The sequence below is a fragment of the Chryseobacterium glaciei genome (assembly GCF_001648155.1).
Lineage (GTDB): Bacteria > Bacteroidota > Bacteroidia > Flavobacteriales > Weeksellaceae > Chryseobacterium > Chryseobacterium glaciei.
Window position 1 is genome coordinate 1157501 of the sequence record NZ_CP015199.1, and the last position, 57671, is coordinate 1215171.

The following is a 57671-nucleotide window of genomic DNA, read 5'->3' on the forward strand; positions in this document are numbered from 1 at the left end:
AGTCAAACGCTTCGCATTACTGCTAACGCCCTTCCTTAACCTTCCAGCACCGGGCAGGTGTCAGACCCTATACAGCATCTTTCGATTTAGCAGAGTCCTGTGTTTTTGATAAACAGTCGCCTGGGCCTTTTTACTGCGGCCAGCATTGCTGCTGGCGTCTCTTCTCCCGAAGTTACGAGACTATTTTGCCTAGTTCCTTAACCATGATTCACTCTAGCACCTTAGGATTCTCTCCTCGACTACCTGTGTCGGTTTTGGTACGGGTTGCTTCACTTCGGCTTTTCTTGGAAGCACTTTCCTTACAACAACTTCGCCCGAAGGCTAGGTCTTGACTATTCCGTCAGTCTCCAGTAAGTACGGCACTCCGTCCCCTTTTTAGTGTGAGCAAGTATGGGAATATTAACCCATTGTCCATCCACTACCCCTTTCGGGTTCGCGTTAGGTCCCGACTAACCCTCAGCTGATTAGCATGGCTGAGGAAACCTTAGTCTTTCGGTGAGCGGGTTTCTCGCCCGCTTTATCGTTACTTATGCCTACATTTTCTTTTCTGTCCGCTCCACAATGGCTCACGCCACTGCTTCTGTGCAAACAGAATGCTCCCCTACCAGATATAACCCAATGGTTATAAATCCATAGCTTCGGTACTCTATTTATGCCCGATTATTATCCATGCCGGACCGCTCGACTAGTGAGCTGTTACGCACTCTTTAAATGAATGGCTGCTTCCAAGCCAACATCCTAGCTGTCAATGCAGTCCAACCGCGTTGCTTCAACTTAATAGAGATTTGGGGACCTTAGCTGTTGGTCTGGGTTCTTTCCCTCTCGGACACGGACCTTAGCACCCGCGCCCTCACTGCCGTGGAACATTTATTAGCATTCGGAGTTTGTCAGGAATTGGTAGGATTTGACTCCCCCGCATCCAATCAGTAGCTCTACCTCTAATAAACTTATACACGACGCTGCACCTAAATGCATTTCGGGGAGTACGAGCTATCTCCCAGTTTGATTGGCCTTTCACCCCTACCCACAGGTCATCCGAAGACTTTTCAACGTCAACCGGTTCGGTCCTCCACTTTGTGTTACCAAAGCTTCAACCTGCCCATGGGTAGATCACAAGGTTTCGCGTCTAATACTACTAACTAAGCGCCCTATTCAGACTCGCTTTCGCTCCGGCTCCGGACCTGAAGTCCTTAACCTCGCTAGTAACATTAACTCGTAGGCTCATTATGCAAAAGGCACGCCGTCACCCAACATGTGGGCTCCGACCGCTTGTAGGCGTACGGTTTCAGGTTCTATTTCACCCTTCTATTCGAAGTGCTTTTCACCTTTCCTTCACAGTACTTGTTCACTATCGGTCTTTCAGGAGTATTTAGCCTTGGAGGATGGTCCCCCATATTCAGACAGGATTTCACGTGTCCCGCCCTACTCATTTATCATCCAAATATACCTTTCAAATACGGGGCTATCACCCTCTATGGCTGTTCTTTCCAGAACATTCTTTTAAATATATAAAGACTTTTGGGCTAATCCGCGTTCGCTCGCCACTACTTACGGAATCTCTTCGATTTCTTTTCCTCCGGGTACTTAGATGTTTCAGTTCTCCGGGTTTGCTCTCCAATAAATTGGAGTGACATGTCTTCAACATGCCGGGTTGCCCCATTCGGACATCTGCGGATCAATTCGTGTGTGCCGATCCCCGCAGCTTTTCGCAGCTTACCGCGTCCTTCTTCGCCTCTGAAAGCCTAGGCATCCGCCATACGCCCTTAACGATTTCTTTCCTATTTTATTAATTACTCAAGCACTCGCAAGTGCTCGGTTTTCTCTTTGTGATATTTTTACCGTTAATGTCAATGATCTTTAAATTCTTTCTGCTCGTCTGATAAATGAATATTTGTTTTGGCTCTATCCATCTTACTTTTAAATCAAACTCACAAAACTGTGGAGAATAAGGGAGTCGAACCCTTGACCTCCTGCGTGCAAGGCAGGCGCTCTAGCCAGCTGAGCTAATTCCCCCTCTAGGTGCTGTAGGCTATAGGCTACAAGCTCTAGGCAAAATGCCTACTGCTTAAAGCTTATTGCTTACCGCTTTAATTAGTAGTCTCGGGCAGGCTCGAACTGCCGACCTCTACATTATCAGTGTAGCGCTCTAACCAGCTGAGCTACGAGACTTCATTAATTTTAGTTGTCGGTTGTCGGTTTTTAGTTGTTAGTTTGAAAACTAACCTCTAATATCTAACCTCTAACTTCTTTTACTAAAATCTCTCCTCCCTGATACTAATTTCTAGTGGGTTTTGTATTTTTTTAATATAAATCAACCGAGTAAAAAACTAAAACGTTCTTTAAGTAAGTACAATTTGTACATTTAAGTACTTTGTATTTTGTTTAACGTCTAAAGACGCTCTAAAATGAGATGTTCCAGCCGCACCTTCCGGTACGGCTACCTTGTTACGACTTAGCCCTAGTTACCTGTTTTACCCTAGGCAGCTCCTGTTACGGTCACCGACTTCAGGTACCCCAGACTTCCATGGCTTGACGGGCGGTGTGTACAAGGCCCGGGAACGTATTCACCGCGCCATGGCTGATGCGCGATTACTAGCGATTCCAGCTTCATAGAGTCGAGTTGCAGACTCCAATCCGAACTGAGACCGGCTTTCGAGATTTGCATCACATCGCTGTGTAGCTGCCCTCTGTACCGGCCATTGTATTACGTGTGTGGCCCAAGGCGTAAGGGCCGTGATGATTTGACGTCATCCCCACCTTCCTCTCTACTTGCGTAGGCAGTCTCACTAGAGTCCTCAACTTAATGCTAGCAACTAGTGACAGGGGTTGCGCTCGTTGCAGGACTTAACCTAACACCTCACGGCACGAGCTGACGACAACCATGCAGCACCTTGAAAATTGTCCGAAGAAAAGTCTATTTCTAAACCTGTCAATTCCCATTTAAGCCTTGGTAAGGTTCCTCGCGTATCATCGAATTAAACCACATAATCCACCGCTTGTGCGGGCCCCCGTCAATTCCTTTGAGTTTCATTCTTGCGAACGTACTCCCCAGGTGGCTAACTTATCACTTTCGCTTAGTCTCTGAACCCTAAAGCCCAAAAACGAGTTAGCATCGTTTACGGCGTGGACTACCAGGGTATCTAATCCTGTTCGCTCCCCACGCTTTCGTCCATCAGCGTCAGTTAAGACATGGTAACCTGCCTTCGCAATTGGTGTTCTAAGTAATATCTATGCATTTCACCGCTACACTACTTATTCCAGCTACCTCTACCTTACTCAAGGCTCGCAGTATCAATGGCAGTTTCATAGTTAAGCTATGAGATTTCACCACTGACTTACGAGCCCGCCTACGGACCCTTTAAACCCAATAAATCCGGATAACGCTTGCACCCTCCGTATTACCGCGGCTGCTGGCACGGAGTTAGCCGGTGCTTATTCATACTGTACCTTCAGCTACTTACACGTAAGTAGGTTTATCCCAGTATAAAAGAAGTTTACAACCCATAGGGCCGTCGTCCTTCACGCGGGATGGCTGGATCAGGCGCTAACCCATTGTCCAATATTCCTCACTGCTGCCTCCCGTAGGAGTCTGGTCCGTGTCTCAGTACCAGTGTGGGGGATCACCCTCTCAGGCCCCCTAAAGATCACTGACTTGGTGAGCCGTTACCTCACCAACTATCTAATCTTGCGCGTGCCCATCTCTATCCACCGGAGTTTTCAATATTTAATGATGCCATCAAATATGTTATGGGGTATTAATCTTCCTTTCGAAAGGCTATCCCCCAGATAAAGGCAGGTTGCACACGTGTTCCGCACCCGTACGCCGCTCTCAAGATCCCGAAAGATCTCTACCGCTCGGCTTGCATGTGTTAGGCCTCCCGCTAGCGTTCATCCTGAGCCAGGATCAAACTCTCCATTGTATGTTTGTCTGACTCACTCAAAGTTATTAACGTTCTAGTCTTTTCCTTACTTGGTTGTTATATCTATTTTTCAATGATCTTCTTGTATCTTCCGCTTTTTACTATACCTAATTTTCTGTCGTTTTCAGTATAGATTTGCGTGTGCAAAAGTAATTATTTATTTCTAATTGACCAAAATATTTTTGACTTAATTTAAAGTTTTTTAACTAACCCTAAATCTCCTCTTTCATATCCCAATCTTCTACTCCTCTGCTCCCGTTTTACCGGACTGCAAAGATACAAATCTTTTTAAAACTCACAACTTTTATTTACTAAAAATCTAAAGTTTATTTTTTGTTTTGTCCGTAGTCTTTATACTCTATTACCTCCTTCTGCGCTACCAATTAACTCGCGTTTTTCAGTGCCGCAAAAGTAGCACCTTTTTACCCATCATTCCAAATACATTTAACATAATGTTCATATAAAACTCGTATTGTGGAGAAGTTCTCAATCTAATTTATTGATATAGTTTCATTTATAGATTAAGCCGTAGTTATCCACAGTATTCGATTATCTTTTTGAAAGGGCTGGGAAGGGGCGTTTATCAAAGTTGAAAGCGGTGTGAAGGAGATTTTATGAAGTATTATCGTATACTATATATAAGGTATACTCTAATAAACCGAAAACCCAGAAGGTTGGGAGTCGTTGTGATTATAGTTGTTTTGGATGTGGATAAGAGATAAATAATGTGCTGTCCTTTTGCCTTGAAGCAAACGGACCAAAAATTCAAGACTGGAAGCTGCAAGCTAAAAATGAATCCTGTTCTCTAAAAATTCTAAAACTTGCGCGAATTCAAGATTGGTTATTCGATTCAGGATTGGTCTCGCGCTTCAAACAGTAGAATTTTTTTAACGTTCTCAGAATTCATTTTCTTAACGCTGCAACTTCCTAGGTCGCTTTGCAGTCATGGAAAGGACTAGCGATCGATTGATATTGTATCTAGGTAATTTCTATTACGAGAAACAGAAATAAGAACGCCCTCATCCCCAAGCGGCATCCTTTTTGGAGGCGGCCGAAGCGAAGCGCAGGCCGTAACCAAAAAGATAGAGCGCAAAGACGGAGAAAGCTCCTGAAAAGTTTTGAGTTGGAGAGTTAAGGGGTTAGAGAGGATGGAGAGTTGGAGGGTTTATATTTGAGATTGCTTCGGCGCTTCGCTTCTCGCAATGATACCCTAAACACTCTCACTCTCAAACCCTCAAACTAAAGCATCACACCATTCTTCTGCGCCCATTTCGGAAACTCTTTATTAATCAATTTATCCGGAGTATCACCAAACCAACTGTACCCGTTTCTTCTTTCTTCAGAAACATCATTATAGTTGTATTTTACGCTTCCGTCACGGTCTCCGAAAAGAGGTTTGTTAGTATTAATATCATAAAATCTTGCCCAAATGACAGAGTTTTTATCTTCGGCTAAAGTTCTGACTGCTTTTCCATTTTGTTTGGTAATGTTGTAGCTGTAGCCTTCAATTTTATTGTCTTTAAACCATTTTATCGCTGATTTAATAGATTTTTGAATCTCAGGCGTTGCCGTTTGCATCATTAAAAATTTTACAATATTTACCGATTCTCCCGTTGCCAAAGAAATAGGCTCAAAAGCTCGGGCTTTATCGGGTTGCATCGTGATTTCATTATATTGATCTCCCCAAATTGACGGAGTATCTTTCTGTACAACCTGAGTTTTTAAGATACAGTCAATTCCTTTTTGAACGGCAGTTTTAGATTTTTCCTTTAATTTAGAATCAACAACATCAAAATCATTTTTTCCTTCTGCAACATTATACAAAACCGTCAAAGCATTGATCATCGCGTTGTCATTGTACGTAATCTGCTTTCTGTACATTCCTGAATTCGGGTAATATTGAGGAAAACCTCCATTTTTATACTGCATCGAAAGAAGATAATTAATTCCTTTTTCTGCAGACTTTAAATATTCTGGATTGTTTGTTGTTTTATAAGACTTAATTAACGCATTAATTTCTCGGGAAGTCGCGTTGTTATCAATCGTCGCATGATCGTCTCCTGTAGCTTTTATTTTACTTAAAAGTTTTTTATCAATGGGTAAATTATAATCCACCACAGATTTGTCATCAAGCTGTTTTCCCCAACCGCCGTTTGGAAGCTGATACACCAACATTTTTTCAGCCAACGTATCTTTTATTTGGGCTGAAAATGTAGCAGTAATAAAAGAAGCTGCTATTACCGAAATTTTAAATTTTATCATTGTATTTTATTATTTAATCTTTATTAGTAATGGATTGGCGATAATCTGAGATTGTTTTTGCAATAAAACTTCCCAATCTTTTTGTGTTTGAATTTGTCCGCTTTTTTGCCATGCAAAGCCTGCATAATACACCAATTTATTTTTAGGTTTTGTGACAACCAATAAATTACTCTGATCTGGAGTTTTAGATTTAAAAGCAACGGATTTTTCAACAATTTTGGGATCTACAACAATACCTTCTCCTACAAATGCATCATCAATTTTCTCCCAATGAAGGTAATATCCGCTTTTATCGTTCAGTTTTGCTTCACCTTCATTTTTATGCAAAGTAATTCCGATCGTGTAATTTAGAACTTGTTTTTCTGATTCAAAATTAGATTCGAACTTTGAAAAATTAGAACCTAAATCTAAAGAAATACGTTTTGTTTCTTTCACCCCAAATTCACTCCACGGGTTGTAAGTTAATTCAAAAACAGTTCTCAAAGGTCCTTCTGCAATGGTTTTTGAAGTCACAAAATTTTGAGAAACCTGAAGACTGTCATTTTTCCACACTCCAATTCCTCCCGTTCCGCGGCTGTTTCCTACTTGATAAGGATCGTAGCCCTCACCTCTTGTATCTTTGTGGTAATACATTGGATCAGTCAAATATCCTTTGTACCATTTATTGATGATGGGTTGATCCGTTCTTTTCAGCCAAATATCAACTCCGCTGGAAAGTGTGCTTCCTTTAATTCCCTGTAAAGCTTCCTGCTGACCTTTTGAACCATACATTCTGAAAGCAATTTTATCATTTTCCCAGGTATAATCGTCTGCACGCTCCGGAACCAGTCTTGAATAGGTTGTCAATTTACTTTCCGGAACCTGAACTTTAGAATCTGCTACAATTGTGTAAGAATTCGTTTTTTTCGCTTCAATATTAGCTTGAAATAATAATTCATCATTTTCCCCATCTCCGTCATAATCGATCCATTGGATGGGAAAGTATTTATTGTTGCTGTCTTTTATTCTAAAATCAGTTTCTTTATTTTTAGTTAAAAAAGATTTAAGATCCGAAACAGGAATCGCAACCACTTCATTTCTAGAAAATTCCAATACATTTTTAATCTGAATCGAGTTTTGAGCATGCAAAGAATTCACAACAATGCAATCGATTGCGCATATCAAACAAAAAAAAGAAATTTTATTAATAAACATATTGAGTTGTTTCACCAAAATTAAAAAATATTTTCAGTTCTGCACAAAAAAACTCATCAATGAATTGAATTTTTGAAATTTAATTTAAAATAAATAATTAGACATAAAGTTTTTATAAAAGTTTTTCTCTCAACGCTTATTCTCATCAATTTTAAGTTTTTTACATTTATAATGACATCAATTCAAGAAAACATATCTATAAGTGATATTTTTTACAACAAAAGAGATATTTCGTACAATCTTTTGAGTTGAATAACGGATATGTTTGCAATGATTTAAAAATATAAATTATGAGTACACTAAAAAAATTATGTTATTTGTTCACGGCTTTCACCCTGACTGCCACTACAGTATCTTGTTCAAATGATGATGATCAGGTTATTGTTGAAGAACAGCTGACTCCCTCGCAAGTTTTATCTTCTACTCCATGGGAAACTACAGGTGCTAAAGATAATAACGGACAATCTGTTGCATTAACGGATCCCGCAGTAGCCGGTTTTGTTGGTTTTTCTTACTTTAATGGAGATGGAAAATTTGCAATTTATGGACTTAATAATGTATTACGCTCCATGGGCACCTGGTCTGTAGATTCACAAGGAAAAACAAGAACGATTACAGCGCTTCGTCCTGACGGAACAACCATCTTTACCCGTAATGTAGATATTCTTGAGCTAAACAAAAATGTTTTCACGTATAGAATTCACACAAATGCAACTGATCCTTCTGTGTATTATGACATTATCCACACAAAGACAGGTCATGGAGAACCAAGTAATGGTCAGAGAATTTTAGCTTCTACAGCCTGGGAAACTACGGGAGCAAAAGATAAAGACGGAAACGCTATGAGCTTAACAGATGCCAATGTTGCTGGATATGTAGGATATGCTTACTTCAGAGCGGGTGGAACTTATGCTATTTATGGATTGAATGATGTTCTGAGAAATCAGGGAGACTGGTCTATTTCTGCAGACGGAAAAACAAGAACTATTGTGGCAAAAGATCCAACCAGCGGAGCTGTAATTTTTACGCGTGATGTAGAAATTCTTGAATTAAACAACGACAAATTTACCTACAGAATTACTCCGAATACGAGTGATCCAACTGTATTTTATGATATTATCCATACGAAAGTAAATCATTTGGAACCTTAATGAATGGTTGAGTTAGTTTTTTAATAATGAAGGGGAAACCTGCTCTTTGGAGCAGGTTTTTTTATGGAAGAATGAGATTTAAACAAAAAAAAGCTCCTACAAAACGTAAAAGCTTAAACACAACACTAAAGTATATGGGGAAATTCATACCTTATATTTTTTGTGATTAAAATACATTCCCCCTCTTTTTAATAATTTTTTTTTCATCTAAAAAGTAGTACTAACTGTTTTGGGAACAATTTGAGGGGGAAAATATTTATTTAATCATCATCTATGTCAATTTTATTTCAACAAAGCTTTTTTAATTCTATCAATCAATCATTTATGTTTTGTTGAATTTTCTACTGCAAATGTACAGCGGAAATATCAAAATAATATTACTACACATCTACTTCATGATTTTAATCAATTACTAATCAACATATTAAAAACAACTTGGTAGTATAAATGTAGTGTGTAATTTGTAAGTCACATATAAAAAAACACCTACTTTTTGCAGGTATTTTACTTTTTATTATTGCTTTTCAGGTAGATAAATCAATAAAGTAATTGCTTTTTACTGTTATTTCGCCATCCCGCCTGACTATCATATTTTACAAAAAAGATTTTCAGATCAGCTTGGCTTTCATAATCAACAAAGAATATTTTCTTTTTGGCTTGACTTCCGTATTCTGTAAAAAACCATTTTCCATCGTTGCTTCCGGCTTGGCTGTCATACTGTACTTTATATACTTTAAGATCGGCCTGACTTTCATATTCAACCGCAAAAACTTTTATATCAGCCTGACTAGAATATTCGGTTGAAAAAACTTTCTGAGCTTTTAATTGAATCCCAAAAACGATAAGAAAAAAAATAAATAGGTGTTTCATCTTGTATTTTTTTTAATCAACTTAAAAATAATCATTTTTAAATCTAATTCAATAATAAAAAAGCAAGAGCCGGTAAAAAAACCAGCCCTTGCCACACTAACATTCATATTAACATATTACATCCTTTATCTAAAATTCAAATTCTCCGATTAAAACGCCATCACGATTTCCTGTATCTGCTTCGCTCTTATTTTGGAAAACTACAATTTTTCTCTCCTGTTTTCCGGAAGCATAATTAATGAAAACTTCGGCCATAATTGCTGTTGCTCCCGCAACACTTACTTGATTTTCATTAAAAAAATTAGTTTCAATTTTATATTTCCCTTTGATGGCTTTTTTTAGTAAAAACTGTTCTGGTCCAAAACCTCCCGTAAAATCATCGCTTAATCTTCCTCCAATTTCCGTTGATTTGTGAGAATACATGCAACGCTCGTTGTTGGGATCTGTTACCCAAAGATCGATGTCTATATTGTCTTTGTTCCAGTTGATCACCACTCGGATGTTCACAGGTAAATCTGCAATGATTTTTGGATTGATATTTTTAAGATCTAGCTCATTTCTATGATTGCTGATCAATTCATTGATCTCCATGATAATGGTTTCTTCGATTCCGTTATCACGATTGGCCATTTCACGAGTGTAAGACTGATTTAAAATTTTATATAAATTATCTAAAGCTCCCTGATAATCTTTGTTATCTTCCAAAGCCAATGCGTAATCTCTGTAACTTTGAGGGTCGAAAGGTCGCCATTCCAACACTTTTTTACTAATCCAAAGCTCCTTATCGTAAACCTCAGCTTGCTTTAATTTATAGGCCAATAATTTATACAATTCCTCATTTTCGATATCCAGATCAGCAATAGAACTTAATACTTTTAATCCTGTTTTTTTATCATCAATTTTGAAAAACAACTGAGCTACATCAAAATAATATTGTGGAGTTTCAGCGTAGTCTTTTCTGTTATTAAGATAAATTTGATAGATTTCTTCTGATTTTTTAGCCGACTCAAAAAACTTCATGTACGCAGCATCAGATTTTACATCTATCGTTGTAATTTTTCCTTTTTGAATGATTGTTTCAGCGATCTCTTTACTCTTCGAATCTCCTTGCACAGAACTAGCTCCTCTTATAGATATTCCCTGAGCTCTACCCTCAAGAGCCTGCACTACATTGGCTTGTACTGAAGGCGTTGCCACCGGAGATGAAACAACAATACTAGATGCACTCGCGACAGATTTTTTTTCAGTTCTGGCAGAATAACCTACCACTACAACTTCTTGTATATCCATAACTCTCGCAGTATCTTTTGATCTTTTGGGTGTCGGATAATATTTTGGCTTCTTTTCAAAATCTGTATCCCACCATTTTTTCAGATTTTCGGTCATTATTTCGGCTTTTGCCATTAAATCATTGACACGAACATCTTTTTGAGCCTGATTATTTTTTACAATCTGATTGTATTCTTCTCGCAGTTCAGATGGCGGATTTATTTCATATCGAACATAATCCTGTACATTTTCCAATACCATCAAGCTCATGTTGTTACTCACCAAACCAAATTGTCGACTTATATTCTTAATCTCATTTTTGTTTTGTTTCTCAAAAATTTCCAATTCATTTAGTTTTTTCTGAGCCCAGAATTGTGAAATCTCCCAATCTTTTACGGATTGTTTATTCACATCTAAAGAAATCGCTTTTGCCTCTGTTACTTCATTTCCGTAGCCAAATAAAACTTTTATGGTTGTTTGATTTCCTTTCAGAATACCTGTCAACACAAAATCCTGAGAAATTGTTTGTGACAACGAAGGATAGACTTCTGTCAACGAAGAATTATTTTCAATTCCTATGAATTTCAAAGACTGATACAACAGTTTACGGACTTCTTTTTTAGGATCATTTTCACTTAAGTTTAAAAATTCACCTCCTGTTTTATTACTGATAAATTTCAATTGATTGAAATTCGCATTATTGGATGAAGAAATTGTGTAAACCGGATTTTTTAAAGTCAATTTCAGATCTCCAAAAGAAGACAGACCATCTGTAAAAAATAAAACCTCATCTTCTTTTACTGATTTTAATTGTCCGAAATCAGTTCCTCCATCGTACGTAACTTGAGATAAATATGATTTTAATTCGTTCCAGTTTCCTTCGTTTATTTTAAAACTTTTCCCTTCATCAAACGTATTATTAAGGAAATAAATTTTCACAGAAAGGTTTTTATTAACCTTAAAATATTCTTCCAATAAAGACCATTCTTTGGCATGATCTCTTTTTAATCCGCTTAAAGAATTATCCCAAATGATTGCTAGTTTATTAGGTAATTTCTTTGCTTTTTCTTTTGGATCCACTCCTAAATTAGCAAGAAAATACGAGGAGTTATCTGAAGCTTTTTGTATCAATACATTTTGATTTCCATCAGTTTGAGGAAAATTAATTTTTAAATTTTGAGTTGGTTTATAATTCAGTTTATGGGTTTCGGCAACCCAAACATTTCCATTTTTAACAAAATTGAAGCTTCCATCGGGCTTTTCTTCCAACTGAGGAGAAACGGCATTCTGAAAAACGCTTGTCTTTATACTAAATTCAGGAATTTGAGTAGAATAATTAAGCGGTAAAAAATATTGGTAATTGCTACCCTGCTTTTTCAGTTCATAATTATATGAAATCTGAACCGTTCTTTCTCCGCCATTTGCATTAATAGGATAAATTCTTGTACGGAAATTATTTCCTTCCACTTTTTCTAAAATTCCCGGATCAACATTTCTTTTTTGAATGGTTTCAAAAACTTCCTTTGCTTTTTCTTTTTCTACGGGAACGGCATTTCGCAGCTTTCCATTAATATCCAAAGCATATCCGCTTACATTTACTCCTTCCGGAAGTGGAAAAGTCAATCGACCTTCCATCAATCGATTAGAATTATTTCTAAAAACCATTGTTATCACGTTCGTAGAAATCCCTCCCGTAATTTTGGTTTCAATATTCAGTTTCTGAAGAATAACCTTATTATTCTCAAATCCTCCTTTTTTATCAGGTGTTTCAATTATTGGTATTTGCGCCCAATATAAAATCGGGAAAAACAGCAAAAGTGTCAGGCATATATTCTTCATCTTATCATAATGTTTAAGGTTAACAAATGTCTCTATTTATAAAGATGCTGAATGAATCAAAAAGGTTGGAAATAATTTTATTAAAATTTAAAAACCATTAATAATCAATACTATAAAAATAAAAAAACACCTACATTTTTGTAAGTGTTTGTATTTATTTTGAAACTTCTTTATTAAAAAATAATTATTAACGTTTATGTAAAATATCGTTGATTAATTCAATATTTCATTCATTTGAGTTAGAATAATTGGTTTTCCGTCGGTCACAACGATTGTATGCTCGTGCTGTGCCATATACCCGCCTTTATTGCCAACCATTGTCCAGCCGTCATTTAATTCAACCGCAAGATTTGAAGATGTTGAAGTAAATGTTTCAATTGCCACCACAGAATTTTTCTTGAAACGTCTGTTATCGAAACGGTTTCTGTAATTTAGTAATTCATCCGGTTCTTCGTGTAAGCTTCTTCCAATACCGTGTCCGCCAAGGTTTTTAATAACTTTAAAACCTCTTTTTTTAGCTTCAGTTTCCATTAAAAATCCGATATCGGCAATTTTCACACCACCTTTTATATTATTGATCGCTTTTTCTAAAATATCTTTAGAAGCATCGACTAATTTTTGATGTTGATTGATGTCTTTTCCAATGATAAAAGAACCTCCGTTATCAGCCCAAAATCCATTAAGCTCTGCTGAAACATCAATGTTGATCAAATCGCCATCCTTCAAAATTCGTTGATCTGTCGGAATACCGTGGCAGAATTCATTATCTACACTGATGCACGTCCATCCTGGAAATCCATAGGTAAGATAAGGAGCAGATTTTGCACCGAAATCGGAAAGTATTTTAGCTCCGTACTCATCAAGATCCTTTGTCGTCATGCCAGGTTGAGCATAATTAATCATTTCTTTTAAAGTGTATGCAACAGCTTCACTCGCCTTTTGCATTCCTATTAATTCATGTTCATTTGTTATTGACATTGTTTTGGTTTTGATGGTTTAAGTTTCTAAATAAGTTGAAAACTACAAAGTTAAGAATTTTGATTTTTTATTATAAAACCGCATAATTATTTGCAAATTCTACATCAACTCATTTTTTTATTCTTTCACAATTTTATGAGTTACAATTTCTCCAGATTTTGTGATTGCTGTAATAAAATAAACACCTTTTACAAGATTTTTTACATTTACAGATTTTTTACTACCGGAAATTTGGTTTACCACTTTTCCTGAAAGGTCTGTTATTTTGATATTATAAACTTCTTCTGAAAAATTCAAAATTTCACTTACAGGATTCGGATAAAGAGCAATTTTCTTTTTACTGACATCCGTAACTGACAATATTGTTCCCGTTCCATTCAGACGAGCGATCTGGTTCTGAACTAGTCCCTTATAGCTTGAAAAATAGCCAGCCACCAAAATTTTCCCGTCAGATTGTAATGAAATTGATGCAACAGGATTATTAAATGCTGTTCCAATGTTAAAGGATGTGTCAATACTCCCACTGGTATCAAGACGTATGATCCTGTTTTGACTGATTCCATTGTAAGTGGTAAAGCCACCCCCCAACAGAATTTTCCCATCAGACTGTAAAGCGATTGTTTCAACAAAAAAATTATCAATGCCTGTTCCGATGGCAAAAGATGTATCCACACTTCCGGTTGTGTTCAGACGTACGATGCGGTTTTGTGTTATTCCCTTATAGGTTGTAAAGTAACCTCCCATAAGAATTTTCCCATCAGTTTGTACTGCAATCGACCGAACGACACTACCGCTAAGACTGCCACCAAATCCTGTCCCGACGTTAAACGAAGTGTCAAGAGTTCCATTGGTATTCAGACGTGCAAGATACCTTCGGCTGGTACTATAAATACTTGTAAAACCACCACCTGCCAGGATTTTTCCGTCAGATTGCAAAGCAATGATGTTAACATCATGATCAAATCTTAAGCCGTTCACAGGATAAAAGGAAGCATCAGCACTTCCATCTGCATTCAGGCGTGCAATATTTTGCTGATTGGTGCCGTTATATTTTGCAAATCGACCTCCTGCCAAAATTTTCCCATCAGATTGTATTGCAATGGTCTCAATAAATGACATACCACCAGGTGTGCTAAATCCATCTCCCATAACAAAGGACGTATCAATGCTTCCGTCTATATTCAGACGCACAATACGGTTTTGGGCGATATCATTATAGGATGTAAAATTACCTCCCACCACTATTTTGCCGTCAGACTGTAATGCAATTGTATAAACAGTGTCATTAAATCCTGTTCCGATAATAAAAGAAGTATCTACACTTCCATCAGTATTCAAACGGATAATACGGTTTCGGTCGACACCATTATAATTGGAAAACGAACCTCCCACTAGAATTTTCCCATCTGTCTGTATGATAGTAGTTACAGGCGAACTATTAAATCCTGTCCCGATGACAAAGGAAGTGTCGAGAGTTCCATCTGTTTGTGCTTCTACTTTTCCACCAAATAAAAGCAAGGCAAAAATGATAGTAAGAAATAAAACTTTTTTCATAATAATCAAATATCAGTTAAATAATTAAATAAGAAATTGAAATTCCCTAAATATGAGACAAATATAAAAAACTTTATGGTCAAAGTTCAGATTCTATTTTATTCAGTCAAGTTTTCAGAATTTTCTTTTTAGATTAGGTTCAATATAAAGATTGGAAGTCTTTCGATATGGTGACTTTTATCGTAAGTAAGAACCCTGTTATTAACTTTGCACAAGTGTTTCCGTTTGTTTAATCGGTTTGTACATTGTATCAGAAATTTATATTCAATATTTTGAATCGTTTCTAATCAATTAATTTAATTTTTAAAATATTGGATAGCGGTAAATTTCCCTTATTCACTTACCTAAAAAAATAACCCCTTGAAAATCAATATTTTCAAGGGGTTTATTGTGGTCCCACCTGGGCTCGAACCAGGGACCACCTGATTATGAGAAAGAGTAATTTTCACTTCCTATATTTTCATTTATTAACAAATCGACTGAAAATAAGATATTTATAAGATTTATACATTCTTTTAATTTCCTATTTTTTCTTATTTTATATAAAATTGTTGTACCTATGTTGTACCCTGCTAAATTTAACCTCTATGGCAACCATTAAAATAATTCAAAGAACCAAAGTCCTTTCAAATGGACTATTCCCTATCTTCTTAAGAATAACTAAAGATAGAAAATCTAAGTTTATTTCACTGAATTTATCATGTGAAACTTCTCAATGGAACGAAACAAAGTCTGAATTCAGAAAGAGTTATCCTAATTTTAAACAGCTCAATCATTCTTTAATCGAGATTAAAAACAGAGCAGAAAAAATAGTTACCGATACCGTTTCTCAGGGAGAAGACATTACTTTAGAAGAGTTTGAAGAACTGTTCTTTAATTTCAAGAATGATAAAAAAATATCTGTAAATGACTTCTGGAATAACCATATAGATGACCTAAATAAAACAGGAAGAACTGGAAATGCTAGATTTTTTAAGGATTCTAAACAAAGCTTTATGAAATTCTTAAATGACAAGACCATCTATTTTAAAGACATCACACCATTACTGCTCGATAAATATGAGATATTTTTAAGAGAAAGAGGAAATATGGACAGTAGTATTGCTGTAAAAATGAGGTCTATCAGAGCCTTATATAATGATGCTATAAAAAAAGAATATGCTAAAAAAGAAAATTATCCTTTTGATAAATACAAATTGTCTAAACTAAAGGGGGCAACCAATAAAAGAGCATTGAGCATTGAAAATGTGCATAAAATAAAGGAACTGGATACCACAAAGTACCCTACTCTAATTAACACTAAAAATTATTTTTTGTTCAGTTACTATACTGGTGGAATGAACTTTCATGATATGATGAAGCTAACCTGGGATAATATTACAGAAGACAGGATAACTTATATTCGTAGTAAAACAAAAGGTAAATTTAATATTAAAATTTTGGATCCAGTACAAGAAATTTTGGACTATTATAAATCTCAGAATAGAAAAACGCCTTATGTCTTTCCAATCATACTTAAAGAGGATTCTACACCATTACAACTAGAATACAGGAAGGAAAAGACATTGAAAAAATACAACAAAGATTTAAGAGAAATAGCCAGAATTTGTAAAATCGATGATAAAATCACTTCTTATGTTGCTCGACACAGTTTCGCTACTAATCTAAAACAAAAAGGAGTTTCCACCGATATTATTTCAGAAGCAATGGGACATCAAAATTTGGCTATTACACAGGCGTATTTAAAAGAACTGGAAAATGATGTAATTGACGATGCTATGAGTAAACTCTTATAAGCGTATGTTAAAAAGTGCCAAAGTGCCTTTTATTTAAAAAAATAATTTAACTATCTATAAAACAAGTAACTAAGGTTAATTTCAAATTGAAATTAACCTTTTTCAATTTGAAATTAACCTTTTTCATTTAAAAATGAATCATTAAACAAGAAATATTAACCTATAAATTAAAAAAATTATGCAATTAAAACAATCACAAAGACAGCAAGTAAAGCTCAGATTAGGGCTATCAGGAGCAAGCGGATTCGGAAAGACCAAATCAGCCTTATTATTAGCCTATGGAATGACACAGGATTGGAATAAAATAGCTGTCATAGATACAGAGAACTCCTCTGCTTCTTTATATTCAGACTTAGGAAATTATAATGTACTGGACTTAAAAGCTCCATATAGTCCTGAAAGATACATACAAGCCATAGAACTATGTGAGAAATCGGAAATTGAAGTTATTATCATTGATTCTGCAAGTCATGAATGGAATGGTACTGGGGGATGTCTTGATATTCATGAAAAACTGGGAGGTAGATTTCAGGATTGGGCTAATGTTACACCAAGACATCAGGCATTTATCAATAAGATATTACAGTCAACCTGCCATGTAATTACTACAACAAGAAGAAAAATGGATTATTCTCTTGATATTGGAAGTAATGGTAAAACACAAGTAGTAAAGCATGGAACTAAAGAGATTACGCGCGATGGCTTTGAATATGAGCTGACCATCAATTTTGAATTGGTGAATGAAAACCATTTAGCCAAAGCATCAAAGGATAGAACAGGGTTATTTATGAACAAACCTGAATTTGTAATTACTTCTGCCACTGGTCAATTGATATTGGAATGGTGTAATTCAGGAGCTACGCTTAAACAAAATTATCAAAATACCTTTACTGGTGGTTCTCGCTTTACTAAAGAGGACATTCTAAATAAAATCAGCACCAGTAACACTATTGCAGAATTGCTGGTAACATACAAGCAGTACCCTGAATATCAAGAAGAATTAAAGAATGAATATGAAGCTAGAAAATCATTCTTAATCAAACTGTCTAACCCTCAAAACTTTTCAAAAAATGGAAAATACAATTGATTTAATCGAACAACAAGAGAAACTGCAACTTTCTCCTGTACAGCATTCAGCACCAGTAAGCAATATAATTGATACTACTTTACTTAATATCTCTCAAAATGTATATCAAAGAAATAGCGAATTTTATCAAGAACAAGAACTACAATATGAGGACAAACCTTTTATTGAAGCCAATACACAGGAGATTAGTATTCATCACTTAAAGAATGACTGTATTATCCCAGTCTTCTCAAAAGACAATGAAAAGACCATAGCCCATCAAGAGTTTATAGATATTGCAGAAGACTGCGTTGGTAAGGTTTTCCCACATCATTCCTTTAATCAGCCTGAAATAAGGGTTTCACATCAAATTAAAGGCAGAACACCTGATGCTATCTACAAAAATGCTAAAGACTTATTAGACCATGAAAAGACCCAATATTTTGAAAGAATGGCTTTTATTATTAAAATTCCAAGTATTACCGATTCTATTAATGGAAATGAGTTATCATTAACAGTAGGTGGTGTAAGAGCCTATAATCAGGAGAATTTATATAATAAAAAGACATTTGAAAAATTTAAATTCTTTATTGGTTTCCAGAACAAAGTATGCTGTAATTTATGTGTTTGGAGTGATGGTTTTGTAGATGATTTGAGGGTTAGTTCCTATCAGGAATTGCAGAGTAAAATAATGAATACTTTAACTGAATATAATGCAGAGCAACACTTACTAGAGATGAAAGGATTTTCAGACCATTATTTAACTGAGCATCAGTTTGCACAGCTATTAGGAAAAACAAGACTATATCAGCATATCTCTAAAACTGAGAAGCACAGGTTGGGTATTCCCCAACTTACTTTTAATGACAGCCAGTTAAACACTATAGCAAAAGACTATTACGATGATGAGACTTTTTGTAAGAATGACAATGGAGATATTAACCTATGGAATGTCTACAATCTGTTTACACAGGCTAATAAGAGCAGTTATATAGATACATTTTTAGATAGAAATCTGAATGCCTTCGAATTTTCAAAAGGCATTCAGAAAACGCTCAATGGTAATTCTGGTTATCATTGGTTTTTGAGTTAGAGGAACTGCCCTATAGAAATATGGGGTGGTTTTATTTGTATATAAAAAAAATATTCTATTTTAGAGAAAAATTATTTACTATGAAGAGTAAACCGTCATTTTCAAATTTATTTGAAGGTTTAAGCGATGAGGATATTTTAAAAGCATTCACTGAAAGATTTAATTGCGATGGTGCTTTGTTAATTTATCTGGAAAACGATAATGAAAATGGTTTGGCAAGATGGGCAAATAAGAATGGTAAAAAATGGGTAAATGCGATAATGCCTGTTATTAAACAAAAACACTTAAACAAAAACATATAATTATGAAAGGAGGTGGAGGAGGTTCTCACAGTTATACTCGTGAAATCCAAAATTCGACAAAAGGAATCAGTTCAGCCAGTGGTGAAATTAATTGTAAGGATATACAATTTGATACTGATTTAAAAAATATCCAGCCAATTACAAAAACTTTAAAAGTTGGTGATATTTTAAGTATTGAAAAAAATGATTTAGGCTTAGTTGTAGCTCTTTATAATGGTAAATTATGTGGAATGCTTGATTCTTTGGCTGTTAGCAGCTTAATTAAATGCATTGACGCAGGCTTTATCTACAAAGGTTCAGTAGTTGAGCTACAAAGTACAAATTGTAAAGTAAAAGTTAGACATTATACTCCATAATAATATGCTTACAGTTGTTGGTGGAATCTACTTAGAAAATTGTTTTACTCCAATTTATTCTGAATTGTTTGGTTCAGCATTAAGAGCTACATGTGCATTGGGTAACAAAGGAATTGATATAGAACTTAAAGGTACAGTAGGTAAAGAGCATTTTAATGATTTGGTCTATAAATCAAAATTATACGGCTTCACTAATTCTGTAATTGAAAGTGATTTAAAAACTGTTGAGTTTTCTTATTTTACACCACTAACAAAACCAAATATTTATAATCTTCCGGATAAAAAAGAACATCTAAAGGTAAATGCAGATAATATTTTATATTATGGTATGATTGAGAATGACTGTGAAGTTGTAGGTAATTATGTAGTCTATGACCCTCAGAATCATATCGCATTTACTGAAACAAAATCTAAAGCACAACATTTAGCTATTATTTTGAATAAAAATGAGGCTCAAATGATATCTAAACGCTATGATGATGACTTAATTGATATAGGAAAGCAATTGAAGAAATCTGAAAATGCAGAAGTTGTTGTAATCAAAAATGGAGCAAAAGGAGCAATTGTTTTTTATAATGATTCTTACGAAATAATACCTGTTTTTGAAACCCATAAAGTATGGTCTATAGGGAGTGGCGATGTATTTTCCGCTGTATTTGCTTGGAAATGGATAGTGGAAAAACTTAATCCAATAGAAGCAGCAATGTTCGCTTCAAAATCTGTTGCTGATTTCTGTGAAACTCAGCAATTGCCATTAGTTGATTCAAATAATCGTCATAATCCTATTGTAAGTAAAGATATAAATAGAGTTTATATCGCTTCTCCGTTTTTTACAGTTAGTGATAAACTATTTGTAAACGAAATCAGAAATCTTTTGATTGAATTTGAAAATGAAGTTTTTTCGCCAATGCATGATTTAGGTCTATTAGATGACAAGACATCTAAAACACAAATGGATGAAGCCAGAAATAGGGATTTACTCGAGATAGAAAAGTGTGATACTATACTGGCAGTGCTTTCTGGGAATGATCCAGGAACAATTTTTGAAATCGGTTATGCAATAGCAAAAGGCAAACGTGTAATAATATTGGCTGAGAACTATAAGGAAGCTGATTTATTTATGTTCAAGGATATTAATTGCGAAATTACTGAAGATTTTACAACAGCTATATATAAATCATCTTGGTGAAAAAAGTATTCGTTGTTGTTGGATTAGGATTTGGAGATGAGGGGAAGGGTATCGCTACAGATTTTCTTTCATATAAATTTTCAAATTCTATTGTAGTAAGGTTTAATGGTGGACATCAAGCAGGGCATTGTGTTGTAAATAATCTGGGTGAGAAACACATTTTTTCAAATTTTGGTTCTGGGACAATGAGAGGATTACCAACATTCTGGTCTAAGCACTGTACATTTGCTCCTAATTTTTTTGTTGAAGAAGCTTTTCAATTAAATTTTGACTTTAATTTTTTTATTGACATTAATTCTCCAATAACAACACATTATGATGTATTATACAATAGAACAGTTGAATTAACATTAGATAAAGATAAGAGAAAAGGTAGTTGCGGAGTTGGATTCGGTGCTACTATAGAAAGAAACAAAACTTTGCCTTTCTGTTTTCAAGATATTTTAAATGAGGATAATTTAAAGAGTAAATTATCTGATATTAGAAATTTCTATAGAAATAAAATCAATATAGATACTTCCTTCAATTTTGATAATTTTAATCATGACTTAGAAGATAAATTATTCTGCCAAAATGTATCAAAAATAAGAAGCATGATTAGAGAAAGCAAAATTACAGTTATTAATAATTCAAAAGAAATTATTGATAATTGGGATAACATAATTTTCGAAGGTTCACAGGGAATTATGATAGACCAAAATTTTGGTACTAAACCTTTTATTACTAAAAGTAATACAACATCTCAGAATGTCTTTGATATATTAGGCAAAGAAAATCATTTTGACATTACCATTCTTTATGTAACAAGAGTGTATCAAACAAGACATGGTAATGGACCATTCAATATTTTGCATAACGATTTTGGACTTATAAATAACCACGACGAAACCAATGTTGAAAATGAATTTCAAGGTAAACCAAGAGCAAATTTTCTTAATATTGATGAATTAATTTACGCCATTGAATGTGATGAAAGATTTTCTACAAATTGTAAAAAAAGTATTCTTTTTACATGTTTAGATCATTTACAAAGTGAGGAAGTCTTTTTTTATAAAAATGGTAAACTTCAATGTGAGCATTATTCAAAATTACCCCAACATCTTAACAGAAATTTTGAGAACGTTTTGTTTAGCAAAAGTAATTTTTCGGAAAATATTTTTACATAAAATAACCTCTTGGACTGATCTATTTGAATTTTGTTATAAATTCTTCTTGAGTAAAGAGAAATTTGAGCTTCCAAATACAGAAGAAAATGCTGAAGCATTAAAAAATCTTCAGCAAATGGGCTATATTAAAAGAACATATTTACGAGATAAAGATTCAAAAATAACAGTCAGCTATCATGACTATTAGAAATGGAAAATCGATCTTCAAAACCGGGGACAGGTATTGTGGTCTTTAATCGATAAATTCATACAGGGAGGTGGATTATTCTTATCAACTTCAGGTTTACCAAGCTTTCTCCAAAGAGACAGATTCAGTAATTTGCCTGAACTGTCTAATTTGTCGGTGATTATAAAATCTTCTTTTTTCGGAGTATAACTTTTTAGGAACCATCTAAACCCTCCAGCAGTTAAAAATTCTTTATGGACCACATCCATGATGCTTTCGGGAAGCACACTAACTGTGCTTTGCCAGCGGCATACATGTTCTCAAAATGGGTTACCAGTTTACCTTCAATAGTATACTGACTGACAGGTTGAAGATAGATAACATTTCGGTTCCGTGCCCTGTTCATTCGATATATTTTAAGACTTCGCTCACTGGCTGAAATTTTCTCTAAATTACTGCTATGTACATGAAGGCTGTTGTCGTCTTTAGAAATGATCCCAATATAGTGATCCTTTACATCGAATTTTCAACAAAATGATAATATACCAAACGGGCTATAGATTTCCTATATTTTTCGCCTTCTAATGATAAGGCGTAATGTACATTATATAGATTACTTTGAAGGTATTTGTTGAACTGTTTTACAAAAATTAGCTTCATCACCTTTTCAGGCATCATTCGTTCTCTTCCAAATAATGAGTTAGATTGGCGTTCAAGACTCTTCAAACGTCCATAGTTGGAAATTGAATAAATCTCAAAACCTTCAATCAGCTTCCACTCTTCATCCTGAAGATTTTTTAAGGAAATATTATAAAGAACTTCTTTTACATATTGGTCTTCAAATTCTGAGGGTAGTTTCATGAGTTGAATAATTTTTTAATTTACATACCTATTTGTGCTTAATAAAATATTGATACGGTAAAAATAGAAATTATCATTAAAAAGTATATAATACGGTATTCCGTAATGTATGCACTTACAATATTTTTATTTTTATATTCCAACCTTTGAAAGAATTTTTGCATCTATAATATAATACGACATGTTCTGTCGCTTCGCAAGCATATCTTTGCTACAGAGCATCAAACCAGAGAGATATGATAAAAAAATGAAAAATAAATCAAAACATATTGAAAATTATGTTAAATTCGCAAAAAATTAAATAAAAACACAAAAATGAAAAAGAATTACTCTGCAAAACAAGTGCATTTTCTATGCATAGTTCTGGATAATCATCCAGTTACATCAACAATGTATATAAACTAACAATAATACAAGTATGAAAAAACTTTACATGGGTGCACTTATAGTGTGCACGACTGCTGTATTGTATTCTCAGGAAGTGGTTTGGCAAAAGGATATTAAATCCAATACGCAGGATTTCTTATCACAGGTCACTACAACAATTGACGGACAGTATTTAATTACAGGAAGCAGCATTCAGCCTTCCAAAGTATCAACACAAAACAAACAGAATAACGGTTACGATTTTCACTTGGTAAAATTGAACCAGCAGGGCGAGCAGGTCTTTGAAAAGTTCTTTGTTGGAAATAATCATGACTTCCTTTCTGCTAATGTACCTACACAGGAAGGCGGGAATTTATTAGCGGGAACTTCTTACAGCGGGAAGGGGCTGGATAAAAAAGATGAAAGTAACGGAGGTTCAGATATATGGCTCATAAAAATTAATGAGTTTGGAGACGAAATCTGGCAAAAAACAATTGGCTCTAAAGCTGATGAAGAAGCAAGATCAGTTATCCAAACCACAGATTTAGGATTTTTTGTTGCCGGAAATGTGCAAAACTCAGCTAAAGGCTATGGTTCCAAGGATATTTTAATTATCAAATTAGACAAGCACGGAAAAGAATTATCCCAATTAATCTTAGGTGGAAAAGGTTTGGATGAAGTAGAGAAAATGATTCCTACAAAAGATGGCGGTGCCTTGTTAGGCATCTATTCCAGAAGCAATGCCGGAGGCTCAAAGAAAACTGAAAACTTCGGAGAGGGTGATTATTGGATTATCAAACTTAATAAGGAAGGAAAAGTTGAATGGGAGAAAAACTTTGGAGGAAAAGGTGATGATCATTTGAGAACATTAGCTTTAACATCTACAGGATTCTTGATTGGTGGAGAATCTAGATCTGAGAGATCAGGAAATAAAATGGTTGGAATTGAAGAAGGAACCGATGTTTGGCTGATCTCGTTGAATGAAAGAGGTGATGAAATCTGGCAGAAATCCTACAATTTCAAAAACAGAGATGTTTTGATGGGTATGAGTGTTTTACATTCTGCCGATGATAAAACCTCCACTGGGATTTTGATAGGAGGCTACACGCAAGCTGAGGGGAAAATTCAAAGTGATGATGAAAAATTCTGGATGCTGTATTTGGATGGGAGCGGAAATGAACAATGGCGAAAATACGTAAAAGGTGAGTCTTCTCAAAGAGAAGAAAGACTTTCAGACATTAAGTTAAACAGGGATGGCTCGATCATTTTAGCAGGCACGAGTGCGGAGCAACTTGGCTCTGAAAATTGGAAGATTATAAAGCTAGGTGACAAGCAAATTGACCAATTGATTGTAAAACAAGACATCAAAATTTATCCAAATCCTGTATCAGATTATGCTTATGTAGAAATTGGGTTTGAGGGTTTGAGAGAGGGAGCGTTTGAGGCGGAAATTAATCTTTACGATATGAGTGGACGACAATTACAAAGTTTAAAAACCAAGAATAAAGTAACCAAAATCAATACGCAAAATCTAATTCAGGGAGCTTATTTAATTACCATAAAAACTGATACCAATAAAGCGGCTAATGCTAAATTGATTAAAAAATAAACACAACTTATGAAGAAAACAATTAAAATGATGAGTATTGGTTTGGGAATTGTTTCCTCAGCTCTTTATGCTCAAAACGATATAAACTTTGGGGATTTTCCCAAACCAGTGCCTTCGGTTTCATCTTTAGCCACTTATTCAAATGCTCCTGAATCTAATGCCTCAGGAATTCCGAGCATTACTTTACCTTTATTGACATTGCCTACCAGCAATAACAGCGTAAGTTTAAATACAGGCTTATCCTATAATCCTATGAATACTTCTGAATCTGAACCTGCGAGCCAGGTTGGTAACGGATGGTCGTTGTTTGCAGGAGGAGTCATTTCCAGAAGTATTGTTGGAGATATTGATGAAATGCATGATAATGCTAGTAGAAGTGATTATGAGAAAAATAATTTTGATGATATTTATTATTACAGTCTCCCCGGAGCTTCAGGAAAGTTAAGGTTTAAAAGAAATGTGCAAAACAACACTTTTGAGCTCGTTAACCTATCTTCAAATAAGATCAGAATCAATTATTTATCTGAAAGTAATACTGCTACTCTTATTGTAAAATCATTTACTATAACAGATACAAAGGGGATACAATATATTTTTAATGATTACAGCAGAAGTAACCAGAGACCGGATTCTAATACTCGTGGAGGAAGAGTTTATAAGTCTGCTTTCTTTTTAACTCAAATAAAAGATGCCAACAATATTGAGCTGGCCAATTTTTCTTATCAGAAAGATATAAAATATAAGGCCAATGGAACTACGCTTTCATATGAAACCTGCAAGTTAAAAACCATTACTTCTCCGGGATATGGAAAAATAGAGTTTGATAATGTGTATGAGTCCTCATTGGAAGGCACTATGAATGATCCTTATAAAGTAAATAAAGTTATTTTAAAAGATAATTACAATCATATTATTTCAGGGTATTCTTTTGAATATGTTAATGCTTTTAACAGAACATTAGACAAACTGAAAAAACTCAATAGAAATTCTATTGCCACTGAAACTACTGCATTTGAATATAGTACCGTTTCTTATGACAGCCCTTCTTATTATGGAATCGACCTAAGTTCTTTGTGCCCCGGTTATGCCACTGCATTACCAAATAATCCCGGAGTTTTAAAAAGAGTGATCAATCCTTCGGGAGGAGTTGTTGAATATAACTTCGAGCACCATCAGGTATATGTTAACAGAGCAGATCCTGCTTATCTTAATTCCATTATGGATGGGGATAATTATGTAGATTCGGCCGTGCAATATCTGGAACCAATAAGCGATATATTATATGATACCAATCATGCAACGGAATACTCATTTACCGTTACCGGAACCAAACCAAGAAAAATATTTATCGCATTTGGATATGATGAATTATTTACCCCTCCTTTATATTGGGATACCAATACCCCTCCTTATGTTGACTATCTTGTTAACAGTGGCGGACAGTTTCTTTTTGGAACGACATGCGGAGCCAATACCATTACAAGAGAGTTTTTCTTATCTCCGGGAACTTATAAATTAAGAGTTACGGGTTCCGGAGGAAGAGGGCTGGCGAATATATTTCAAATTGCCCACCTTCCGCTCCCACTAAAAAACACTGCTCAAATTGGAGGAGTAAGAATTGCCAATATAAAATACTATAATAGTAAAACAGACACTACTCCTGTAAAAACCACTAAATTCGAGTATAACAGTTTTTCAGACAGTAACACCTCTTCCGGATATGCTTTTTCTCCTGAAATAGATATGAATGGCAGCACTTATATACTTTATAAAAATGTTAAGATTACTAATACTGATGATGGGAACGGGTATGTGAAATATTATTATAAAACCCCTGATGATTATCCTCAAGTTCCCTATACTGTAGACGGAGTCAGTAAAATGTATTGGCCTTATTACGCCTTTACAAGCGGAGGACTATTAGATAAAAAAGAAGTTTATGATGCTCAGAATAAGCTGCTGGCATTAGAAAAAAGCGAATATACATTTGCGGATATTCCCGGAACTGCAGACTACTCTGTTTTTGAAGACATCTATTCTAAATTGGGATGGCTGAAGAAAATTGTGAATACTTCAACTTCTTACTTTGAAAATAACCAAAGCTTAGAAGAGCAGGCTGAAACTAATTTCAGTGAATATAATTTCGAAATGTCATCTACTAAAAAAATATCAGATGGCAGTACTGTAGAACAGTTTTATACTTATCCGGAAACCGGATATTCTAATCTCTCCAGTGCTCATATTATGAGTGTTCCTGTAGTAATTCAGGAAAAAAATGATGGGAAACTGGTTTCTAAAACAGAAACGAAATTTGATAATCCAAGCTCTACTTTTCCTACCTCTGTAGTTACTTCCAATATCAATGATAACTCAACAAAAGCCATTACTATTAACCAATATGATGATAGAGGGAATATTGTTCAGTTTACATCTGCTGTAGGCATTCCTTCGGCTGTTGTATATGGTTGTGACAAAACAAAGCCTCTTGCTAAAATTGAAGGCGCAACCTATGCACAGGTTTCATCACTGATACAACCAATCATTGATGCCTCCAATGCAGATGCAGCAGATCCGTCAAAGGAAGGCTTACTTCTTATAGCGTTAGATAATTTCAGAAAACTGGATCAGTTAAAAAGTTTCCAAATTACTACTTATACTTATGATCCGCTGATCGGAAGCACCACTGCAACCCAACCCAACGGAATGAGAGAAATTTATAAATATGACACCAGCAACAGGCTTGAAAAAGTGGTTGACATGAATGGAGTTACATTAAAAGAATACAAGTATAATTACAAAAACTAACACACGATGAAAAAAATACTATTAATAACTAATTTTCTGTTAGTTGGTTTTACCTATGCACAATCCGGGCTTAGCACAACAGAAAACTATGTATACGAAAAAAACTGTTTAACGGAAGACTGCTCGAAGAAAGTAGAAAATGTAAAATATTTTGACGGTCTTGGAAGGCTGAAACAAAACATATCCTTAAAAGCAACACCCGCCGGAAAAGACATTGCTCTCCCTGTAGAATATGACAGTTACGGAAGACAGATAAAAGAATATCTTGCCATTCCTCAGACAGGAACGCAGGATGGGGCAATGTACCCTGATCCGCTTTCCAATGCTATTGCTGTATATGGCAATGAGAAGATCTATACTGAAAAAACGTTTGAGGCTTCACCATTAGATAAGGTTTTACAACAAAAACAATTAGGAAATGCATGGTCTGCTCACCCTGTGAACTTCTCATACTCTGCCAATACTGCCAATGAAGTAAAAAAATATACTGTCGAAACTACATGGCAGGAAGGAAGAACAAACAGTGAACTGAGTATTTCAGGAAATTATCTTGCCAATTCATTATTCAAATCTACCGTTATCGATGAAGACGGTAACAGCAGTATTGAATTTAAAAACAAAAAAGGGCAGACTGTCTTAATCAGAAAAAAAGACGGGACTCAAAATGTTGACACTTATTATGTGTATAATGAATATAACCAGTTGGCATATACCATTCCTCCACTGGCTTCTCAGCCAGGGTTAGTAGATGACACAACGCTTAATAATCTTTGTTATCAATACAGATATGACGGCTGGAACCGTGCTGTAGAAAAGAAACTTCCCGGAAAAGGCTGGGAATACATGCTGTATGATAAACAAAACAGATTGGTTGGAAGTCAGGATACGGTTTTAAAGGCTAAAGGACAGTGGATTTACACCAAGTATGACCAATTCGGAAGAGTGGCTATATCCGGAATCTCAACGGGATATGATAGAAGTGTAGAGCAGGCAGAAATAGATGGATTGGGAGCTAATAATGTCAACAGATTGACTACAGCACCATTTAACAGACAAGGGGTAGATGTTTATTATGGAAATCAAGATATAACCTATCCTAATTCTACTAAATGGGTGACATTATTATCTTTGAATTATTATGACACCTATCCGCCTTACAGTTTTAATCCGTCATTTCCTCCTAATGCTTTAACAGATAATTCTACAGGAAATAATACAAGCACAAAAAGTCTTTCTGTAATGAGTCTGATAAAGAATATTGAAGATGATAACTGGACAAAAAACTATAATTATTATGATGCCAAAGGAAGAGTTTTAGAAACCTATTCTATCAACCATTTGGGAGGATACACTAAAACAGACCTTACGGTGGATTTTGCGGGAGTACCACAAAAAACAGAAATGTATCATGTAAGAAAACAAGGTGAAGTAGGAGTAACGATTAAAGAACGTTTTGATTATGATCTTCAAAACAGACTGTTGAAGCATTGGCATCAGGTAGGCAGTAAACCTGAGCAGCTTTTGGTTGAAAATTCATATAATGAATTATCACAGCTTACCAATAAAAAAGTAGGAAACAATCTTCAAAGTATAGATTATGCTTACAATATAAGAGGTTTGGTAACTGATGTTAACAAAAACCAGATGGGATTAGCCGATTTGGGAGGAAAGCTGTTTTCATATAGAATTAAATACAACCAAAAAGAAGGAATCACCAATCCTGATTCGGGATTGTTTCCTGATAAAAATGTAATTCCTAAATACAATGGGAATATTACAGAGGTAGACTGGAGAGCAGTTGAAACGATAGGTTCCAATCCATCCTTTACTCCAAAAAGATATGGTTATGCTTATGATGGTTTGAATAGAGTTACCGCCGGATATTATCAGAATCCCAATAATCCGTATAGTAAAGAAAATACAGAATCTATTGATTATGATCTCAACGGAAATATCTCAAAGCTCTACAGGACTGCTATATTGGAAGGCGGAACCAATACTGCAACAGTAATCGATAGATTATCTTACAGCTATATAGGAAATCAAATAACAAATATTAATGATGCCTCTCAAAACTCTACTGGATATGAAGGTGGAGGAAACATGATCTCTTATGATGTCAACGGGAATATGACAACAATGCCTGACAAAAGTATTTCTTCTATAAAATATAACTATCTGAATCTTCCTAATTACTTACATGTCAATAAGAACAGCATTGAAGATGTTACTATTAATACCAAATATAGAGCAGATGGAACTAAGCTAACAAAGGAAAATACTACTGTTTTAATAGGAGTTGCAGGACCTACAACAACCAAAAGAACTACAGATTATCTGGATGGTTTCCAGTATTTTAAATTAGAAAATATCAACGGCGGAGGGTCTTCGGAAATGCTAATGAGCAATTCATTATCTATCAAAGCCATGCAACCGCAGATATTCAGTCTTGATGGTCCTGTCGTTACCGATCCAACAATTGACCCTCCCTTTGGAGGTGGAGGTATTATTGTAGATGTAAAGACTGAAGATCTGCAGTTTTTTCCAACGTCAGAAGGTTTTTATGATTATCAGAAAGATCAGTATATTTACCAGTATAAAGATCATTTAGGAAATGTAAGAATAAGTTTCGCAAGAAACAGCACAGGAGCTCTTGAAATCACCGATAAAAATGATTACTATCCCTTTGGGATGAATCATCTAAAGACGGGTACAGCATTCTTTGGATTAGGAATTTATCAAAACTATAAGTATAATGATAAAGAACTTCAGGAAACAGGAATGTACAGTTACGGATGGCGAGATTATATGCCGGATATAGGAAGATGGAACGGTATTGATCAGCTTGCTGAAAAATATCTTTCTACAAGTACGTATGCGTATGTAGCTAATAATCCTATTTCATTATCTGATGTAGACGGAAGATGGTTTGATCAAGATGGACATATCATCAATACTTCCGGACAGACAATGGAAATCGTACGAAAAAAATTGCTGAATAATTTTGTAGGACGCGATGCTGATGAAGGGGGTGGCGGAGATATAATAAACTTTAATAATGCGGCTGCTTTTGGTTTATTACAAGATATATTAACAAAAGATGGCGGAATTGGGGCAATGTTTTCTTTAGTAGAGCAATTAAAAAAAGCTGGATTTAATGATCCTGCAAAAGATAAAGCTAAATATACAGATAAAGATATACTACTTGAAAAAATCCCGGCTTTAAATGATTTGTTCAGAATGGTGGATCCTAGTTTCTCAGAAGATCCTACGATCAATTCACCAGGTTTAACAAGAGGGACCAATATTTCTTTAAATATGAATAATATATCAAATGTACTTCATTATGTCTTTACATTAGGACATGAAATGAACCATGTATTTGCTAACAGGTTTTTTAAGGATAGTTTTAATCAAATAACACATACTTCAAGTAATAGTACCAGAGGATTTAATTTTTTCCAAGAAACGATGGGGCTTGGATGGGAAATGCAAATGGGTAGTACAAAATGGTGTGGCTTTTCAGGTCTTGAAGCAGCTTCATATTATTATAATATAAAGAACTTAGGATCAGGATATGACCAAACAGTTATTGACAGAGTTAGCGGATACTGGAATCAATTAAAAAGCGAATGGAACAGTATTTATAATCAAAAATTAAAACAACTTAATAAATAGAAATGAAAAATATTTTTTTTATAATTATACTTTTTTTTAGTAGTATTTCTTATGCACAAATCAGATTAGAATTTAAACTAGATTTCAATTCTAAAATAGCTGATGTAACAATAATTAATAATTCATCAGAAAACTATGTTTTTCCATTAGATATAAATAATTTACGTCCGTATGAACCTGAATGTGCAAATTATCAAGAGTATGAGGATAGTTTTCCAAGTCTAGGATTGATGTTAATGATTGAAAATCAAAATGATATGAAATTACTAACTTATTATGTTGAAGACTATGTTGACCCAATAAAATTCGACTCTATAACGAAAGAATATAAAAAGAAAAAATCAGTTTATGATGATTCAATGGAAAAATGGAAAAAATTAAATAAAATAAAAAAAATTAAAGATGCAAAAATAAATTATAATATTATGAATAATCTTATTTTTTTAAAACCAAAAGAAAAAATAAATTATAAACTAGCTGTTAATACTAATAATATTACTAATCAAAATTTTAAGGCTTATTCCTACTTATATAATTCATCTGAATCATATAAATATTATGTAGAATATTGCAATGCTTCAAAAGCATATGAATATTTAACAAGAAAACAGAAGAAAAAAATAAAAGGAAAAGGATATAAATTGTTTTTTGGAACATTAAAGTCAAATATATTTTATAATAAAGTGAAATAGTATAAACGGCAATGTTCCAAAGCTAGTGATGAGAACAAATCAGGTAATGTTTCAAAGTTAGTGATGATAACATTTTCAAACACTAACTCATTGAAAATCAAATAAAATTTTAACCAATAAATTCAAAAACCAGAGTATAAATTATCTACTCTGGTTTATTTTTGTCGAAAAAAACATATTTAAATGATTGAGAATCATACCAATTGTTTCAGAGTTAGTGATGAAAAAGTTTTAGAAATAATAATTATATTTACCTACAAATAGAACAACTAGGAATATAAAAGTTTCTTATACAGGAAACAATGCAGGCGTTCTTCAGACTACAGATACCAATAACTTTTACCCATTTGGATATTTTGGCGAATATGTATCATACTCATGGGAGTCCAGAATAGGAAATACAGCAATATCTGATGCTTGGAAATATACTTATAGTAAACACGGGGCTGAAAATATACCAGCTCTATTTAGATATCCTCAAAATGCAATTAACCAAGTCCAACAAAATTTGGGAGTTTTAATGAGTGCGTATAATAAATTTTATAACAATTTGAAAAAATAATTTAAAAATGAAAAAATTACTGTTATTATTAATATTATCTCTTAATACATTATATAATTCACAAATTAAATTGCATTTTTCTGTTCAAAAAAAAATAAGTTCTGGAAAGTACTTATTAAAATTAACATTATTTAATGAGACAAATGATTTTTATGCATTACCACTTGACAAAAGTGGTTTTAAAGCCTATTATTCATCCGAATATTGTGAGGATCAAAATAATATTAATTCTTCTTATAGGTATTTCTCTCCAACTATAATGATTAAAGAAACTTCTAAAAATGAATTTTTAGAGGCCTCAAGCAGAATGCTCGATATAGTCGATGATCAACATGATAGTTATATGAGAAAAGTAGAACTTAATAAAAAAGATAAAGAAAAGAAACTTTTCAATTGGATGTATAAAAATGACATTGATAATCTATTGTGTGCACAGAAAAATTTTTATTTGATGAATAATATACTGATGCTTAAACCAAAAGAGAATGTTAGTTATAATATAGAATTAGATGTCAATGAAATTTTGCGCTCTGATGTGTCAACGACTTATGATTACTATATTCTAGGGTTTAATAATTACTCGCTCTCATTGGATATATGTATTGAAAAAAATATTTATTTAGATTTAACAAAAGAACAAAAGATAAAATTGAAAAAATATAAATTGTTTAGTGGTATTATAAAAAGTAATAATTTTTCCTTTGATGCATACAAGTAATAACGGGGTAATGTTCCAAAGATTACTAGTGATGAGAACATTTTCAAACACTAAATCATTGAGATTCAAATAAAATTTAAAACAATAAATTTAAAAACCAGAGTAGAAATTATCTACTCTGGTTTATTTTTGTCGAAAAAAACATATTTAAATGATTGAGAATCATACCAAGTGTTGCTGAATTAGTGATAAAAAATATATAAATAATAATTATATTTAAAATAGACCAAGATTGCAAGCCCACAAGAATGTGGAATGATCTCTATCAAAAGATTTTTTATTTCCAATCAACGATTATTTGAAATGATTATTTAGTAAAGTACTACAAAACTATTGTTTACCGATCTTTATAAAAGATCCACTTTCAAGAAATTCCATTCTTATCACTTTTTTCTTTTTTTATTTTCCTAAAAAATTTTCTAGAAAAAAAATTTACATCATTTATTTATACGTAATTCCCCTTATTCTGTAAACCCAGACGAATTCTGAGGAGGAATCATCCCCCGCCGGTAAGGTAAGATAACAAAAATTTCGCAGGCAGTAAATACAATCAAGGTGATAGCTGACGTACTATTCTCCTCAGAAATCTTGTGCTTTCTCTACAGGTATTATATCTAACTCAAAAATCAAAAACAATGGTAACAATTATCAATTACAAACAAAGACAAAAAGAAGACGGAACTTCATTCTACATTTTAGAAGTTCAAGGAGGTATTGAAATGGTTATGAGCCAGACAACAAACCAGTTCTATGCTACATCTAAAAAGGCTTCTATCACATCAACATTTGACGAACTTACTTGTCAGGCTCTGATAGGAACACAAATGCAGGGTAGTATCATTAAACAGGAGTGTGAACCTTACGAATACACTGTTAAAGACACTGGAGAAGTGATATTACTTAATCATAGATTTATGTATTCTCCACAAGAACAGGGAGAAATGAATTTAAATCGTAAACCACCAGTAAAGGATGATTTTATTACTGGTATTGAAGAATTTTCAAGAAATGGAAAACATACATTAGCAGGAGTACAATAGCTTCATTCAATATATAAAGTGCCAAAGTGACGAATGTTTGCAAAACTTTAAAATTTCAGAATCCAAAATCTGCTTACCTCAAACAAAGTGTAATTTATGGAAATGAGAAAAAATTAGTTTTCAAATATTTCGGCACTTTGGCACTTTTTTAATCTTAAATATTACAATTATATGAACCCTTTAATGGAAATATCGGTAAGCTATACTACCAGTAATCAAGAAAAAGTAAGAATAACAAGCAATAAAGAAGCCTACGAATTAATTATTAAAAATTGGAATTTGGATATAATTGAATTTCAGGAAGAATGCAAGGTGGTTCTAATGAATAAAGGAAACTTTGTTTTAGGAATTTACGAAGTTTCTAAAGGCGGTATAGACAGTTCAGTAGTAGATATACGAATCATCTTAGGTGTAGCCCTTAAATGCCATGCTACACAACTGATACTGGTACACAATCATCCAAGCGGAAATCTTAACCCAAGCAGTTCAGATGAAAAAATTACAGAAAGTTTGCAAAAAGCATGTAAACTATTGAATTTATCACTTTTAGACCATCTGATTATCACCAGTAGCGATTATTATAGTTTTAATGAGAAAAATAGTTTTTAGAATTGTATATTTTAAGGTTATTGAGTTCATTATGTGTATATACTCCGGCACATTTAAACTTAATTTATACTATATTCTATAATTTAAATTCCTTCCAGATTAGTATTAATAGCTGAAATTTATTCTTTCGGCAACTCAAAATCCAAGAACTCTTTCATTGGAATTTCTAAGGCCTCACTAATTCTATGTAATTGATAAAGCGTAATATTAGTTCTACCAGATTCCATTCTGGAAATATTTGTAACATCCATTTTACCTCCTAATTCAATGATTTTAACGGTTAGTTGTATTTGAGTACAACCCTCTTTCAGCCTAAGCTCTCTAATCTTAGCTCCGACTAATTTCTGCAACTCTTTTAATTCCATTATTGACATATTTGGCAATATCAAAGGAAAAGGTTAAGTTTGCTGAGTGTAATGCCATATATGACAAGTTTAAATTTTAAAAATATTACTATGAAAAAACTATTATTTATTACTGTTCTACTTGTTTCAATTTCAGTATTTGGTCAACAGGGTGTAGACTCCGTTTATGTTTCTCAATACAACAAAGAATATGATGAACAGGGATTTTTTTATGCTATGTCTTCTCTTGATGGCAAAAAATATTACTTGAAAATTGAGAAAACTCAAAAGCTCTTTGATACAACCACCATGACAGCAGACGTCTGGGTGAAGCTATATAATTCTTCTAAAACAAAAAGCAAAAATGAAAAATTAACAAAAACCGGAAGAGGGTATTTTCTGGAATACATGAGTTTTGACTGTATTGGGAAAATGTATAGTAGGGGAGAAATTTTGCAATATGATTCCCAAGGAAAATTAATCAATACCAATAATCGATTTTTCCATGTTACCAGGAAAGTTGTACCAAGAACAGTAAATGAAGGATTATATGAAGCTGTTTGTCGTAAAACCAATTAATTCATAATATGAAATATCTTTTACTGGTAATAGCAATACCTCTTGTTTTATTTGTTTCTATATTCCTGAGTCTTGTTTTAGGGAGTCTTATTCGACATATTAACGAAGGAGATCGCTTTAAAAGCCCTTTAGACGATCATAGACCAATGCCAATATCTCTTAAAGACAAAGAATTCCGGAAAACCTTATTAACAGGTTTCTTTGTCTATTTTACTTTATTAATCATTGCGAAATACCTATCGGCAGAGTAAGTGAAACAGAGATCATAAAGTATAATCTATACCAAGCATCAACCACCTCAAAGCAGGTAGCTTTTTATTACTCCAAAATCGAAGATATGAAACCAACAATACCATTCAGAATAGGTTATCAGCATGATAACTGGGAATTAAATTTAATAAGTATAGCAGACAGTATCTCTGCAAATAGTTCTTACTGTAGTTATTTATGGGTAGGGAGTGAGGTTAAGAAGTTTCTAAACTTTATACCGCACAGAACAGAGCTTATATTTTATTGAGATATATTGGAAGTGGTGATCCTTGAATTTGACAGGAAATCAGAACATCATTATAATAGAATGAATAAAGCCATGTCAGAGAAGTTTCAAAGCTTTACTGCTGAAAATATTCATGATGGAACTATTATCTATAAATTCAATGATAAAAAGGTTAGTTATTGGAATATTTATTATGCTCCAGCAAAAGCAATTAAGCTGATCTATTTTTCTAATCAGTTTTCTTATATAGATCAAATACTGGAATAATCGTTTGAATAAAACATGCAGAAAAAAGAGGCTCAATATTAGAGCCTCTTAAAAAATTCGTTTAAAAAAAATTGATACTTTTAGAAAATTGGCTTTAAAGCATCAGTCCTCATTTTCAGGTAATTTTTCAGATTCTACAATTGGTATTATATCATGAAATATAACATAAGCCAATCCATTGCTTTTTTGGTGCAAAATTTTAATTTTTTTATTTTCCGCATAAGTATCAATCCACTTTTTAAAGGAATTAGGAGTAAGGTCTTTTGCTAATTCAGGGTTTTCTTGTGTAAATTTTTTATAGATAATAGCCTTATCAAATCTTGCTCTAGTATCTTTAGTCTCTCCATCGTTAGCAATTGGATTTTCTATGATGGAATCCATAAAATCTACAAAATCAAGATTAGTTTCTTGTATCAGTCTATTTTTTTCTTCATTAATACTTTCAGCCTCAATAAGACCATTATTCAGATACTGCTGAATACAGAACATCATATAATTATCGAATCTCAACCATTCTTCATCAGTCCAATCATCAAAAAATCTGTGCCCAAATTCTTCAATAATACTGGAATTTTCCCTGTAATGAGAATTTATCTCGAATACAATTTTTCTTCTTTTTTCAGAGTTCCCACCTGTTCCCATTACGATATAATTAGAAGTAATAATAACTTTTGGAACATCTTTAAAATCCATAACAGTAGGATTCTTATATTTCTTTTCTATAGGCATATCACCAGTAATCATAGAATATAAAGATTCAAAAGAAAAATCTTGTTTAACATCATCAAATACAATTACTTTATGGTATGGTTCAACGTCAGCAAAGAAAAATTTATCATTTGTTTTAAGTAGCTTCCCATTTTTCCTTAAAGTAGGTACAATTTTTTTAATTGATTCTGCTATTAAACTTTTCCCTGTTCCACCTTCAGATTTATTATTTTCAAAATCAATATTTTCATCTATTAATACAATCGCTTTTGTTAAAGATGGATCTTTGTAAGTGTGCAATAAATAGCCTATTAAAGTTTCTAATGGTATCAGCCGGTTTTCTTTTTGCCCTGAAATATTCCAACAAAATTGCTTAAATTCAGTATTCTTAATTTTTTGGGATTTAAAATCTCTTTTTAGTATTTGGTCCTCCCATACATATCCATCATAATTTTTATATGGAATTAAATTAAAACTATTTGAAGTTACATTTAAAACACCATTTTGATAAAAAAATACAGCTGTATTTTCTGAACCATAATTAAAATCAATAGAAATGCTATCAATTCCTTCGATAAATTTCTTTGACAAATAGTCCTGACCTAAAAAAGTTTCCCAAACATCGACTTTATTTATGTTTAATAAATGTTTCTTTACTTCCTCTCTAATAATATGCTCTTTCGTAGGTATAACAATAGATGTGTCTATGATTTTAATTAGTTGAAAATCTTTATTTTGGATTAATTTCCTATATCCTCTATTTTCTAAAAAATTTATAAACTTCGATTTTACGATATAAATTTGTACACCTTGTTCAGTTTCGATTTCTATCCAAAATTGGAGGTCATTGTTATTAATCGTTCCCATTTCTCCTATCCTTTAAATTTTGTATTAAATCATTACTTATTTCTGTAAAATTTGATTCTTTATTCCTTAATAACCAGAAATCCAAATCACTCTTTTTGAAATAAATTAATTTTCCGGAAGGCTTATAATGTGAAATTTCTTTAGAACTTGTTAGCTTATATAGATATGATCTACTAATTTGTAAGTAGTTTACAGCCTCATCCAATGTTAATATTTCTTTTGTAGACAGGCTTAGAGAATCAATTTTATTCTCTAATTCATTTAATTTTTGGAGCAATATATTATTTTCCATGTTCTTAAATTTTATTTACTAAAAACAGGACTTTCCTATTTCTGGCTGCAAGATTCAAGGATATGGAATGGTGATATCATCCTCAAAAGTGGTTATGAGGTGGTTATAGTGGTTACAACAAAAATAAAGTGGTTATGATCGATTCCTGAATTCAATTTTTATAATTTCGGGAACAAATTTTTTACCATGTATTGTAACTTTATCTCTATTACCAAACTTGGTTTTAAAAGTAGAAAATTCCCAATTATTGAAATCTGAGAACATCGATTTGATTAAATGTAGAAAATCATCTTTAATTTGTGAAGTGGTAAATAATTGCTTATGTAAAACCCAAAAGGTAAAACGGAGAAGATTTTTTGGAATTTTTAAATGAGATATTTTTTGAATATTTTCAGGTAGTCTCTCGTTATCAAGATAGTAAGTAATATTATTTATCATTAAATGATATTGCTCATCGGACATAATTTTTTCCCTTTTATCATTATTCCCTTTTAAATAGCCCAAAATAATTTCAATAATTTCCGTATCATTATTATAGTTTGTCAATTCTAATAATTGATTCGTTTCTACATGGCTTAAATCAATATTAATTTGCTTTTCCTGATTGTATAAATACTTTTCATTAATATATCGTTGAATCCCTAAAATAGGTTTTAAAATGACAGAATATTTTATAATAGTTGATTCTCCTCTATTGATAAGATATTGTAGTGCTTCTCCTTGATGATAAAGAAATGGTAAATAATTGTCTGGATTATTGAACACATAATCATTAATAAATAACTTGGATTTCTGAAACTCAGAGTATAGAGTAATAATAAATGTGGATTCAAAAGAGGTAGAACTTATTCCTTTTGCATCACTATCAAAATATGTATTTAAATAGGTAATTATTCCTTTATTAACATCAATGTTTTCAATGTAATTATTGAACTCTTCATTAGCTTTCCTAATGAAATCATCTTTTAATTCATCGACTTTATTATACTCTAATAAATCTTCAAAATATTGTAAAGGATTTTTATGATTTTCCATATTCAAAAATAACGAAAAGTTAGAATAGGAAAACAAATGCAAGAAAACTTGTTTTAGAAAATTGTTGTACCTATGTTGTACCTGAATAAAAAAACCACTTAGTAGAAATTACATAAGTGGTTGATTTTCATTTCGTGGTCCCACCTGGGCTCGAACCAGGGACCACCTGATTATGAGTCAGGTGCTCTAACCAACTGAGCTATAGGACCTCAAAATTTGGTTAAATTTTGTGATTGCAAAAATAGTAAAATTTCTTTCACTACAAAATTTTTTATTGCTTTTCTTGGCAAAGTTCTACTAAGACGCCATTCGTAGATTTAGGATGGAGGAATACAACCAATTTATTATCAGCACCTTCTTTAGGTTCTTCTGAGATGAAAATAAATCCTTCTTTTTTTAATCTTTCTACCTCTTCAACGATATTTTCAACGCCAAAAGCTAAATGATGGATGCCTTCTCCCTTTTTATCGATAAATTTTGAGATTGGACTTTCCGGATTACTGGCTTCCAGAAGCTCAATTTTACTTTCTCCGGTTTCATAAAAAGAAGTGACTACTCCTTCCCTTTCTACGGATTCTTTTTTGTAAAATTCCTTACCTAATAGTTTCGTAAACAATTCATCAGAAATGCCCAAAGATTTCACCGCGATGCCAATATGTTCTAGCTTCATAAATAAAAATAAATATAATTAAGTCGTAAATTTGATAATGGTATCAAATTTCAAATAGCAATTCAAACAAAAGTACTAAATTTGCACAACTTATGGAAAGTAACAGACAAAGAAAAGTAGCACAGATTATACAGGAAGATTTCGCAGAACTTTTCCGCAAACAGGCTGCAGAAAGCAAGCAAAGTTTTTTAGTATCCGTTTCGGATGTAAAAATAACTCCCGATTTGAGTATTGCTAAAATTTATTTAAGCATATTCCCTCAGGAATTCAGAACTTCTATCATGAAGGAAATTGAGGAAAACAAAACTCAATACAGAAATTTTATCGGTCAGAAAATGGGTAAGCAGGTGAGAATCATTCCACAGCTTAATTTCTATTTGGATACTGCCCTTGATGATGTAGAAAAACTTGAAAAAGAATTAAGAGGCGAAGGCGACAATCCCGTTTTATAGATTTTGAAAAACATTGCATTTTACATAGCTTCACGATACCTTTTATCAAAAAAAGGGAGTACTGCCGTTACGTTTATTACGTGGCTGGCGGTAGGAGCAATGACGGTTGCTGTAACTGCAATGTTTGTAATTATCTCCGTTTTTTCGGGACTTGAAGATCTTAATAAAGATCTTATTTCTAATCTTCATGCCGATTTAACGTTAAAGAGCAGTACCGGAAAAACAATAAAAAATATCGATAAAGTTGATAAAATTTTAAAAAACGATAAAGAGATCACCAGTTTTTCAAAAGTTATTGAAGAAAAAATATACATCAGCTATAACGGAAAAGGAGATATTGCTTATTTAAGAGGTGTTGATTCTGCTTATACAAAGGTAAATCCTATTGATAAAGATGTTTTTTACGGATCTTATCCCAGTTTCGAATACTCGAATGAAGTATTAATGGAAAACTCTTTAGATAACAGATTATCTATTCCAATAGCTTCGTCCGGTGATTATGCAACGCTTTTTATGCCTAAACCGGGAACCGGAATTATTAATAAAGAAGAAGATATCTACAATAAAAAAGATATTCTGATTACTGGAGTTTTCCCTGGAAAGGATCAATTAGACAATTATATCATTTCACCAATAGAATTGACTCAGGAATTACTTAATTTACCTAAACATTCTGCATATCAGATTGTCATTAAATTAAAAAATCCTGACAACACAGATTCAGTAAAACAAAGGCTGTTATCTTCTCTTGGAAAAGATGTTGAAATCAAGACCAAAGAAGAAGAAAATGCTGCTTTTTGGAAAATGATTAATACTGAAAAGTTATTCATTTATCTTATTTTTGCTTTGGTGATTTTCATTACAACTTTTAATCTGGCCGGAGCAATTATTATTTTACAGTTAGACAAAAAAGAACAGGCTAAATCATTGATTTCTTTAGGTTTTCCTTTAAGTCATTTAAGAAGAATTTATTTCTATACAGGAATTCTTATTGTTGTTTTAGGCGTAATTTCAGGCTTAATATTAGGTACAGCGCTTTGCTATTTCCAATTATACACTGAATTTTTTAAAGCTAATGAAACGCTTCCTTTTCCGGTAAGAATTGTTGGCAAAAATTATTTCATCGTTGCCATTACCGCTTCCCTATTTGGTTTCATTATTTCTTGGGTATTTTCTAAGATCAGTAAAGAGTATATTACTAAAAATTAATAAGCAACTTTTTTAATTTTTTGTACCTTTATCGCCCAATTTTTAATAATGAAACGTACTCTACTTCCTTTTCTAATGATTTTTGCATTTATTAATGCATTTTCACAAGCTCCTGCCACCTACTACGATGGAACTGCAGGATTAACAGGCATTGCCTTAAAAAACAAATTAAATCAAATTATTACTGACGGTCATCAGGCTAAAACTTACAATGGTTTATGGACTGCTTATCAGACAACTGACCGCGATTATTTCTATGAAAATGACGGTTCTGTTTTAGATATTTATTCTGAAAATCCAACCGGAGCAGATCCTTACAATTATACAATTGGCACCAACCAATGTGGTAATTATACAACCGAAGGAAACTGCTACAACAGAGAACACATTGTTCCTCAAAGTCTTTTTAGTGAGGCTTCACCAATGGTAGCCGATGTAAACTTCATCAGAGCAACCGACGGAAAAGTAAACGGAATGAGATCTAACTATCCTTTCGGAAAAGTAGGTTCAGCCTCTTTCACTTCTTTAAATGGTTCAAAATTAGGAACATCTGTTTCTCCTGGATATTCAGGAATTGTATTTGAACCGATTGATGCATTTAAAGGTGATGTTGCAAGAATGATCTTTTATTTCGTAACAAGGTACCAATCTCAACTGGGGAATTTTACCTCTTCAAACGGAACAGGAGATATGCTTGGAACAACTGCATATCCGGGATTGCAAACTTGGGAGCTTAATCAGCTTTTAGCTTGGAACGCTGCAGATCCAGTGTCGCCTGCTGAAATTTCAAGAAATAACGCAACTTATATATATCAGTCAAATAAAAATCCATTTATTGATCACCCTGAATTTGCTGAACTTATCTGGGGAACACCGGTTGTAGATACTCAGGCTCCAACAGCTGCTACGAACTTGGCTGCGAGCAACCCAGCTTCAAATTCTATCGCTTTAAGCTGGACTGCTGCTACAGATAATATCGGAGTAACATCTTACGATATCTACGCAAATGGAGTTTTAAAAGCTACAGTTTCAGGATCTTTAACTTCAACTGTTGTTTCAAACTTATCATCTTCTACATTATATAATTTCTATATTATTGCTAAAGATGCTTCAGGAAACCCTTCTCCTCAAAGTAATACAGCTACGGAAACTACTCTTGCAGGACAATCTGGAGGAAATACAAGCTGTGGAACTGAAGATTTTGAAACAATTCCTTCTACAGGTTCAGGATACGCAACGCAAACATGGACAAACAATAATATTACATGGACTGCAACAGATGCAAGAACTGACCAAACAATTACAGGAAAAGCGATTACAATCAGAAATGGTAACGTTACAAGTTCTACCATTTCAGGAGGTATTCAAAGCTTATCTTTAAAAGCTCAGTTAAAATTCTCAGGAGATCCGGGAAGCCTTAATGTTCAGGTAAATGGAGTAACTGTAGGAACAATACCTTACACTGCAACGGCTCCAACAGCATCAATTACTATTAACAATATTACTGTAAGCGGAGATATCATCATTAAAATCGTTAATCCTGTAACTTCAAACAGAGTTGCTATCGACGATCTTTCTTGGACTTGTTACAACAATGCTTTAGGAACAGCTGAAACTGCAAAACAAAAAGCATTCAGCATCTACCCTAACCCAGTTAAAAACAACGAGCTTTTTGTAAAAGGTGAAAACTTAAGCAAAATTACAAAAGCACAGATCTATGATCTTTCAGGAAAATTGATCGAAACAATTGCAAACCCTTTTAAAAACTCTAATAAGATCAATCTTAAAGGAATTACAAAAGGAAACTACATTCTTAAAACTGATATTGCTACAACAAAATTCATTGTAGAATAACAGAAAAAAATATTTTTAAACTAAGACCGATTTATTCGGTCTTTTTTTTATTTTTGATAGATGGATTCCAATAAAAAATTAGGCTTAATAGGAAGAAATATTTCTTATTCTTTTTCCAAAAAATACTTCGAAGATAAATTTCAAAAGCTAATGTTAAAAGGCTTTTCGTATAGTATTTTTGATTTAAATGAAATTAATGAAGTGGAAGCTTTATTTTCAACACCCGACCTTTTGGGTTTTAATGTAACGATTCCTTATAAAGAAAAGATCATTGATTATTTGGACGAATTAAGTGATGAAGCGGAAAAGATTGGCGCTGTAAACTGCGTATTAATTCAAGATGGTAAAAAAATTGGTTACAATACAGATGCCGTCGGATTTGAAAAAACGTTGCTTCTTCATAAAAAATCGCATCAGGATTCTGCTTTAATATTAGGAAATGGCGGTGCCGCAAAAGCTGTAAAATATGCTTTAGATAAGCATGGAATTTCTTCAAAAATCATTTCAAGAAATTCGGAAATTAATTTTGATAACCTGGATAAAGAAACCGTTCAAAATCATAAAATTATCGTGCAATGTACTCCTGTAGGTACTTTTCCGAATGTGGAAGATTGTTTAAACTTCCCTTTTGAAGGTCTTTCAAAGGAACATTTAATTATAGATCTTATTTACAATCCCAATTACACACAATTCATCATTAAAGCGTCTGAAAAAGGAGCAAAAACCGTGAATGGTTATTACATGCTTGAACAGCAAGCAGAAAAAGCTTGGGAAATTTGGAATTTTCAAAAAAAATAACATAAATTAGTACTCAAATTGGCTTTTAAGCTATTTTTAAAGGATATTAACTCCATTCACATAATATAGATTTGCTATGACAACAGAAAATAATCTTTCTGAAAACGAAGAAAATAAAATTTCTACCGAAGTATCTCAAGAAGAAACATCAGAAAACACCATACCTGCTCAGGAAAACACACCTGAAGATGATGCAGAACATCATGAGGAGCACGCTGTTGCAGATATCACATTGAGCGAGGCTTTGAAAGAAATGGAAAAAATCATCAACACACCTAATGCCGGTGAAGATTTTAGAAAATTCAATGTATTAAAAGAAAAAGCAAGTCATTTTATCCACGATGAAGTGGAAGACAAAAAGCATGAATATGTAGAAGGAGGAAATGCAGCTGAAAATTTCAGCTACGAACATCCTTTACAAACTAGATTTTCTGCTTTGGTTAATATTTTCAGAGAAAAACATGACGACTTCCAAAAAGGACAGGAAGAAGAGCAGAAAAAAAATCTGGATCACCGTCAGAGTATTATCGAAAGACTTAAAAACCTTTACACGAATTCTGAGCCGGGAACCAACCTTTTCAAATCTATTCGTGAGATAAAAGAAGAATGGTCGCATGCAGGACAGGTTGCAAAATCTGAATTCAAAATTCTTAATAATAATTATTTCCACCATTTGAATCAGTTTTATCAGATGTTGGATCTTAATAAAGAATTTTTGGAGCAGGAATACAGCCACAATCTTGAAAAAAGAGAACACATTATTGCTCGCGCTAAAGAATTGGAGAAAGAACCTGTAATCCAAAAAGCATTAAACGAATTACAATACTTACATAAACTTTGGAAGGAAGAAGCAGAGCCTGTTGCAGAAGAATTCCGTGAAAAGACTTGGGAAGAATTTAAAGAAATTTCCAACAAAATTCACGAAAGAAAATCTGAACTTTCTGCAGCTATCGAATCTGAACAAAATGAAAATTTTGAAAAGAAAAATCAGATCATTACAGAAATCAAAAAACTTTCTGAGCCTTCTGATACTCCGAACCACAGCTATTGGCAGAATTCCATCAAAAGAGTTGAAGATCTTCGTTCTGAGTTTTTAAAAACCGGAAGTGTTCCAAGGAAATTATCAAACCAAAATTGGAATGATTTTAAAACAACACTTAGAGCATTCAATACAACAAAAAACAATTATTATAAGTCTTTAAAAGGTTCTCAGCAGACCAATCTGGATGAAAAATTAAAATTGATTCAAACTGCAAAAGACAATATGAATAATGAAGAGTGGGATATTACTGTTCCGTTATTCAAAAAATTACAGGAAGACTGGAAAAAAGTTGGTCACGTTCCAAAGAGTATGACCAATAAGATCTGGGATGAATTCCGTGATGCATGTAATACTTTCTTTAACAATTACAGAGAAAAAAGCAACGCTTCTACCGATAACTGGAAAGAAAATTATAAGCATAAAAAAGAAATTCTTGAAGATTTAAAAACAGTTTCAGACGAAGAAGGAAGTATTGAAAGAATTGAAGCTATAAAATCTGCATGGAATAATATTGGAAAAGTTCCGAGAGATAAAATCGCGATCAATTCTGAATTCAACAAAACGTTGAGAGAGAAATTGAAGCTGAATAAGATCAACGAACTTGAATTAAAAGAAGAAGGTTTATCTGAAAACCAGTTAACCGATAAAGCAAGAAAAATCAAGAGCCAAATCTCTGATCTTGAAGCTGAAATCGTAAAATTGGAAAACAATTTATCGTTCTTCAACAAACCTTCAAGAGAAAACCCAATGTTGAAAGACACTTTCATTATGATCGATGAAAAGAAAGCTCATTTGGAAACTTTAAAACAAAATCTTCACAAAATTATCGCTGGAGAATAAAATAATTTAAAATCTAAAAAAGGCGGAGCAAAGAAATTTGTCTTCGCTTTTTTCTTTATTATGCAGGACGAATTTTATATAAACAGATGTATCGAATTAGCTCAAAAAGCTTTGGGTAAAACCTATCCAAATCCTTTGGTAGGAAGCGTTATCGTTCATAACGGAGAAATTATTGGCGAAGGTTATCATCATAAAGCCGGGGAAAATCATGCTGAAATCAACGCAATTAATTCAGTAAAAAATAAAGATCTCATTCCTGAATCGACTATTTATGTTTCTCTTGAACCTTGTGCACATTATGGTAAAACCCCACCATGTGCTTTAAAAATTAAAGAACTTGGTTTCAAAAAAGTTGTGATCGGCGCAATGGATTCTCATGATAAAGTAAACGGAAAAGGAAAAAAAATCATTCAGGATGCTGGAATTGAAGCTGTTTCAGGAATTTTAGAAAACGAATGTGTCGAACTTAATAAAAGGTTTTTCACCTATCACGAAAAGCAAAGGCCTTACATCATTTTAAAATGGGCAGAATCTGGAGATGGATTTATGGATAAAGATTTCAAGCCCTATTCTATTTCAAATTCATTGGTTAATCAATTCGTTCATCAATTAAGAGCTGATGAGCATGCCATTTTGGTTGGAACTCAAACAGCTTTGAATGACAATCCTAGTTTAACAGTAAGAAATGTTGAGGGCGTAAATCCTGTAAGAATTTTAATCGATTTTGATCTAAAAGTTCCAAGAGATTTTAAAATATATAATGATGAAGCAAAAACTCTAGTTTTCAATTCAGCTCAAGAAGGAGTTGAGAATAATATTCATTTTATTAAAATTGAAAAGGAAAATTTTCTATCAGATTTAATGAAAGCTTTGTATAAAGAACAAATTCAATCTGTAATTATTGAAGGCGGAAGTTTTACTTTACAGCAATTCATTAATGCAAATCTTTGGGATGAAGTGATTGTCATTAAAAATGAAAATTTGAAGCTTGAACACGGAACAAAAGCTCCTAAATTTGAATTGATTTCTAACAAAAACGAAAGTTTCAGAGATAATAATATTCTGTTTTTTAAACATTAGTAAATCATTTTCATATAAGTCAAAAAGAGCCCGAAACAGGTTGTTTTACTATTTATTTAGTTTTAATATGGATTTTATTATTTGTTTATTGATTTCAAGTTAAAATAATTCACTAACTTGGTAATTATCAAATCAAACTAAATATTCAACCATGAAAAATCTAAAAAAATTATCAAAATTGGAATTGAGATCAATTCAAGGAGCAGCACAAGCTTGTTACTATTTGGCTAACGGAACATTGTACTGCCCGTGCAAACCTGGATATTATAAGTGCCCAGATGGATCTTGTCGTCAAAGTCAAGACCAATGTTTTCTTATAGATCCAATAATCTAAATAAACACGGCGGAAACGCTTTTCTTTTGTTGACAAGAAAACATTCAACAGAAAATCATACAAATGCCGTCTTTTGACGGTATTTTTTATTAATATCCATAGAGATTGTAAAGCATTTTATACATTTGCATCATAAAGCCGGCTGCATGACGTTCGAATATAAAACCATAGAAAAACCTATAGAAAATATTTTATTAAAAGAAAAAGGAAGCAAGTTCATCGGATTTGCCTTTCCCGTAAATAATGAAGTTGAACTTAAAGCCGCTTTAGAAAAAATTAGATTAGAGCATCCAAAAGCGACACATCATTGTTACGCTTTCAGAATGGGTTTAAATGGTGAAAATTATCGCGCAAATGACGACGGCGAACCATCCGGAAGTGCAGGATTACCAATTTACAATCAATTATTGGCTCATGAAATTACGAATGTCTTAGTTATTTCTGTTCGTTATTATGGTGGAACAAAATTGGGAGTTTCAGGTTTGGTTAAGGCTTATAAAGAATGTGCAAAAATCACTTTAGAGGAAGCCAATATTATTACGAAAGAATTAGAAACGGAAATAGAAATTCAATTCAGTTTTAATCAACAGAATACAATCTTTACGTTGCTTTCTAAATTTGATGCTAAAGTTTTAAATTTTGATGCTAATGAAAACTGTATTCTTACGGCATCATTAAAAATAGCACAAAAAGAAAGCATCTCAGACAAATTGTCCGAGATGCAGAATATTTCGTTTGAATTTATTGATTAATTTCTTCTTCCTCCCATTAATAAAGATGCCCAATAAAGAAGTTGTGCCAAAGATCCGATCGCTGCTACAACATAGGTTCTCGCTGCCCATTTCAGACTATCCTGAACGCCAACATATTCTTCAACCGTTACAGTTCCGGTATCTTTAAGCCATTTCATTGCTCTGTTACTCGCGTCATATTCCACAGGAAGTGTTACGAAAGCAAAAAGCGTTGTAAAGGCAAACATCAAAACTCCGATCGCCAAAACAATCGTATTTCCGTTTGGATCTTGAATTGATCGAGTCGCAGCCATAATACCAATACCTGCGATAAGAACGAATTGCATCAAATTAGAACTAACATCAACTATAGGAACTAATTTTGAACGCAATTGAAGCATAGAATATCCCACAGCATGTTGCACGGCATGACCACATTCGTGAGCAGCAACAGCTGCAGCCGCGGCATTTCTCTGCATATAAACACCTTCAGAAAGATTGACTGTTTTGTCGGCAGGATTATAGTGATCCGTCAACTGTCCGGGAACCGAAATCACCTGAACATCATTAATTCCATTATCTCTCAACATTTTTTCGGCAACTTCCTTTCCGGAAAGCCCGTTTCTAAGGTGTACATTGGAATAATATGCAAACTTGGATTTCAATTTTGATGAAACGTACCAGCTTACCAACATTGAAATACCAATAATTATGTAATAACCAATCATTTTTATTTGATTTAATGTAAATTTTTAACCTTTAAGATGTAAAAACTGTGCCAAAGTATTACATTTTATTTATTTATATTTGCTTTACAATTAGCCCTATTAAACTATGTCTACAATTGCAATTATTGAAGTAAAAAGCCAAAAAGAATTAAAACAATTCGTAAGATTTCCGATGGATCTTTATAAAAACAATCCTTATTATGTTCCTTCTTTTATTAAGGATGAATTTAAAATTTGGGATGCTAAAGAAAATCCGGCTTTAAACTACTCAGAATCAAAACAATATCTGGCAATAAAAAACAATAAAGTAGCGGGAAGAATCGCTGTCATTATTAATCATAAGGAAGAGAAAGAATTAGGCGTTAAAAAAGTACGTTTCGGATGGATTGATTTTATTGATGATAAAGAAGTTTCAGCGGCTTTAATTCAAAAAGCAATTGACTACGCTAAAGAAAATAACATCAACAAAATTGAAGGACCAATGGGTTTCACCAATCTTGACAAAGCAGGAATGCTAACAATGGGCTTCAACAAATTGGCAACAATGATTGGGATTTACAATCACGAATATTACCATAAACACCTTGAAGATCTTGGCTTAACAAAAGAAAAAGAATGGGTAGAATATGAGATGAATTTCCCTAAAATTTTACCTGAAAAAGTAGAAAAATTCAGTGGACTAATTGCTCAGAAATACAAGCTTAAAGTACTTCATTTCAAATCAAAAGAAGAGATTTTACCTTACGTGGAGCCTATGTTTAAATTGTTGGATGAAACTTATAAACATCTTTCAACGTATACTCCGATTTCTGATGAACAAATTCAGACCTACAGAGAAAAATACTTCCCTTTTATTGATAAAAATTATGTAATCTGTGTTGTTGATGAAAATCAGGAACTGGTTTCTTTTGCCATTACAATGCCTTCATATTCAAGAGCTTTACAAAAATCTAAAGGAAAATTATTTCCTTTCGGATGGTGGCATTTTTTACAGGCAAGTAAGAAAAATGACCGTGCCAATTTCTATCTTATCGGAATTCACCCTGAATATCAGAGACGTGGCGTAACAGCAATTATTTTTAAAGAAATTTTTGTGAGATTTACAAGCATGGGAATTGATTTCGCGGAAACCAACCCTGAATTAGAGGAAAACAAAAGTGTGCAGGTTCTTTGGCAGGATTACAATCCTACAAACCATAAAAGAAGAAGAACATACTCTTTAGATATAAGTAATGAGTAATTGGTAATAAGTAATTTTACCTATTTTCAACACACTCAATAACTTCATCTCTAAAACATTAAAACCCTAAAACTCTCAAACCCACAAACCCCTACCACCCAATAATGAAGCCACATCTTATTATTTTTGCTATTTTAATTGCAGGTTTTATCGCTTATAATTTGTTTTTTAAGATTGAAGACGATCGAACAAACACAGTAGTTAACATAATGTATGCAAGTATCCTATTTGCCTACATTTCGTTTATGGCCTACTCTCTCCTCAAAAAAATGAAGAAATAACGGCTATTTTTATTGATTCTAAATTACCGCTTTTCCTAATTTTAATCCCACTTTTAAGGTTATTAATTTCATGCTTTCTTGTTTATTCTGTAAATTTGCAAATTGAGATAATAATGCAAAAATGAATTTACCTGAAAGTTATATTCCAATCCTTATCCAAGCCGGTGTTGCGGTTGCTTTTGTAGCAGTTTCATTACTTGGAGCGCATTTTTTAGGCCCACAGCAGAAAAAAGGAGATTCTGTTAAAAACCAAAGCTGGGAATGTGGAGTTCCTGTAGAAGGAAATGCCAGAACACCGTTTTCTATCAAGTATTTCTTGACTGCGGTATTATTCGTACTATTCGATATTGAAATCGTATTTTTTTATCCTTACGCTGTAAACTTTAGAGAATTCGGATTTGAAGGATTCTTTGCTGTACTTACGTTCGTAGCGATTTTCTTCGTAGCATTTTTCTACGTTTGGAAACGTGGCGCACTAGATTGGGATAAATAAAAAACAAATTGTGAATTATAAGTTTTGAGTTTAATCTAAAATTTATATTTCAAAATCTAAAATTAAAAGAAATGTCAGATAACAAACCAGTAATAAGAACAGATGCACCTGCTCCCGAAGGATTTGAAGGAGAAGGCTTTTTCGCAACGAAACTGAGCAGTGTAATCGGGATGGCTAGAAAGTTCTCTCTTTGGCCGTTACCATTTGCAACCTCTTGTTGTGGTATCGAGTTTATGGCTACCCTAAACCCTACTTATGATGCTTCAAGATTTGGTATGGAAAGAAACTCTTTCTCACCAAGACAGGCAGATATGTTGATGGTTTGCGGAACGATATCTAAAAAATTAGGACCAGTCCTAAAAGAAGTTTATACTCAGATGGCTGAGCCAAAATGGGTAGTTGCTGTTGGAGCTTGTGCTTCCAGCGGTGGTATTTTTGACACATACTCTGTGTTACAGGGAATTGATAAAATTATTCCGGTTGACGTTTACGTTCCCGGATGTCCTCCAAGACCGGAGCAGATTATTGAAGGTGTAATGCAGGTTCAGGCTTTAGCAGAAAGCGAAAGCATCAGAAGAAGAGATATGCCTGAATACCAAAAATTATTAGATTCTTACAACATTAGCAACTAACGGAAATGACGAACGAATTTGTATTAGAAGCAATCACAAGAGAATTTCCGGAATCTGTAATCTCAAGTTCAGAGCCTTACGGAATGTTGACTGTTGAAGTGAAGAAAGAAGATATCAAGAAGATTATTCACTATCTTAAAGATTCATCGTTGGAATTTAATTTCCTTACAGATATTTGTGGAATCCATTACCCAGAATTTCCGGACAAAGAAATAGGCGTTGTATATCATTTACATAATATGATGGCCAACTTCAGAATCCGTTTGAAGATTTTTATGTCCAGAGAAAATATCGAAGTTGATTCTCTTGTAGAATTATACGCCGGAGCCAACTGGATGGAAAGAGAAACTTTTGATTTCTACGGAATTAAATTTAAAGGACACCCTGATCTTAGAGCTATTTTAAATATGGAAGATCTTGGATACCACCCAATGTTGAAAGAATATCGTCTTGAAGATGGCACAAGAACAGACAAGAACGATAGCATGTTCGGAAGATAAAAATAATGCAATAAGCAATAAGTAATAAGCAATAGCTTAAAGCCTAAAGCCTAGAGCCTAAAGCATTTAAATTATGAAAGATAACTCATTATCTAATATACTAAACCAGTACGACAGTAAGGAGCAAATTGATGGTCAATTATACACCCTTAATTTAGGTCCTACCCACCCTGCTACTCACGGGATTTTCCAGAATATCTTAACGATGGATGGAGAAAGAATCCTCCACGCAGAGCAGACCGTGGGATATATCCACAGAGCGTTTGAAAAGATTTCTGAAAAAAGAAATTATTCTCAGATCACTACCCTTACCGACCGTATGAATTACTGTTCTGCACCAATCAACAATTTGGGTTGGCACATGACAGTTGAGAAGCTGATTGGAGTTAAAGTTCCTAAGCGTGTAGACTACATGCGCGTAATTTTGATGGAATTAGCAAGAATCGGTGACCACCTTATTTGTAATGGGGTAACCGGGATGGATGCAGGAGCAATTACAGGTCTTACTTACATGTTCATTGAAAGAGAACGTATTTATGATATGTATGAGCAGATTTGTGGAGCAAGAATGACGACAAATATGGGAAGAATTGGAGGTTTTGAAAGAGATTTCACTCCAAAATTCCATGAGTTATTGAAGGATTTCTTAAAAACTTTCCCTGCAAGATTTGCAGAATTCGGTCAATTATTAGAAAGAAACCGAATCTTTATGGACAGAACCATTGGTGCAGGAGCAATTTCTGCTGAAAGAGCATTAAGCTATGGTTTTACAGGTCCAAATTTACGTGCAGCAGGTGTAGATTATGATGTAAGAGTTGCACAGCCTTATTCTTCTTATGAAGATTTCGACTTTATCATTCCGGTAGGAACTGCAGGTGATACTTACGACCGTTTCATGGTTCGTCAGCAGGAAATCTGGGAATCCCTTAAAATAATCAATCAAGCATACGATAATCTTCCTGAAGGGCCATTCCACGCGGATGTTCCTGATTTCTATTTACCGGAAAAAGCTGATGTTTACAGCAAAATGGAAGCATTAATTTACCATTTCAAAATTGTAATGGGAGAAACTGATGTTCCTAAAGGAGAAGTTTATCACGCTGTAGAAGGTGGAAACGGAGAATTAGGTTTTTATCTAGTGAGTGATGGTGGAAGAAGTCCTTATAGACTGCACTTCAGAAGACCATGTTTTATCTACTACCAAGCGTATCCTGAGATGATTACAGGTTCTGTAATCTCTGATGCGATTGTGACGATGTGTAGTATGAATATTATTGCGGGAGAATTAGACGCATAATTTAGATATTAGAAAAAAGATGAAAGAAAAAAGACTTTCATCACCTTATATAAAACGAATTTAGAATATTGAACTTTAGAATATTTTCTTATTGATTCTTTAGTCTTTAATTAGAGATAAAAAATGAGCGAAACAATAGCTTTTAAACCGGAAAGTTTAGCACAGGTACATAAAATTATGGCGAGATATCCTGAAGGTAGACAAAAATCTGCTCTTCTTCCTGTTCTACACATAGCACAGAAAGAATTCGGAGGATGGTTAGACGTTCCTGTGATGGATTATGTTGCTGAATTATTAAGTATTAAGCCAATTGAAGTATATGAAGTAGCTACTTTTTATACCATGTTCAATATGAAACCGGTTGGTAAATATGTCTTGGAAGTTTGCAGAACTGGACCTTGTATGGTTTGCGGAAGCGAAAAAATCCTAGATCATATCAGAACTAAACTGAACATTAAGGATGGAGAAACTACAGAAGACGGTATGTTTACCCTAAAACCGGCTGAATGTCTTGGGGCTTGTGGATATGCACCAATGTTGCAGTTAGGGAAATTTTTTCATGAAAATTTAACAATAGAGAAAGTTGACGAAATCCTAGATCTTTGTAGAGAAGGGCAAGTTGATTTGGGCTAATAGAAATTTAAAATCTGAGATTTTAAATTAATTTGAATTTTAACAATTAAATGCAAGCAGCCAAAAGCCAATTGCAATAAGCATATTAAAATGAGTAAAAAACTTTTACTTAAGGACGCACATATAGAAGGTATTCGCTACTTTGAAACTTACCGTAAACAGGGAGGTTACACAGCAGCTGAAAAAGCCTTGAAGATGACACCTGAGGAAATCTTGGAAGAAGTAAAAACTTCCGGACTTCGTGGACGTGGTGGAGCAGGATTTCCAACAGGAATGAAGTGGAGCTTTTTGGCAAAACCGGAAGGCGTACCAAGACACTTGGTAGTAAATGCCGATGAATCCGAGCCGGGAACGTTCAAAGACAGATATTTGATGGAATTTCTTCCTCATTTATTGATCGAAGGAATGTTGATCTCATCTTTTGTTTTAGGTTCAAATGTTTCTTATATCTATATCCGTGGAGAATATTCTTGGATTCCGGATATCTTAGAAGAAGCCATTGAAGAAGCTAAAGCTGCAGGATTTTTAGGTAAAAACATCTTAGGAACTGGTTTCGATTGTGAAATTTATGTTCAAAGAGGTGGTGGAGCTTATATCTGTGGTGAAGAAACAGCATTGCTTGAATCTCTTGAAGGTAAAAGAGGAAACCCAAGACTAAAACCACCATTCCCAGCTGTAAAAGGACTTTGGGAAAGACCAACGGTTGTAAATAACGTTGAATCTATTGCAGCAATTGTTCCTATCATTGATATTACAGGAGCTGAATACGCTAAAATTGGAGTTGGAAGATCTACAGGTACAAAATTAATTTCTGCTTGCGGAAATATTAATAAGCCAGGAGTTTACGAAATCGACATGACCATTACGGTTGAAGAATTCATTTACTCTGATGAATATTGTGGTGGTATTGCGAACGGTAAGAAGCTAAAAGCTTGTATTCCGGGAGGTAGTTCAGTACCAATTGTTCCGGCTAATCTATTATTAAGAACCGTAAACGGAGAACCAAGATATATGAACTACGAATCATTGGCTGACGGTGGATTTGCTACCGGAACAATGATGGGTTCAGGAGGTTTCATTGTTTTAGATGAAGACCAGTGTATTGTAGAACATACCATGACGTTGGCAAGATTTTATCACCACGAAAGTTGTGGACAATGTACACCTTGCCGTGAAGGAACGGGATGGATGCATAAAATCTTAAAGAAAATTGAGAAAGGAGAAGGAAAAATGGAAGATATCGATCTACTTTGGGATATCCAGAGAAAAATCGAAGGAAATACTATTTGTCCTTTAGGTGATGCAGCAGCTTGGCCTGTAGCAGCAGCAATTCGTCACTTTAGAGACGAGTTTGAATGGCATGTGAAAAATCCGGAATTGTCTCAGACACAAAATTACGGACTGGCAAACTACGCAGATCCAATTCCTGCTGTTGAAAAAAATGCTTAGTTAAAATTAAAATGAAGAAGTTATTAGTTGTTGGATTAATGATGTCCGGGCTTGCTTTTGCGCAGGTTAAAAAAGATACATTAGAGAAAGAATATAAACTGGAGGTAGCTCCTTTAGATAAGGTTGAAAAGAAACAGAAGCCTAATCCATTAAGTAAGAAAGGTCAGTTTTTCGTTTTTTATGGTTGGAATAGAGCTGCTTATAGTAATTCTGATATCCATTTTCAAGGAAACGGTTACGATTTTCAATTGAATAATGTATCAGCGCAGGACAGACCTACAAAATTTGGAATCGTTTATATTGATCCAAGTTGGTTTACCGTAACGCAGTATAATTTCAGACTAGGATATTTTATTAAAGATAATTTAGCATTGGTACTTGGGATAGATCATATGAAATATGTGATGGATCAGAACCAGACAGTAGATTTTAAAGGTCATATTTCAGATCCTCAGTATGCAGGAATGGTACAGAACGGACAGGTAGATTTATCTGATTCACAGTTTCTTACTTTTGAGCATACAGATGGACTTAATTATGAAAATTTAGGTCTTGAGAAATACAAAAATCTTATTCATAAAAAAAATATAGATTTAGTATGGTCTTATGGAGCCGGAATCGGAGTAATGTTTCCTAAAAGTAATGTAAAACTTTTCGGAAATGAAAGAAGTGACCGTTTTCACGTTGCAGGTATGGGAACTGATATCAGATCCAGTTTAAACTTAGTTTTCTGGAAAAACTGGATGATCAGAGTAGAAGGAAAAGCCGGTTATATTAATATGTGGGATATCAAAACTACATTGAATAACAAGCCTGACAAAGCACAACAGGATTTTGTTTTCGGACAAGTTCTGGCAGGAATCGGATATACATTTAATACGAAGAAGCATAATTAAAAAGTGAATCAACATATTCAAAATATTAAAATTTCCAATTTCAAATCAATTAAAGATTTGAACATAGAAGGTTGCAAAAAAATAAATATTTTTGCAGGGAAGCCTAATGCTGGAAAGAGTAATCTTTTGGAGGCTTTGGGGATTTTTGATTTGTTTTTCAATCCTATAGATCGTCAAAATCTTAAAAACTTTATAAGGTATGAAAATTTTAGTGATCTATTTTTTGAAGGAGACTATAGTAAGACTTCAAAAATTACATTAAACACCCATCGTATTTTTTCATTTTATAGCGCTGCTAATCAAATATTAAAAATTCACTTAGAGAATAAATCAAGTGAAAAAACCAAAATAATTGAATATTCTATTACAGGAAATGAAGAGAGATCATCTGTTCCTATTTCTGATTTGATGAAAAGATTTGATTTAAATATCAAAAAATATTCTTTTAAAATAGAAAATGAAATAGTTAAATATTCTAACTCTTTAATTTCTCCTTTTGGAGAAAATATTAGCACAATAATTTCAAGTAATCCTGAAATTAGAAATTTTGTTAATCACTTTTTATCAATAAATAATTTAAAACTATTAATTGAAAGAGGTTCTAATGAATTAAAAATTTTTAAAGAATATGAAGATGGAACAGTCTTTACTCTTCCATATAATATGATTGCAGATACACTTCAAAGACTTATTTTCTATAAAACAGCAATTATGAGTAATCAAGATTCTGTTTTATTATTTGAAGAACCAGAAGCACATTGTTTTGAACCGTATATTTTAGAATTTACTAATGAGGTAAAGTACAATGAAAAC

The 57671-nt window shown here is 33.5% G+C and carries 47 protein-coding genes, 3 tRNA genes and 2 rRNA genes (2 of these 52 running past the window's edge); 34 read left to right on the plus strand and 18 right to left on the minus strand.

Features of this window, described 5'->3' with window-relative positions; all coding sequences use genetic code 11:
- The 6 genes from A0O34_RS05095 to A0O34_RS05120 form a co-directional block, all read right to left on the minus strand.
- Positions 1–1777 (minus strand): 23S ribosomal RNA (locus A0O34_RS05095); it reaches 987 nt to the left of the window's first position.
- A 162-nt stretch (positions 1778–1939) separates the two neighbouring features.
- A tRNA-Ala gene (locus tag A0O34_RS05100) sits at positions 1940–2013 on the minus strand.
- Between the two features lie 82 nt (positions 2014–2095).
- Positions 2096–2169: transfer RNA gene (locus A0O34_RS05105), tRNA-Ile, on the minus strand.
- Positions 2170–2403: 234 nt separating this feature from the next.
- Positions 2404–3920 (minus strand): 16S ribosomal RNA (locus A0O34_RS05110).
- Together the 16S and 23S rRNA genes with 2 tRNA genes alongside form the textbook arrangement of a ribosomal RNA operon.
- A gap of 1239 nt (positions 3921–5159) precedes the next feature.
- The gene (gene pelA, locus A0O34_RS05115) at positions 5160–6182 is read right to left on the minus strand and encodes a pectate lyase (RefSeq protein WP_066752066.1); all 1023 of its coding nucleotides are present in this window, start codon (positions 6180–6182) and stop codon (positions 5160–5162) included.
- Between the two features lie 9 nt (positions 6183–6191).
- Complete coding sequence (locus A0O34_RS05120) at positions 6192–7319, minus strand: DUF4861 family protein (protein ID WP_228394354.1); 1128 nt, start codon at positions 7317–7319, stop codon at positions 6192–6194.
- A gap of 347 nt (positions 7320–7666) precedes the next feature.
- Between A0O34_RS05120 and A0O34_RS22570 the strand changes: the two genes are divergently transcribed.
- On the plus strand, positions 7667–8527 hold the full coding sequence (locus tag A0O34_RS22570) for a DUF4822 domain-containing protein (protein ID WP_066752069.1): 861 nt from the start codon (positions 7667–7669) through the stop codon (positions 8525–8527).
- Between the two features lie 537 nt (positions 8528–9064).
- Here the strand turns inward: A0O34_RS22570 and A0O34_RS05130 are convergent.
- The 4 genes from A0O34_RS05130 to A0O34_RS05145 form a co-directional block, all read right to left on the minus strand.
- The gene (locus tag A0O34_RS05130) at positions 9065–9397 is read right to left on the minus strand and encodes a 7(1) septoil knot domain-containing protein (protein ID WP_066752071.1); all 333 of its coding nucleotides are present in this window, start codon (positions 9395–9397) and stop codon (positions 9065–9067) included.
- Between the two features lie 129 nt (positions 9398–9526).
- Positions 9527–12505 carry a VIT domain-containing protein gene (locus A0O34_RS05135; protein WP_066752074.1) on the minus strand — a complete coding sequence of 993 codons (2979 nt, stop codon included), beginning with the start codon at positions 12503–12505 and terminating at the stop codon, positions 9527–9529.
- A 213-nt stretch (positions 12506–12718) separates the two neighbouring features.
- The gene (gene map / locus A0O34_RS05140) at positions 12719–13483 is read right to left on the minus strand and encodes a type I methionyl aminopeptidase (RefSeq protein WP_066752077.1); all 765 of its coding nucleotides are present in this window, start codon (positions 13481–13483) and stop codon (positions 12719–12721) included.
- A 117-nt stretch (positions 13484–13600) separates the two neighbouring features.
- Positions 13601–15037: a T9SS type A sorting domain-containing protein gene (locus A0O34_RS05145; protein ID WP_066752080.1), complete on the minus strand. Its 1437-nt coding sequence runs from the start codon at positions 15035–15037 to the stop codon at positions 13601–13603.
- Between the two features lie 587 nt (positions 15038–15624).
- Here A0O34_RS05145 and A0O34_RS05150 point away from each other — a divergent pair.
- The 7 genes from A0O34_RS05150 (at position 15625) to A0O34_RS05180 (ending at position 22005) form a co-directional block, all read left to right on the plus strand.
- A complete protein-coding gene (locus A0O34_RS05150; RefSeq protein WP_066752085.1) occupies positions 15625–16833 on the plus strand; it encodes a site-specific integrase in 1209 nt (402 codons plus the stop codon).
- Between the two features lie 178 nt (positions 16834–17011).
- Positions 17012–17920 (plus strand): AAA family ATPase, encoded by a 909-nt coding sequence (locus A0O34_RS05155; RefSeq protein WP_066752090.1) that lies wholly within the window; start codon positions 17012–17014, stop codon positions 17918–17920.
- Positions 17904–18992, plus strand: a complete 1089-nt coding sequence (locus A0O34_RS05160) for a DUF3871 family protein (protein ID WP_082891099.1) — start codon at positions 17904–17906, stop codon at positions 18990–18992. Before A0O34_RS05155 ends, A0O34_RS05160 begins: the two co-directional genes overlap by 17 nt.
- Positions 18993–19072: 80 nt before the next feature.
- Entirely contained in the window at positions 19073–19294 is a 222-nt protein-coding gene (locus A0O34_RS05165) for a hypothetical protein (protein ID WP_157885954.1), read from the plus strand.
- A gap of 2 nt (positions 19295–19296) precedes the next feature.
- A complete protein-coding gene (locus A0O34_RS05170; protein WP_066752095.1) occupies positions 19297–19650 on the plus strand; it encodes a hypothetical protein in 354 nt (117 codons plus the stop codon).
- A 4-nt stretch (positions 19651–19654) separates the two neighbouring features.
- Positions 19655–20839 (plus strand): PfkB family carbohydrate kinase, encoded by a 1185-nt coding sequence (locus A0O34_RS05175; protein ID WP_066752104.1) that lies wholly within the window; start codon positions 19655–19657, stop codon positions 20837–20839.
- Positions 20836–22005: an adenylosuccinate synthetase gene (locus tag A0O34_RS05180; RefSeq protein WP_066752107.1), complete on the plus strand. Its 1170-nt coding sequence runs from the start codon at positions 20836–20838 to the stop codon at positions 22003–22005. Before A0O34_RS05175 ends, A0O34_RS05180 begins: the two co-directional genes overlap by 4 nt.
- A gap of 679 nt (positions 22006–22684) precedes the next feature.
- Here the strand turns inward: A0O34_RS05180 and A0O34_RS05190 are convergent.
- The gene (locus A0O34_RS05190) at positions 22685–23032 is read right to left on the minus strand and encodes an NUMOD4 domain-containing protein (protein ID WP_066752113.1); all 348 of its coding nucleotides are present in this window, start codon (positions 23030–23032) and stop codon (positions 22685–22687) included.
- 418 nt (positions 23033–23450) lie between these two features.
- Between A0O34_RS05190 and A0O34_RS05195 the strand changes: the two genes are divergently transcribed.
- The 7 genes from A0O34_RS05195 to A0O34_RS05225 all read left to right on the plus strand — a co-directional run bounded on the left by A0O34_RS05195 (position 23451) and on the right by A0O34_RS05225 (position 35111).
- Complete coding sequence (locus A0O34_RS05195; RefSeq protein ID WP_066752116.1) at positions 23451–25007, plus strand: T9SS type A sorting domain-containing protein; 1557 nt, start codon at positions 23451–23453, stop codon at positions 25005–25007.
- A gap of 9 nt (positions 25008–25016) precedes the next feature.
- Positions 25017–27812, plus strand: coding sequence for a hypothetical protein (locus A0O34_RS05200; RefSeq protein ID WP_066752121.1), 2796 nt, complete (start codon positions 25017–25019; stop codon positions 27810–27812).
- A 6-nt stretch (positions 27813–27818) separates the two neighbouring features.
- Entirely contained in the window at positions 27819–31490 is a 3672-nt protein-coding gene (locus A0O34_RS05205; protein ID WP_066752125.1) for a DUF6443 domain-containing protein, read from the plus strand.
- Between the two features lie 2 nt (positions 31491–31492).
- The gene (locus A0O34_RS05210) at positions 31493–32182 is read left to right on the plus strand and encodes a hypothetical protein (protein WP_066752127.1); all 690 of its coding nucleotides are present in this window, start codon (positions 31493–31495) and stop codon (positions 32180–32182) included.
- 569 nt (positions 32183–32751) lie between these two features.
- Positions 32752–33462: a hypothetical protein gene (locus tag A0O34_RS05215; protein ID WP_066752129.1), complete on the plus strand. Its 711-nt coding sequence runs from the start codon at positions 32752–32754 to the stop codon at positions 33460–33462.
- A gap of 635 nt (positions 33463–34097) precedes the next feature.
- Entirely contained in the window at positions 34098–34502 is a 405-nt protein-coding gene (locus A0O34_RS05220) for a hypothetical protein (RefSeq protein ID WP_066752131.1), read from the plus strand.
- A 171-nt stretch (positions 34503–34673) separates the two neighbouring features.
- Positions 34674–35111 (plus strand): JAB domain-containing protein, encoded by a 438-nt coding sequence (locus A0O34_RS05225; protein ID WP_066752133.1) that lies wholly within the window; start codon positions 34674–34676, stop codon positions 35109–35111.
- Between the two features lie 119 nt (positions 35112–35230).
- Here the strand turns inward: A0O34_RS05225 and A0O34_RS05230 are convergent, their stop codons facing one another.
- Positions 35231–35476, minus strand: coding sequence for a helix-turn-helix domain-containing protein (locus tag A0O34_RS05230; RefSeq protein WP_066759514.1), 246 nt, complete (start codon positions 35474–35476; stop codon positions 35231–35233).
- A 90-nt stretch (positions 35477–35566) separates the two neighbouring features.
- On the opposite strand from A0O34_RS05230, the gene A0O34_RS05235 reads away from it, so the two are divergent.
- Both A0O34_RS05235 and A0O34_RS05245 read left to right on the plus strand, forming a co-directional pair.
- Positions 35567–36034 (plus strand): hypothetical protein, encoded by a 468-nt coding sequence (locus tag A0O34_RS05235; protein WP_157885955.1) that lies wholly within the window; start codon positions 35567–35569, stop codon positions 36032–36034.
- A gap of 589 nt (positions 36035–36623) precedes the next feature.
- Positions 36624–36797: a hypothetical protein gene (locus A0O34_RS05245; protein WP_157885956.1), complete on the plus strand. Its 174-nt coding sequence runs from the start codon at positions 36624–36626 to the stop codon at positions 36795–36797.
- 102 nt (positions 36798–36899) lie between these two features.
- On the opposite strand, the gene A0O34_RS05250 is transcribed toward A0O34_RS05245, so the two are convergent.
- The 5 genes from A0O34_RS05250 to mce form a co-directional block, all read right to left on the minus strand.
- Positions 36900–38372, minus strand: a complete 1473-nt coding sequence (locus tag A0O34_RS05250; RefSeq protein ID WP_066752145.1) for a primase-helicase family protein — start codon at positions 38370–38372, stop codon at positions 36900–36902.
- Positions 38359–38664: a helix-turn-helix domain-containing protein gene (locus A0O34_RS05255; protein WP_066752148.1), complete on the minus strand. Its 306-nt coding sequence runs from the start codon at positions 38662–38664 to the stop codon at positions 38359–38361. The genes A0O34_RS05250 and A0O34_RS05255 overlap by 14 nt, the downstream gene beginning before the upstream one ends.
- 132 nt (positions 38665–38796) lie before the next feature.
- Complete coding sequence (locus A0O34_RS05260; RefSeq protein ID WP_066752151.1) at positions 38797–39699, minus strand: hypothetical protein; 903 nt, start codon at positions 39697–39699, stop codon at positions 38797–38799.
- Positions 39700–39834: 135 nt separating this feature from the next.
- Positions 39835–39908 (minus strand) — tRNA-Ile (locus A0O34_RS05265).
- Positions 39909–39970: 62 nt separating this feature from the next.
- Positions 39971–40369, minus strand: a complete 399-nt coding sequence (gene mce, locus A0O34_RS05270) for a methylmalonyl-CoA epimerase (RefSeq protein ID WP_066752153.1) — start codon at positions 40367–40369, stop codon at positions 39971–39973.
- A gap of 92 nt (positions 40370–40461) precedes the next feature.
- Here mce and rbfA point away from each other — a divergent pair, with 92 nt between their 5' ends.
- From rbfA to A0O34_RS05305, 8 genes are all read left to right on the plus strand, one after another.
- Positions 40462–40821 carry a 30S ribosome-binding factor RbfA gene (gene rbfA, locus A0O34_RS05275; RefSeq protein WP_066752154.1) on the plus strand — a complete coding sequence of 120 codons (360 nt, stop codon included), beginning with the start codon at positions 40462–40464 and terminating at the stop codon, positions 40819–40821.
- A 3-nt stretch (positions 40822–40824) separates the two neighbouring features.
- Positions 40825–42030 carry an ABC transporter permease gene (locus A0O34_RS05280; RefSeq protein WP_066752155.1) on the plus strand — a complete coding sequence of 402 codons (1206 nt, stop codon included), beginning with the start codon at positions 40825–40827 and terminating at the stop codon, positions 42028–42030.
- 48 nt (positions 42031–42078) lie between these two features.
- Entirely contained in the window at positions 42079–43884 is a 1806-nt protein-coding gene (locus A0O34_RS05285; protein WP_066752156.1) for an endonuclease, read from the plus strand.
- A gap of 60 nt (positions 43885–43944) precedes the next feature.
- Positions 43945–44682, plus strand: coding sequence for a shikimate dehydrogenase family protein (locus A0O34_RS05290; protein WP_066752164.1), 738 nt, complete (start codon positions 43945–43947; stop codon positions 44680–44682).
- A gap of 76 nt (positions 44683–44758) precedes the next feature.
- On the plus strand, positions 44759–46564 hold the full coding sequence (locus tag A0O34_RS05295; protein ID WP_066752167.1) for a DUF349 domain-containing protein: 1806 nt from the start codon (positions 44759–44761) through the stop codon (positions 46562–46564).
- A gap of 60 nt (positions 46565–46624) precedes the next feature.
- Positions 46625–47644, plus strand: a complete 1020-nt coding sequence (gene ribD / locus A0O34_RS05300; RefSeq protein WP_066752171.1) for a bifunctional diaminohydroxyphosphoribosylaminopyrimidine deaminase/5-amino-6-(5-phosphoribosylamino)uracil reductase RibD — start codon at positions 46625–46627, stop codon at positions 47642–47644.
- A gap of 151 nt (positions 47645–47795) precedes the next feature.
- Positions 47796–47978 carry a bacteriocin-like protein gene (locus A0O34_RS22785; protein ID WP_418219367.1) on the plus strand — a complete coding sequence of 61 codons (183 nt, stop codon included), beginning with the start codon at positions 47796–47798 and terminating at the stop codon, positions 47976–47978.
- Between the two features lie 146 nt (positions 47979–48124).
- The gene (locus tag A0O34_RS05305; protein WP_066752174.1) at positions 48125–48730 is read left to right on the plus strand and encodes an IMPACT family protein; all 606 of its coding nucleotides are present in this window, start codon (positions 48125–48127) and stop codon (positions 48728–48730) included.
- Here the strand turns inward: A0O34_RS05305 and A0O34_RS05310 are convergent.
- Positions 48727–49437 (minus strand): zinc metallopeptidase, encoded by a 711-nt coding sequence (locus tag A0O34_RS05310; RefSeq protein WP_185097274.1) that lies wholly within the window; start codon positions 49435–49437, stop codon positions 48727–48729. The two genes, A0O34_RS05305 and A0O34_RS05310, sit on opposite strands and share 4 nt — an antisense overlap.
- A gap of 106 nt (positions 49438–49543) precedes the next feature.
- Here A0O34_RS05310 and A0O34_RS05315 point away from each other — a divergent pair, with 106 nt between their 5' ends.
- From A0O34_RS05315 to A0O34_RS05355, 9 genes are all read left to right on the plus strand, one after another.
- The gene (locus tag A0O34_RS05315; RefSeq protein ID WP_066752177.1) at positions 49544–50677 is read left to right on the plus strand and encodes a GTP cyclohydrolase; all 1134 of its coding nucleotides are present in this window, start codon (positions 49544–49546) and stop codon (positions 50675–50677) included.
- A 402-nt stretch (positions 50678–51079) separates the two neighbouring features.
- Positions 51080–51451, plus strand: coding sequence for an NADH-quinone oxidoreductase subunit A (locus A0O34_RS05320; protein WP_066752178.1), 372 nt, complete (start codon positions 51080–51082; stop codon positions 51449–51451).
- Positions 51452–51522: 71 nt separating this feature from the next.
- Positions 51523–52083 (plus strand): NADH-quinone oxidoreductase subunit B, encoded by a 561-nt coding sequence (locus tag A0O34_RS05325; protein WP_047397471.1) that lies wholly within the window; start codon positions 51523–51525, stop codon positions 52081–52083.
- A gap of 5 nt (positions 52084–52088) precedes the next feature.
- On the plus strand, positions 52089–52583 hold the full coding sequence (locus A0O34_RS05330; protein ID WP_066752179.1) for an NADH-quinone oxidoreductase subunit C: 495 nt from the start codon (positions 52089–52091) through the stop codon (positions 52581–52583).
- 73 nt (positions 52584–52656) lie between these two features.
- Positions 52657–53880 (plus strand): NADH-quinone oxidoreductase subunit D, encoded by a 1224-nt coding sequence (locus A0O34_RS05335; RefSeq protein WP_066752182.1) that lies wholly within the window; start codon positions 52657–52659, stop codon positions 53878–53880.
- Positions 53881–54003: 123 nt separating this feature from the next.
- Positions 54004–54513: an NADH-quinone oxidoreductase subunit NuoE family protein gene (locus A0O34_RS05340; RefSeq protein ID WP_054512959.1), complete on the plus strand. Its 510-nt coding sequence runs from the start codon at positions 54004–54006 to the stop codon at positions 54511–54513.
- A 90-nt stretch (positions 54514–54603) separates the two neighbouring features.
- A complete protein-coding gene (gene nuoF / locus A0O34_RS05345) occupies positions 54604–55962 on the plus strand; it encodes an NADH-quinone oxidoreductase subunit NuoF (protein WP_066752186.1) in 1359 nt (452 codons plus the stop codon).
- Positions 55963–55973: 11 nt separating this feature from the next.
- Positions 55974–56858 carry a hypothetical protein gene (locus A0O34_RS05350; RefSeq protein ID WP_157885957.1) on the plus strand — a complete coding sequence of 295 codons (885 nt, stop codon included), beginning with the start codon at positions 55974–55976 and terminating at the stop codon, positions 56856–56858.
- A gap of 3 nt (positions 56859–56861) precedes the next feature.
- On the plus strand, positions 56862–57671 hold the 5' portion of the coding sequence (locus A0O34_RS05355; protein ID WP_066752188.1) for an ATP-dependent nuclease. Its footprint extends 213 nt past the window's final position; 810 of the gene's 1023 nt are visible here — the first part of the coding sequence; the start codon lies at positions 56862–56864; its stop codon lies beyond the right edge, outside the window.

Bases quoted from the DNA above. Each gene is read 5' to 3' on its own strand.
- A0O34_RS05210 (WP_066752127.1), top strand. From the start codon at position 31,493: ATGAAAAATATTTTTTTTATAATTATACTTTTTTTTAGTAGTATTTCT.
- ribD (WP_066752171.1), top strand. From the start codon at position 46,625: ATGCAGGACGAATTTTATATAAACAGATGTATCGAATTAGCTCAAAAA.
- A0O34_RS05260 (WP_066752151.1), bottom strand. From the start codon at position 39,699: ATGGAAAATCATAAAAATCCTTTACAATATTTTGAAGATTTATTAGAG.
- A0O34_RS05155 (WP_066752090.1), top strand. From the start codon at position 17,012: ATGCAATTAAAACAATCACAAAGACAGCAAGTAAAGCTCAGATTAGGG.
- A0O34_RS05150 (WP_066752085.1), top strand. From the start codon at position 15,625: ATGGCAACCATTAAAATAATTCAAAGAACCAAAGTCCTTTCAAATGGA.
- A0O34_RS05200 (WP_066752121.1), top strand. From the start codon at position 25,017: ATGAAGAAAACAATTAAAATGATGAGTATTGGTTTGGGAATTGTTTCC.
- A0O34_RS05245 (WP_157885956.1), top strand. From the start codon at position 36,624: ATGTCAGAGAAGTTTCAAAGCTTTACTGCTGAAAATATTCATGATGGA.
- A0O34_RS05195 (WP_066752116.1), top strand. From the start codon at position 23,451: ATGAAAAAACTTTACATGGGTGCACTTATAGTGTGCACGACTGCTGTA.
- rbfA (WP_066752154.1), top strand. From the start codon at position 40,462: ATGGAAAGTAACAGACAAAGAAAAGTAGCACAGATTATACAGGAAGAT.
- pelA (WP_066752066.1), bottom strand. From the start codon at position 6,182: ATGATAAAATTTAAAATTTCGGTAATAGCAGCTTCTTTTATTACTGCT.
- A0O34_RS05320 (WP_066752178.1), top strand. From the start codon at position 51,080: ATGAATTTACCTGAAAGTTATATTCCAATCCTTATCCAAGCCGGTGTT.
- A0O34_RS05230 (WP_066759514.1), bottom strand. From the start codon at position 35,476: ATGGAATTAAAAGAGTTGCAGAAATTAGTCGGAGCTAAGATTAGAGAG.
- map (WP_066752077.1), bottom strand. From the start codon at position 13,483: ATGTCAATAACAAATGAACATGAATTAATAGGAATGCAAAAGGCGAGT.
- mce (WP_066752153.1), bottom strand. From the start codon at position 40,369: ATGAAGCTAGAACATATTGGCATCGCGGTGAAATCTTTGGGCATTTCT.
- A0O34_RS05250 (WP_066752145.1), bottom strand. From the start codon at position 38,372: ATGGGAACGATTAATAACAATGACCTCCAATTTTGGATAGAAATCGAA.
- A0O34_RS05350 (WP_157885957.1), top strand. From the start codon at position 55,974: ATGAAGAAGTTATTAGTTGTTGGATTAATGATGTCCGGGCTTGCTTTT.
- A0O34_RS05340 (WP_054512959.1), top strand. From the start codon at position 54,004: ATGAGCGAAACAATAGCTTTTAAACCGGAAAGTTTAGCACAGGTACAT.
- A0O34_RS05335 (WP_066752182.1), top strand. From the start codon at position 52,657: ATGAAAGATAACTCATTATCTAATATACTAAACCAGTACGACAGTAAG.
- A0O34_RS05220 (WP_066752131.1), top strand. From the start codon at position 34,098: ATGGTAACAATTATCAATTACAAACAAAGACAAAAAGAAGACGGAACT.
- A0O34_RS05255 (WP_066752148.1), bottom strand. From the start codon at position 38,664: ATGGAAAATAATATATTGCTCCAAAAATTAAATGAATTAGAGAATAAA.
- A0O34_RS05285 (WP_066752156.1), top strand. From the start codon at position 42,079: ATGAAACGTACTCTACTTCCTTTTCTAATGATTTTTGCATTTATTAAT.
- A0O34_RS05325 (WP_047397471.1), top strand. From the start codon at position 51,523: ATGTCAGATAACAAACCAGTAATAAGAACAGATGCACCTGCTCCCGAA.
- A0O34_RS05290 (WP_066752164.1), top strand. From the start codon at position 43,945: ATGGATTCCAATAAAAAATTAGGCTTAATAGGAAGAAATATTTCTTAT.
- A0O34_RS05330 (WP_066752179.1), top strand. From the start codon at position 52,089: ATGACGAACGAATTTGTATTAGAAGCAATCACAAGAGAATTTCCGGAA.
- A0O34_RS05175 (WP_066752104.1), top strand. From the start codon at position 19,655: ATGCTTACAGTTGTTGGTGGAATCTACTTAGAAAATTGTTTTACTCCA.
- nuoF (WP_066752186.1), top strand. From the start codon at position 54,604: ATGAGTAAAAAACTTTTACTTAAGGACGCACATATAGAAGGTATTCGC.
- A0O34_RS05225 (WP_066752133.1), top strand. From the start codon at position 34,674: ATGAACCCTTTAATGGAAATATCGGTAAGCTATACTACCAGTAATCAA.
- A0O34_RS05205 (WP_066752125.1), top strand. From the start codon at position 27,819: ATGAAAAAAATACTATTAATAACTAATTTTCTGTTAGTTGGTTTTACC.
- A0O34_RS05135 (WP_066752074.1), bottom strand. From the start codon at position 12,505: ATGAAGAATATATGCCTGACACTTTTGCTGTTTTTCCCGATTTTATAT.
- A0O34_RS05130 (WP_066752071.1), bottom strand. From the start codon at position 9,397: ATGAAACACCTATTTATTTTTTTTCTTATCGTTTTTGGGATTCAATTA.
- A0O34_RS05190 (WP_066752113.1), bottom strand. From the start codon at position 23,032: ATGAAACTACCCTCAGAATTTGAAGACCAATATGTAAAAGAAGTTCTT.
- A0O34_RS05235 (WP_157885955.1), top strand. From the start codon at position 35,567: ATGAAAAAACTATTATTTATTACTGTTCTACTTGTTTCAATTTCAGTA.
- A0O34_RS05160 (WP_082891099.1), top strand. From the start codon at position 17,904: ATGGAAAATACAATTGATTTAATCGAACAACAAGAGAAACTGCAACTT.
- A0O34_RS05310 (WP_185097274.1), bottom strand. From the start codon at position 49,437: ATGATTGGTTATTACATAATTATTGGTATTTCAATGTTGGTAAGCTGG.
- A0O34_RS05315 (WP_066752177.1), top strand. From the start codon at position 49,544: ATGTCTACAATTGCAATTATTGAAGTAAAAAGCCAAAAAGAATTAAAA.
- A0O34_RS05215 (WP_066752129.1), top strand. From the start codon at position 32,752: ATGAAAAAATTACTGTTATTATTAATATTATCTCTTAATACATTATAT.
- A0O34_RS05295 (WP_066752167.1), top strand. From the start codon at position 44,759: ATGACAACAGAAAATAATCTTTCTGAAAACGAAGAAAATAAAATTTCT.
- A0O34_RS05305 (WP_066752174.1), top strand. From the start codon at position 48,125: ATGACGTTCGAATATAAAACCATAGAAAAACCTATAGAAAATATTTTA.
- A0O34_RS22570 (WP_066752069.1), top strand. From the start codon at position 7,667: ATGAGTACACTAAAAAAATTATGTTATTTGTTCACGGCTTTCACCCTG.
- A0O34_RS22785 (WP_418219367.1), top strand. From the start codon at position 47,796: ATGAAAAATCTAAAAAAATTATCAAAATTGGAATTGAGATCAATTCAA.
- A0O34_RS05165 (WP_157885954.1), top strand. From the start codon at position 19,073: ATGAAGAGTAAACCGTCATTTTCAAATTTATTTGAAGGTTTAAGCGAT.
- A0O34_RS05145 (WP_066752080.1), bottom strand. From the start codon at position 15,037: ATGAAAAAAGTTTTATTTCTTACTATCATTTTTGCCTTGCTTTTATTT.
- A0O34_RS05170 (WP_066752095.1), top strand. From the start codon at position 19,297: ATGAAAGGAGGTGGAGGAGGTTCTCACAGTTATACTCGTGAAATCCAA.